The 54,262-nt window shown below is 64.0% G+C and carries 55 protein-coding genes; 34 read left to right on the forward strand and 21 right to left on the reverse strand.

Translation table 11 applies throughout. The features are described 5' to 3' along the window. Positions 1–38: 38 nt before the first annotated feature. Positions 39–971, forward strand: a complete 933-nt coding sequence (locus tag AC3WL2_RS02450) for a D-2-hydroxyacid dehydrogenase (RefSeq protein WP_102681717.1) — start codon at positions 39–41, stop codon at positions 969–971. Positions 972–1,056: 85 nt separating this feature from the next. On the opposite strand, the gene AC3WL2_RS02455 is transcribed toward AC3WL2_RS02450, so the two are convergent. Then, the gene (locus AC3WL2_RS02455; RefSeq protein ID WP_102681718.1) at positions 1,057–1,650 is read right to left on the reverse strand and encodes a nitroreductase family protein; all 594 of its coding nucleotides are present in this window, start codon (positions 1,648–1,650) and stop codon (positions 1,057–1,059) included. 146 nt (positions 1,651–1,796) lie between these two features. Between AC3WL2_RS02455 and AC3WL2_RS02460 the strand changes: the two genes are divergently transcribed. Further along, positions 1,797–2,246 (forward strand): YcgN family cysteine cluster protein, encoded by a 450-nt coding sequence (locus AC3WL2_RS02460; RefSeq protein ID WP_102681719.1) that lies wholly within the window; start codon positions 1,797–1,799, stop codon positions 2,244–2,246. Between the two features lie 26 nt (positions 2,247–2,272). Continuing rightward, positions 2,273–3,481, forward strand: a complete 1,209-nt coding sequence (locus AC3WL2_RS02465; protein ID WP_102681720.1) for a hypothetical protein — start codon at positions 2,273–2,275, stop codon at positions 3,479–3,481. A gap of 255 nt (positions 3,482–3,736) precedes the next feature. Here AC3WL2_RS02465 and AC3WL2_RS02470 read toward each other — a convergent pair whose 3' ends face one another. The 3 genes from AC3WL2_RS02470 to AC3WL2_RS02480 form a co-directional block, all read right to left on the reverse strand. Continuing rightward, positions 3,737–4,054: a YgaP-like transmembrane domain gene (locus AC3WL2_RS02470; protein ID WP_102681721.1), complete on the reverse strand. Its 318-nt coding sequence runs from the start codon at positions 4,052–4,054 to the stop codon at positions 3,737–3,739. 98 nt (positions 4,055–4,152) lie between these two features. Beyond that, positions 4,153–4,623, reverse strand: coding sequence for an RNA methyltransferase (locus AC3WL2_RS02475; RefSeq protein ID WP_046856681.1), 471 nt, complete (start codon positions 4,621–4,623; stop codon positions 4,153–4,155). A 72-nt stretch (positions 4,624–4,695) separates the two neighbouring features. Next, a complete protein-coding gene (locus tag AC3WL2_RS02480) occupies positions 4,696–5,061 on the reverse strand; it encodes a YajD family HNH nuclease (RefSeq protein ID WP_023632486.1) in 366 nt (121 codons plus the stop codon). Between the two features lie 132 nt (positions 5,062–5,193). Between AC3WL2_RS02480 and AC3WL2_RS02485 the strand changes: the two genes are divergently transcribed. Then, entirely contained in the window at positions 5,194–5,469 is a 276-nt protein-coding gene (locus tag AC3WL2_RS02485; protein ID WP_102681722.1) for a hypothetical protein, read from the forward strand. Here the strand turns inward: AC3WL2_RS02485 and AC3WL2_RS02490 are convergent. Beyond that, positions 5,466–5,939, reverse strand: a complete 474-nt coding sequence (locus AC3WL2_RS02490) for a cyclic nucleotide-binding domain-containing protein (protein WP_102681723.1) — start codon at positions 5,937–5,939, stop codon at positions 5,466–5,468. The two genes, AC3WL2_RS02485 and AC3WL2_RS02490, sit on opposite strands and share 4 nt — an antisense overlap. Positions 5,940–6,024: 85 nt before the next feature. Next, entirely contained in the window at positions 6,025–8,067 is a 2,043-nt protein-coding gene (locus tag AC3WL2_RS02495; RefSeq protein WP_102690654.1) for a S9 family peptidase, read from the reverse strand. A gap of 126 nt (positions 8,068–8,193) precedes the next feature. Between AC3WL2_RS02495 and AC3WL2_RS02500 the strand changes: the two genes are divergently transcribed. From AC3WL2_RS02500 to AC3WL2_RS02510, 3 genes are read left to right on the forward strand one after another with little or no spacing between them, the layout of a single operon-like run. Further along, positions 8,194–8,703: an MFS transporter gene (locus tag AC3WL2_RS02500; RefSeq protein WP_102684378.1), complete on the forward strand. Its 510-nt coding sequence runs from the start codon at positions 8,194–8,196 to the stop codon at positions 8,701–8,703. Between the two features lie 16 nt (positions 8,704–8,719). Further along, positions 8,720–9,493, forward strand: coding sequence for a class II glutamine amidotransferase (locus tag AC3WL2_RS02505; protein WP_038705609.1), 774 nt, complete (start codon positions 8,720–8,722; stop codon positions 9,491–9,493). Positions 9,494–9,502: 9 nt separating this feature from the next. Further along, positions 9,503–10,024 (forward strand): DUF2937 family protein, encoded by a 522-nt coding sequence (locus AC3WL2_RS02510; RefSeq protein ID WP_102684379.1) that lies wholly within the window; start codon positions 9,503–9,505, stop codon positions 10,022–10,024. A 37-nt stretch (positions 10,025–10,061) separates the two neighbouring features. Here AC3WL2_RS02510 and AC3WL2_RS02515 read toward each other — a convergent pair whose 3' ends face one another. Further along, positions 10,062–10,973, reverse strand: a complete 912-nt coding sequence (locus AC3WL2_RS02515) for a LysR family transcriptional regulator (protein WP_102684380.1) — start codon at positions 10,971–10,973, stop codon at positions 10,062–10,064. A 129-nt stretch (positions 10,974–11,102) separates the two neighbouring features. Here AC3WL2_RS02515 and AC3WL2_RS02520 point away from each other — a divergent pair, with 129 nt between their 5' ends. Genes AC3WL2_RS02520 through AC3WL2_RS02535 form a run of 4 tightly spaced genes read left to right on the forward strand, consistent with a single transcriptional unit; the run spans position 11,103 to position 14,809 of the window. Next, positions 11,103–12,389 carry an MFS transporter gene (locus AC3WL2_RS02520; protein WP_102684381.1) on the forward strand — a complete coding sequence of 429 codons (1,287 nt, stop codon included), beginning with the start codon at positions 11,103–11,105 and terminating at the stop codon, positions 12,387–12,389. Between the two features lie 10 nt (positions 12,390–12,399). Then, entirely contained in the window at positions 12,400–13,179 is a 780-nt protein-coding gene (locus AC3WL2_RS02525) for a 5-oxoprolinase subunit PxpA (RefSeq protein WP_102684382.1), read from the forward strand. Next, positions 13,176–13,865, forward strand: a complete 690-nt coding sequence (pxpB, locus tag AC3WL2_RS02530) for a 5-oxoprolinase subunit PxpB (RefSeq protein WP_102684383.1) — start codon at positions 13,176–13,178, stop codon at positions 13,863–13,865. Before AC3WL2_RS02525 ends, pxpB begins: the two co-directional genes overlap by 4 nt. Continuing rightward, positions 13,862–14,809, forward strand: coding sequence for a 5-oxoprolinase subunit C family protein (locus AC3WL2_RS02535; protein WP_102684384.1), 948 nt, complete (start codon positions 13,862–13,864; stop codon positions 14,807–14,809). Before pxpB ends, AC3WL2_RS02535 begins: the two co-directional genes overlap by 4 nt. Here AC3WL2_RS02535 and AC3WL2_RS02540 read toward each other — a convergent pair. The 4 genes from AC3WL2_RS02540 to AC3WL2_RS02555 form a co-directional block, all read right to left on the reverse strand. After that, complete coding sequence (locus AC3WL2_RS02540; RefSeq protein ID WP_256582495.1) at positions 14,806–15,600, reverse strand: RHS repeat-associated core domain-containing protein; 795 nt, start codon at positions 15,598–15,600, stop codon at positions 14,806–14,808. The genes AC3WL2_RS02535 and AC3WL2_RS02540 overlap by 4 nt on opposite strands. Positions 15,601–15,706: 106 nt before the next feature. Beyond that, on the reverse strand, positions 15,707–16,885 hold the full coding sequence (locus AC3WL2_RS02545) for a vWA domain-containing protein (RefSeq protein WP_102684385.1): 1,179 nt from the start codon (positions 16,883–16,885) through the stop codon (positions 15,707–15,709). Between the two features lie 13 nt (positions 16,886–16,898). Next, positions 16,899–17,744 carry an AAA family ATPase gene (locus tag AC3WL2_RS02550; protein ID WP_102684386.1) on the reverse strand — a complete coding sequence of 282 codons (846 nt, stop codon included), beginning with the start codon at positions 17,742–17,744 and terminating at the stop codon, positions 16,899–16,901. Positions 17,745–17,935: 191 nt separating this feature from the next. Then, complete coding sequence (locus AC3WL2_RS02555; RefSeq protein WP_102684387.1) at positions 17,936–19,009, reverse strand: AsmA family protein; 1,074 nt, start codon at positions 19,007–19,009, stop codon at positions 17,936–17,938. Between the two features lie 134 nt (positions 19,010–19,143). Between AC3WL2_RS02555 and cysK the strand changes: the two genes are divergently transcribed. From cysK to AC3WL2_RS02570, 3 genes are all read left to right on the forward strand, one after another. Beyond that, on the forward strand, positions 19,144–20,118 hold the full coding sequence (cysK, locus tag AC3WL2_RS02560) for a cysteine synthase A (protein ID WP_102684388.1): 975 nt from the start codon (positions 19,144–19,146) through the stop codon (positions 20,116–20,118). 156 nt (positions 20,119–20,274) lie between these two features. Further along, positions 20,275–21,210 carry an aspartyl/asparaginyl beta-hydroxylase domain-containing protein gene (locus tag AC3WL2_RS02565; RefSeq protein WP_046856670.1) on the forward strand — a complete coding sequence of 312 codons (936 nt, stop codon included), beginning with the start codon at positions 20,275–20,277 and terminating at the stop codon, positions 21,208–21,210. A 372-nt stretch (positions 21,211–21,582) separates the two neighbouring features. Next, on the forward strand, positions 21,583–22,464 hold the full coding sequence (locus AC3WL2_RS02570; protein WP_102684389.1) for a DMT family transporter: 882 nt from the start codon (positions 21,583–21,585) through the stop codon (positions 22,462–22,464). A gap of 40 nt (positions 22,465–22,504) precedes the next feature. Here AC3WL2_RS02570 and AC3WL2_RS02575 read toward each other — a convergent pair whose 3' ends face one another. Then, positions 22,505–23,380 (reverse strand): DMT family transporter, encoded by an 876-nt coding sequence (locus AC3WL2_RS02575; protein ID WP_102684390.1) that lies wholly within the window; start codon positions 23,378–23,380, stop codon positions 22,505–22,507. A gap of 178 nt (positions 23,381–23,558) precedes the next feature. Here AC3WL2_RS02575 and aceK point away from each other — a divergent pair, with 178 nt between their 5' ends. Then, the gene (aceK, locus tag AC3WL2_RS02580; RefSeq protein WP_102684391.1) at positions 23,559–25,274 is read left to right on the forward strand and encodes a bifunctional isocitrate dehydrogenase kinase/phosphatase; all 1,716 of its coding nucleotides are present in this window, start codon (positions 23,559–23,561) and stop codon (positions 25,272–25,274) included. A 153-nt stretch (positions 25,275–25,427) separates the two neighbouring features. On the opposite strand, the gene AC3WL2_RS02585 is transcribed toward aceK, so the two are convergent. Continuing rightward, the gene (locus AC3WL2_RS02585) at positions 25,428–26,288 is read right to left on the reverse strand and encodes a DUF6279 family lipoprotein (RefSeq protein WP_102684392.1); all 861 of its coding nucleotides are present in this window, start codon (positions 26,286–26,288) and stop codon (positions 25,428–25,430) included. Between the two features lie 129 nt (positions 26,289–26,417). Between AC3WL2_RS02585 and AC3WL2_RS02590 the strand changes: the two genes are divergently transcribed. After that, positions 26,418–27,254 carry a CvfB family protein gene (locus AC3WL2_RS02590; protein ID WP_102684393.1) on the forward strand — a complete coding sequence of 279 codons (837 nt, stop codon included), beginning with the start codon at positions 26,418–26,420 and terminating at the stop codon, positions 27,252–27,254. Here AC3WL2_RS02590 and AC3WL2_RS02595 read toward each other — a convergent pair whose 3' ends face one another. Next, on the reverse strand, positions 27,255–27,635 hold the full coding sequence (locus AC3WL2_RS02595) for a hypothetical protein (protein WP_102684394.1): 381 nt from the start codon (positions 27,633–27,635) through the stop codon (positions 27,255–27,257). It abuts the gene before it with no gap. A gap of 230 nt (positions 27,636–27,865) precedes the next feature. Here AC3WL2_RS02595 and AC3WL2_RS02600 point away from each other — a divergent pair, with 230 nt between their 5' ends. From AC3WL2_RS02600 to def, 3 genes are all read left to right on the forward strand, one after another. After that, on the forward strand, positions 27,866–28,045 hold the full coding sequence (locus AC3WL2_RS02600; RefSeq protein WP_023629533.1) for a CsbD family protein: 180 nt from the start codon (positions 27,866–27,868) through the stop codon (positions 28,043–28,045). A 166-nt stretch (positions 28,046–28,211) separates the two neighbouring features. Beyond that, positions 28,212–29,168 (forward strand): YihY/virulence factor BrkB family protein, encoded by a 957-nt coding sequence (locus AC3WL2_RS02605; RefSeq protein ID WP_102684395.1) that lies wholly within the window; start codon positions 28,212–28,214, stop codon positions 29,166–29,168. Further along, entirely contained in the window at positions 29,168–29,704 is a 537-nt protein-coding gene (gene def / locus AC3WL2_RS02610; RefSeq protein ID WP_102684396.1) for a peptide deformylase, read from the forward strand. Before AC3WL2_RS02605 ends, def begins: the two co-directional genes overlap by 1 nt. Here the strand turns inward: def and AC3WL2_RS02615 are convergent. Then, a complete protein-coding gene (locus tag AC3WL2_RS02615; RefSeq protein WP_256582496.1) occupies positions 29,659–30,108 on the reverse strand; it encodes a GNAT family N-acetyltransferase in 450 nt (149 codons plus the stop codon). The genes def and AC3WL2_RS02615 overlap by 46 nt on opposite strands. Before the next feature lie 263 nt (positions 30,109–30,371). Between AC3WL2_RS02615 and AC3WL2_RS02620 the strand changes: the two genes are divergently transcribed. Further along, positions 30,372–30,629 (forward strand): DUF2790 domain-containing protein, encoded by a 258-nt coding sequence (locus AC3WL2_RS02620; protein ID WP_023629531.1) that lies wholly within the window; start codon positions 30,372–30,374, stop codon positions 30,627–30,629. A gap of 63 nt (positions 30,630–30,692) precedes the next feature. Here AC3WL2_RS02620 and AC3WL2_RS02625 read toward each other — a convergent pair whose 3' ends face one another. Beyond that, positions 30,693–32,060 carry an aminotransferase-like domain-containing protein gene (locus tag AC3WL2_RS02625; protein ID WP_219730438.1) on the reverse strand — a complete coding sequence of 456 codons (1,368 nt, stop codon included), beginning with the start codon at positions 32,058–32,060 and terminating at the stop codon, positions 30,693–30,695. Between the two features lie 76 nt (positions 32,061–32,136). On the opposite strand from AC3WL2_RS02625, the gene AC3WL2_RS02630 reads away from it, so the two are divergent. The 7 genes from AC3WL2_RS02630 (at position 32,137) to AC3WL2_RS02660 (ending at position 36,686) form a co-directional block, all read left to right on the forward strand. Then, positions 32,137–33,105 carry a threonine dehydratase gene (locus AC3WL2_RS02630; RefSeq protein WP_102684397.1) on the forward strand — a complete coding sequence of 323 codons (969 nt, stop codon included), beginning with the start codon at positions 32,137–32,139 and terminating at the stop codon, positions 33,103–33,105. 44 nt (positions 33,106–33,149) lie between these two features. Beyond that, entirely contained in the window at positions 33,150–33,404 is a 255-nt protein-coding gene (locus AC3WL2_RS02635) for a type II toxin-antitoxin system HicA family toxin (RefSeq protein ID WP_102684398.1), read from the forward strand. Further along, positions 33,401–33,733, forward strand: a complete 333-nt coding sequence (locus AC3WL2_RS02640) for a type II toxin-antitoxin system HicB family antitoxin (RefSeq protein ID WP_023631069.1) — start codon at positions 33,401–33,403, stop codon at positions 33,731–33,733. Before AC3WL2_RS02635 ends, AC3WL2_RS02640 begins: the two co-directional genes overlap by 4 nt. A gap of 74 nt (positions 33,734–33,807) precedes the next feature. Beyond that, a complete protein-coding gene (locus AC3WL2_RS02645; protein WP_102684399.1) occupies positions 33,808–34,449 on the forward strand; it encodes a LysE family translocator in 642 nt (213 codons plus the stop codon). Between the two features lie 135 nt (positions 34,450–34,584). Continuing rightward, on the forward strand, positions 34,585–35,010 hold the full coding sequence (locus AC3WL2_RS02650) for a YybH family protein (protein ID WP_023631071.1): 426 nt from the start codon (positions 34,585–34,587) through the stop codon (positions 35,008–35,010). A gap of 46 nt (positions 35,011–35,056) precedes the next feature. Further along, positions 35,057–35,401: a YciI family protein gene (locus AC3WL2_RS02655; protein ID WP_023631072.1), complete on the forward strand. Its 345-nt coding sequence runs from the start codon at positions 35,057–35,059 to the stop codon at positions 35,399–35,401. Positions 35,402–35,447: 46 nt separating this feature from the next. Beyond that, positions 35,448–36,686 (forward strand): RNA polymerase sigma factor, encoded by a 1,239-nt coding sequence (locus AC3WL2_RS02660; protein ID WP_102684400.1) that lies wholly within the window; start codon positions 35,448–35,450, stop codon positions 36,684–36,686. A gap of 38 nt (positions 36,687–36,724) precedes the next feature. Here AC3WL2_RS02660 and AC3WL2_RS02665 read toward each other — a convergent pair whose 3' ends face one another. Together AC3WL2_RS02665 and AC3WL2_RS02670 are read right to left on the reverse strand one after the other, a co-directional pair. Next, complete coding sequence (locus AC3WL2_RS02665) at positions 36,725–37,195, reverse strand: MaoC family dehydratase (protein WP_023631542.1); 471 nt, start codon at positions 37,193–37,195, stop codon at positions 36,725–36,727. Between the two features lie 34 nt (positions 37,196–37,229). After that, the gene (locus AC3WL2_RS02670; RefSeq protein WP_102684401.1) at positions 37,230–38,174 is read right to left on the reverse strand and encodes an alpha/beta hydrolase; all 945 of its coding nucleotides are present in this window, start codon (positions 38,172–38,174) and stop codon (positions 37,230–37,232) included. A gap of 201 nt (positions 38,175–38,375) precedes the next feature. Between AC3WL2_RS02670 and fadD2 the strand changes: the two genes are divergently transcribed. Both fadD2 and fadD1 read left to right on the forward strand, forming a co-directional pair. Then, complete coding sequence (gene fadD2, locus AC3WL2_RS02675) at positions 38,376–40,064, forward strand: long-chain-fatty-acid--CoA ligase FadD2 (RefSeq protein WP_102684402.1); 1,689 nt, start codon at positions 38,376–38,378, stop codon at positions 40,062–40,064. A 342-nt stretch (positions 40,065–40,406) separates the two neighbouring features. After that, the gene (fadD1, locus tag AC3WL2_RS02680; protein WP_102684403.1) at positions 40,407–42,104 is read left to right on the forward strand and encodes a long-chain-fatty-acid--CoA ligase FadD1; all 1,698 of its coding nucleotides are present in this window, start codon (positions 40,407–40,409) and stop codon (positions 42,102–42,104) included. 69 nt (positions 42,105–42,173) lie between these two features. Here fadD1 and AC3WL2_RS02685 read toward each other — a convergent pair whose 3' ends face one another. Next, complete coding sequence (locus tag AC3WL2_RS02685; protein ID WP_102684404.1) at positions 42,174–43,481, reverse strand: NAD(P)/FAD-dependent oxidoreductase; 1,308 nt, start codon at positions 43,479–43,481, stop codon at positions 42,174–42,176. A 26-nt stretch (positions 43,482–43,507) separates the two neighbouring features. Further along, a complete protein-coding gene (locus AC3WL2_RS02690; protein WP_102684405.1) occupies positions 43,508–44,872 on the reverse strand; it encodes a glutamine synthetase family protein in 1,365 nt (454 codons plus the stop codon). A gap of 463 nt (positions 44,873–45,335) precedes the next feature. On the opposite strand from AC3WL2_RS02690, the gene AC3WL2_RS02695 reads away from it, so the two are divergent. From AC3WL2_RS02695 to AC3WL2_RS02710, 4 genes are all read left to right on the forward strand, one after another. Continuing rightward, positions 45,336–45,833 carry a hypothetical protein gene (locus tag AC3WL2_RS02695; protein WP_102684406.1) on the forward strand — a complete coding sequence of 166 codons (498 nt, stop codon included), beginning with the start codon at positions 45,336–45,338 and terminating at the stop codon, positions 45,831–45,833. Positions 45,834–45,940: 107 nt separating this feature from the next. Then, the gene (locus AC3WL2_RS02700) at positions 45,941–46,093 is read left to right on the forward strand and encodes a hypothetical protein (RefSeq protein ID WP_158247514.1); all 153 of its coding nucleotides are present in this window, start codon (positions 45,941–45,943) and stop codon (positions 46,091–46,093) included. Positions 46,094–46,198: 105 nt separating this feature from the next. Further along, on the forward strand, positions 46,199–50,104 hold the full coding sequence (gene hrpA, locus AC3WL2_RS02705) for an ATP-dependent RNA helicase HrpA (RefSeq protein ID WP_102684408.1): 3,906 nt from the start codon (positions 46,199–46,201) through the stop codon (positions 50,102–50,104). 217 nt (positions 50,105–50,321) lie between these two features. After that, positions 50,322–51,443 (forward strand): beta-ketoacyl-ACP synthase III, encoded by a 1,122-nt coding sequence (locus AC3WL2_RS02710; RefSeq protein ID WP_102684409.1) that lies wholly within the window; start codon positions 50,322–50,324, stop codon positions 51,441–51,443. Between the two features lie 182 nt (positions 51,444–51,625). On the opposite strand, the gene AC3WL2_RS02715 is transcribed toward AC3WL2_RS02710, so the two are convergent. Continuing rightward, positions 51,626–52,870, reverse strand: coding sequence for a putative porin (locus AC3WL2_RS02715; protein ID WP_102684410.1), 1,245 nt, complete (start codon positions 52,868–52,870; stop codon positions 51,626–51,628). Positions 52,871–53,110: 240 nt separating this feature from the next. Here AC3WL2_RS02715 and AC3WL2_RS02720 point away from each other — a divergent pair, with 240 nt between their 5' ends. Then, positions 53,111–54,238: a GNAT family N-acetyltransferase gene (locus AC3WL2_RS02720; RefSeq protein ID WP_102684411.1), complete on the forward strand. Its 1,128-nt coding sequence runs from the start codon at positions 53,111–53,113 to the stop codon at positions 54,236–54,238. Positions 54,239–54,262: the final 24 nt, after the last annotated feature.

The raw sequence follows: 54,262 nt of genomic DNA on the forward strand, positions 1-54,262 counted from the left end.
CCCCCCCGCTTCCGTTGTTTGCCAAGGTTGTGTGTCACATGCGCGTTCTGATCGCTGAACAGGATCATGCCAACTATGCCCGTCTTCTGGGTGAGGCGGCGCCGGACCTGGAGGTCCTGACCAGTGGCGATTCCGCCGAACTGGCCCGCCTGGCGCCCGAATGCCCGGTATGGCTGGGCCAGCCCGACCTGCTGGCCAGCCTGTTGCGCCAGGGTCACAAACCCCTGTGGATGCAATCGACCTGGGCCGGCATCACGCCGTTGCTGGCCGACGGCCTGCCGCGCGACTACCGCCTGACCCGGGCGGTGGGGATCTTTGGCCAGGTGATGGCCGAGTACATGCTCACCTACATGCTTGGCCATGAGCGTGATGTGCTGTCGCGCCTGGTCAGCCAGGTCGAGCGACGCTGGGACGATCGGCCAGGGCGGACCCTGGAAGGGCGTCGGGTGCTGATCGTCGGCACCGGAGATATCGGCCAGCAAGTCGCCGAGTTCCTCGTGCCGTTTGGTGTCACCTTGTACGGAGTGGCAAGCAGTGCCCGTGAGCAGGCGCCATTCGTCGAGGTGGCGCGGCTCGACCAGTTGCCTCGCCTGGTCGGCGAGGCCGATTACGTGCTCAACCTGTTGCCCGACACGCCCGTCACCCACGACCTGTACGATGCGGCGCTGTTCAAGTGCTTCCGTTCCAGTGCTTTGTTCATCAATGCCGGGCGCGGCGTGGCGGTGGTCGATGCCGACCTGGTCGAGGCGCTCAAGCAAGGGCACCTGGCCGGCGCGGTGATCGATGTCTGCCGGCAGGAGCCGTTGCCCCAGCGCCACCCGTTCTGGACTGCCTGGGGGCTGCTGCTGACCGGGCACAGCTCGGCGCCGACCTCGCCGGCGGCGATGGTGCGGTTGTTCGTCGGGAATGCGCAGGCGTATGCGGCGGGGCAGGGGTTGCGTGGGGAAGTGGACTTCGCGCGGGGCTACTGACAGACGTTTGCTGTCTGGCCCGCTCTCACAGGTTGTACCGTCACCTGTGGGAGCGGGCTTGTCCCGCGATGTATCTGACGCAACCTTACAAGCTGAAGTCGCCTTCGGCCGCCAGCTCGCTCAACGGTCGGCGCGGGCTTGGCACTTCACGGGCCTGCAGGCCTTCGGCCAGGGTCGCCTTGTCGCCCAGCTTGCCGATTGCCACCATTGCGTGCAGTGCGTAGCCCTCGGGGATCTTCAGCTCGCGCCGGGCCAGGTCCTGGTCGAAGCCGGCCATGCCGTGGGTGTGCCAGCCGCTGATGCTGGCCTGCAACGCCAGATGGCCCCAGGCCGAGCCGGTGTCGAAGGTGTGCCACAGGGCCGGCTTCTCTTCATCGGAGCCGGGTGCGGCGAAGGTGGTCTTGGAGATGATCAGTACCAGCGCCGAGGCATGCTGCGCCCAGCTGCGGTTGAACTCGTTGAGGATGTCCAGGTAGCGCGCCCAGCTCGGTGTGTCGCGGCGGGCATAGAGGAAACGCCACGGCTGCGAGTTGTAGGCCGACGGCGCCCAGCGCGCGGCCTCGAGGAAGCTCAGCAGGGTTTCCTGGCTGATCGGCTCGTTGGTGAAGGCGCGGGGCGACCAGCGATTGATGAACTGCTCGTTGATGGCGTAGTCGGCGATGCGTGGGGTGGCGCTCATGGGGTGCTCCTGCAAGGGCTGGGACAAAGACCGCACGCTACTGCGTCCGGTGAGCACTGACAAGCGGTCTGGCGTTGCCGCCGGACTGCCTCTAGACTGGCGCCGCCGCGCGCCGCGGATTGATGTTGACTGCAGGAACACGTGTGATGATCGCCGATACCGCGCCCTTCTGGCGGCGCAAGACCCTCGACCAGCTCGATGCGCAAGAGTGGGAGTCGCTGTGCGACGGCTGCGGCCTGTGCTGCCTGCAGAAGCTCGAGGACGAAGAGGACAACAGCGTCTACTACACGAGCATCGCCTGCAAGTTGCTCGACCTGCAGACCTGCCAGTGCAGCGACTACCCCAATCGCTTCCGCTTCGTGCCCGATTGCATCCAGCTGACCCCGGGCAAGGCCGACCAGTTCAAGTGGCTGCCGCCCACCTGCGGTTATCGCCTGGTCAGCGAAGGCCAGGACTTGCCGTCGTGGCACCACCTGGTCTGCGGCGATCGCGGGCAAGTGCATGAGCAACGCATTTCCCGGTCCGGGCGGATGCTCAGCGAGAACGATGTGGATGAAGACGACTGGGAAGACCACCTAATTTTTCGCGCGGGTTGAGCCGCGCGGCTACAAGGAGTTTCTCTATGCGTCGCCCGCTGTTGATGGTGCTTGGCCTGCTGCTCAGCACTCAGGCGCTGGCCAGGAAAGTCGACCTGGACTATCAGGTTCGCCTGTTGCCGCAGAGCGGCCAGGCCGAGGTGCGCCTGACCCTGGCCGACGGCAGCGTGGTGCGCAGCCTGGACTTCGACCTGGGCAAGGCTGGCGTCTACAGCGACTTCCTTGCTGATGGCCAGTGGCAGGTGCAGAACGGGCGCGGTGTCTGGCACCCGGCGTCAGGCAAGACCAGCCTCAGCTACCGCGTGCTGCTCGACCAGCAACCGAAGGGCGGTGTCCATGAAACCCGCATGACCGCGCACTGGGCGCTGTTCCGTGGCGATCAACTGGTGCCGCCGGCGCGCCTCGACCAGCAGGACGGCACCGAGCTGGTGTCGCGCCTGGCTTTCGACCTGCCGACCGGCTGGAAGAGTGTCGAAACCGCCTGGCCGCGCATCGGTCGGCAGAAATTCCGCATCGATGACGTATCGCGCCTGTTCGACCGCCCCACCGGCTGGATGCTCGCCGGCAATCTGGGCAGTCGCCGTGCGCGCCTGGGTGATACCGAGGTGACCGTCGCCGCGCCGCAAGGGCAGGGCATGCGCCGCATGGACACCTTGACCCTGCTGACCTTCGTCTGGCCGCAGTTGCAGGCGGTGTTTCCACGCAACCCGCCCAAGTTGCTGCTGGTCGGTGCCCGCGACGAGATGTGGCGTGGCGTGCTGCCAGGCAACAATTCCCTGTACTTGCACAGTGGCCGGCCGCTGATCAGCGAGAACGGCAACAGCCCGCTGTTGCGCGAACTGGTGCAATTGTTCGCCCAGATCAATGACCGCGATGGCAGCGACTGGCTCGGCGAGAGCCTGGCCGATCACTACGCCAGCGAGCTGCTGCGGCGTGCTGGTGGCATGAGCGACGACCGTTACGAGGCATTGCAGGCGCGCTTGCACAAGCTAGGCGACAAAGTGAATCACCTCAAGGGTGCCAAGGCCAGCCCGGCCCAGGTGGCCCGCGGCGTGTTGCTGTTGCAGGCGCTGGACCGCGAGATTCGCCTGCACAACCATGACAAGCGTTCGCTGGACGATGTCGCCCGGGCGCTGATGCGCCTGTCGAGCGTCAGCACCGAAGAGTTCGTGCAGATCAGCGAGAACGTCCTGGGGCGGCAGTCTGAAGTATTGCAAAGCAAGGTACTGCGCTAGTGTCCTGTCTCGGAAATAAACTGTTCACTTTTGGCGGCGTCTTGGGCGCCCGGCCCGCGTTGCCACTCCTCGCCATAGCCCTGCTATGACTCGTCGCGGCGCCTTGGCCGAACACCCAAGCCACTCGCCAAAAGAGAACGTATTTCCGAGACAGGACACTAGACGCAGGATTTATCGCGGGGCAAGCCCGTTGCCACGACCCCGGACATCATTTTGAACGGCGGCTCGTGGGAGCGAGTTTGCCCCGCGACGCTTTCAACCGCCGGTCACCGTCGCGGTGCGGGTTGCCGCCTCGGCGCTGGCCTTCAGCGCCTTGAGCTCGGCAGCTCCTCGTTCTATATCGCGATGCAGGCGCAGGTACTCGGCGCGATGCCGCAGCCACCACGCCTTGGTCGAACAATGGCCGCTCACGCCACGTGCCAGCGCCAGGCCGCCGACGGCAACCTGCAACATCCCCAGCAGGCCACCGTGGCGCAGCCCCTTGCTGATCATCAACGCGCCCCCAGCCAGGGAGCTGGCGCGCTCCAGGCCATGGACGTTGTGTTCGTGGTGGGGCGAATGGATATCGAGCATCGGGCAGTCTCCTCTGGTCGTTGATAACCAGCAGACTCCATGTGCAATGGCTGCGTTCAGTGAAATTACCCAGGCGTTTGCCACAAATCCGGAGCGACTTATTTGAACTTGGGCCCCGACCGCGTATTCAACCCCTTGGCCATGCGGTCATACAGCACCACATTCACCGTCGCCGCCAGGTTCATGCAGCCCTGGGTCGGAATGTAGATGGTCTCTTCGCACCAACCGCGCACGTCTTCGCTCAGCGAGCCATCCTCTGGTCCGAAGATGTAGATCGCCCGGTCCGGGTGGGTGTATTCGGGCAGGGGGCGCGCACCGTCCACCAGTTCCACCGCCACCGGCGTACAGCCCAGGGGGATGATGCGCTGCAGGTCGTCGATGCCGATCAGCGGGATGTCGTAGTGCACGCGCTTGGTATCGGTGACGAAATCCCGGGCGCGCTCATAGCGCTTGCCGGTGTAGAACACCGAATTGACCCCATAGCAGCCGGCCGCGCGCATGACCGAACCGACGTTTTCGGCGGATTTGGGGTTGAACAGGCCGATGCAGCTGTACCGTTTGTTCGCCACGTGTCGGGGCCCTTCGCAAAAAAAGAACGCGATTATACGGGCTCGCCGACACAGCGGGGCGGGAATCGACGGTCAGTCCTTCTTCATCAGCGCGGCCAGGCCGGCAAACGGGTTGTGGGTGGCCACGGCGACTTTCGGCGTGCTCAGTGAACCTTCGCTGAAGTACTGTTGATCGGTGTAGCGGGCGTGCTCGTTGTCGTGGCAGTACAGGCACAGCAGCTCCCAGTTGGAGCCGTCCTGGGGGTTGTTGTCGTGGTTATGGTCGCGGTGATGCACGGTCAGTTCCGACAGGCGTTTGCCGGAGAACTCGCGGGTGCAGCGACCACAGACGTGGGGGTACATCTTCAGTGCCTTGTCGCGATAGCCCATTTCCTTGTCGCGCTTGGCGTCGGCGAGGATACGGTCGAGGCGGGCGGTGGCGTCGGAGGTGGAACTCATGGTGTTACCTTTCTTCTAATCAGGGCAATGACGGTTATGTTCTTGAGTCTAGCGCGCCAGTCGGGCGGGCGGACAGGCAAAAATGCGCCGTTGGGCATAACCTGTAGGAAGGTTTCTGACAGGAGGCTGCAGATGTTGCATGCGATCCTCGCCGCATTGTTGCTTGGCGCAGTGCCGTTGGCCGACGCTGCAGGTCAGCAGCGGCCGCTCACGACCGCCCCGGGGGCACCGGGGACGCCGACGCCGACACCCTACCCGCAGATCACCCCGAGCACGCCGCCCAAGGCCGGCGCCAACCGGCCCGGCGCGCCGCTGCTGCCGCCCATGCCGGTGCCGGGGCCGCCGAAGGACCAACCGTTGCCGGGGTTGAACCAGGATCCGCCAAAACCGTCGCCCAAGCGCGATTAGACCTGCTGTGCCAGGCGCTGGCCATCCTGCATCCGCAAGCGCCGTGAAAGCGCCACGGCCAGGGCGCGAATGATCCGGGCGGCAATGCGCGGCGCGTCGGCGAGCATCTTCTCCAGCGAGTCCTTGCCCAGGGTCAGCAACTGGCAGTCGCTGGCGGCCACGCAGGTGGCCGAGCGGCGCTCGCCGTCGAGCACGGCCATCTCGCCGAAGGCACGGCCCTTGCGCAGGGTGGCGATTTCCACCTCGGCCCCGTTGCCGTCGGTCTTGCGCACCGAGACCACGCCACGGTGGAGGATGCACATGAAGGTGCCGGCGTCGCCTTCGCTGAACAGGGTCTGGCCTTCGCTGACGGCGGTGAGGCTGAAATAGCCGGCGGCGGTGACGAAATCGCTGGGCTGCAGGGTGTCGAACAGGCCGCAGTCCATGAGCATGTCGCGGATTTCGGCGTTCAGGTGCTGGGTGTCGGGCATGTGTTGTTCTTCTTCGAATGTCTGGAAAGCGCCGCGGTCGCACAATCAGTGGCCGTGGCGCTTGTGAGACAACGAAAATCGCGTTTTACGCCACGCCCAGCTCATTGAAGACGAACGCATACTCCAGTGCCACGTCGCGCAGCCCCTGGTAGCGGCCGCTCATGCCGCCGTGGCCGGCGCCCATCTCGGTCTTGAGCAGCAGCAGGTTGGCGTCGGTCTTGCGCGTGCGCAGGCGCGCCACCCACTTGGCCGCCTCCCAGTACTGCACACGGCTGTCGTTGTAGCCGGCGATCACCAGCATGGCCGGGTACGCCTGGGCCTTGACGTTCTCGTACGGCGCGTAGGCCTTGATCCGCGCATATACCTCCGGCTCCTCGGGGTTGCCCCATTCGTCGTACTCGGTAACGGTCAGCGGCAGCTCGGGGTCGAGCATGGTGTTGAGCACATCGACGAACGGCACTTCGGCGATGGCGCAGCGGAACAGTTCGGGGCGCAGGTTGAGCACCGCGCCCATGAGCAGGCCGCCGGCACTGCCGCCACTGAGGGCCAGGCATTCACGGCGGGTCACGCCTTCAGCGATCAGGTGTTCGGCGCAGGCGATGAAATCGTCGAAGCTGTTGTGCTTGTGTTCCTGCTTGCCGGCCCGGTACCAGGCTTCACCCAGCTCGCCGCCACCGCGCACATGGGCGATGGCGAAGGCCACGCCACGCTCCAGCAGGCTCAGGCGGGCATGGGAGAACCACGGGTCGAGGCTCTCGCCGTAGGCACCATAGCCGTAAAGATAGAGGGGCACTGTCTTGCCTTCGTCGGCGCGGCGACGCACCAGGCTGATCGGTACCTGCGTGCCATCCTTGGCTACCGCCCACAGGCGCTGGCTGACGTAGTCGTCTGCGTCGAACGCGCCGAGCACCGGGGTCTGCTTGAGCACCTGCTGGATGCCTGTGGCCAGCTCCAGCTGACGCACCTGGGCCGGGCGGTTGAGGGCTTCGTAGCGCAAGCGGATGCGCGAGCTGGCGAATTCCAGGTTGTCCTGCACGTAGAGGCTGTAGGCGGCATCCGGCAGTTCGACGCGGTAGGCCGGCAGGCCTTGCGGGCGCACTTCGATGATCGGCAGGCCGCCTTCGCGCAGGCTCAGGGACAGCGCCGAGGCATTGAGGCTGACGCCTTCGAGCATGATGTCGTCGCGGTGTGGCACCAGCACCTGCCATTGCGCACGGGCCGGCACGCTGTCTGCCGGCGCATGGAACAGGGCGAAGTTGATACCGTCCTGGTTGCTGCGGATGAACCAGCGCCATTGACCGTCGAGCTGGCCATGGTCGGGGAAGTATTCATGGCCTTCGACCCGTGGCGCCAGGCAGGTGAAGTCGGCATGCGGCGTGGCCGCATCGAGCACCCAGGCTTCGCTGGTGGTCTTGCTGTTGAGCAGCAGCACCAGTTGGCGTTCGGAGCTGGCGCGGTAGCAGTGCAGGAAGAAACGTCCGTCGGGCTCTTCGAATACGGTGGTGGCCGCGACCTCGCCCAGGGTGTGGCGACGCAGGCGCCAGGGGCGGTGGGTGTCGTCCAGCTCGGCGAAGAACAGCGTCTGGCTGTCGTTGGCCCAGGTCATGCTGCCGTCGCAGTCGTCGAAGGGCAGGGCGCTCAGCGCGCCGCTGGCCAGGTCCTTGACGTACAGGGTGTAGACCTCGTCGCCGCTGGTATCCAGGCTGTAGGCCAGCAGCCGGTGGTCGGGGCTGATGCTGAAGGCGCCGAGGGAGAGGAAACCGCCGTTCGCCAGCGCATTGGGGTCGAGCAGCAGTTCCTCGCGGCTTTCATCCACCGTATTGCTGTCGTCAGCCGGGCGCGGGCAGCGGTAGTGGCGCGGGTACTCGTCGCCGGCGGTGGTGCGGGTGTAGTAGAGGTACGGGCCCCAGGGCGAGGGCAGCGACAGGTCGGTCTCGAGGATGCGGCTCTTGATCTCTTCGAACAGTTGCTCACGCAGCGGCGCCTGGCCGGCCAGGCAGGCTTCCTGGTAGGCGTTTTCCTCGGCCAGGTAGGCCAGCACCTCGGGCGTGTCGCGGTCCTGCAGCCAGGCGTAGGGGTCGTTGCCGTCGGCTTGACGGGCGATAGGGGCGGGAAGGGTCAGGGGCATGGGTGATCTCATCGATGATGGGCCTCTCGCGAGGGGGCCACTGCAGGTCGCATGCGGTGCGGGGGCAGCCTGCGCCGGTAAAAGTGTTTATCATAGGCGTCTCTTTGCCTGGCTTGCACCAACACCATGACCGAACACGACTATACGCTGGCCTGGGGCCTGTACGCCGTTGCCGCCCTGGGCTGCCTGCTGGTGGGTTTCAAGCTGACCGGCTGGATGTGGCGCTGGCTGCGCGAGCCGCTGCGGGTGATCATCGCCGTGCTGCTGTTCGCCCCGACCATCGTCGACCCTGTCAAGGAAAGCTTCGCCCCGGCCATCGCCATCACCGCGCTGGACCTCGCCTTCAAGGTCGGCAACAACGCCTGGCGCGCAGCCTCCGACCTTGCCATGTACGGGATGATCGCCTTTGCCCTGTACTTCGTCTTCGTGCTGATCCGCTGGCCGCTGGAAAAGCGTGCCCGCGAGCGCCGCGCCCAGCGTGAGGTCGCCGCCCAGCGCCAGGCCAAGGAAGAGGAAGAGGTCGTGGCTGACGCTTCCCTGGCCGCCAATCGTCATGACCGCTACCGCGACGATCCGCCACCGGCCCCCGTGCGCCGCTCCGGCCCCGGGCAGGGCCGCGTCGAACCCCGTCTGTAAGCCAGGAGCCGCGAACATGTGCGAACTGCTGGGCATGAGCGCCAATGTCCCCACCGATATCGTCTTCAGCTTCACCGGCCTGATGCAGCGCGGCGGGCGCACCGGCCCGCACCGTGATGGCTGGGGCATCGGTTTCTACGAGGGGCGCGGCCTGCGCCTGTTCCAGGACCCGGCGGCGAGCAGCGAGTCCGAGGTGGCCAACCTGGTGCAGCGCTACCCGATCAAGAGCGAAGTGGTCATCGGCCATATCCGCCAGGCCAATGTCGGCAAGGTCTGCCTGTCCAACACCCACCCGTTCGTGCGCGAGCTGTGGGGCCGCAACTGGTGCTTCGCGCACAACGGCCAGCTGGGTGACTTCGCCGGCCAGCGCACGTTCTACCGACCGATCGGCGATACCGACAGCGAGGCCGCCTTCTGCGATCTGCTCAATCGTATCCGCGAGGCCTTCCCCGAGCCGGTGGAAGCCGAGCAGCTGCTGCCGGTGCTGGTCGAAGCCTGCGCCGAGTACCGCGGCAAGGGCGTGTTCAACTGCCTGCTCAGCGACGGCGATTGGCTGTTCTGCTTCTGCTCGACCAAACTGGTGCACATCACCCGCCGCGCACCGTTCGGCGCGGCGCGGCTGAAGGATGTCGATCTGATCGTCGACTTCCACACGCAAACCACCCCCAATGACGTGGTCACGGTGATCGCCACCGAGGCCTTGACCGAGAACGAGACCTGGAACCGCTACGAGCCGGGTCAATGGGGGCTGTGGCGCCACGGCGAGTGCGTCGCCCACGGCCAGAGCTAAGGACGCTCCATGTTCAGAAGTTACCTGCGTTTGCTGTTGTTCACCTTCGGCCTGCTGGCCGGTCTCCAGGTGCCCGGGCTGGTCAAGGACTACAGCCAGCGTGTCGAGGCGCACCTGCTCGAATCGCGCCAGGCCCTGGACGGCTTCCGTCAGACCGCGCAGCGCTTCTTCAACGGCGACCTGCAGGCGCTGGTGCGGCATTACCGCGGCAGCGACGATCCGGTGTTCAACAGCGATGCCAACAGCATCGAAAGCCTGCTGATCCGCAACCAGGCGCTGGAGCATGAATGGCAGGCCCTGCAGGGCTCGTGGGTGAGCCGCACCTGGCATGTGCTGGTGCAGCCGGAGCCGACATTGCGCGAGGAGACGCTCAAGGGCTACAGCTACCAGATCCTGCTGGTGCCCGAGGCGATCGGTTGGGGGATCGGCAGCGGGTTCGTGCTGGCGTTCGTGGTCGAGAGCCTGTTGCTGGTGATTGGCTGGGTGATCCTCGGTGGGCGGCGCAAAGTGGTGAAGGAAAGCTGGCGGTGATGCTGTTGCTGCCCTGATCGTCGGTAAAGGCGACCGTTCAGACCAGCACGATCCGTTGCCCGCCCACATCCCGCGCATAGCGCTCCAGCACTTGCCGGCACACATCGACGATCTCGTCCACCAACGCCACGCCGGTCTGCCAGGCTACCACCAGCTCCAGGCTCGGCGGTGGCTGCAAGCCGTCCAGCAACACCAGCTCGCCCCGGCTCAGTTCGCCATCGACCAGTGCCGGTGGCAGCGCGCCGATGCCGAAACCGTCGCGCAGCAGGCGGGTGATCGCCGCCACCGAGTTCACGCAGTTCAGGCGTGGCGCCTCGGCCCCGGCTGACTGCAACAGGCTGAGCACTTCCTGGTGCGGTCGTGAATTTTTCGAGAAGGTGACGATGCGTTCGCGGGCCAGCTCCGCCAGCGAGGCGTAGGTGCGGTGGTGCGGGGAGCCTGCGGCGACGATCCAGCCCATCGGGTAGCGCGCCAGGTCCTGGCTGCGGATCGACTGCTCGCGCAGCAGGTCGGTCTGCAGGATCACGTCGAGAAAGCCTTTTTGCAGCTGTTCGCGCAGGTTCAGCGCGGTATCGGCCACCAGCTCGATCTCCACCTGCGGGTAGCGCTCGCCCAGCTCTGCCACCAGCGCGCTCATCCAAGTGTGGATGACCGTGTCCATGACCCCCAGGCGAATGCGCCCGGTCTTGGCGCGGTCGCTGTCCAGCGACTGCTTCATGGCCTTGGCGGTGTCGAGCATGCGTTCGGCATATTCCAGCACCTTGGCGCCCTCAGGGGTCAGGCTGACCCCGCGCGAATCGCGCAGCAGCAGTTTCACGCCCAGGTCGGCCTCCAGCGCGGCGATGCGGCTGGACACCGAGGCCTGGGTGGTGAACAGCTTCTCGGCGGTAAGGCGGAAGCTCTTGAGCCGGGCGACCCAGACGAAGGTTTCGAGGAAACGAAGGTTCATGATCAGTTTTTCTTGTTCCAGACCGGCGGATTTTCTCGTTGGACGTGCCGGGCGCGGCCTCTGAACATGGTGCCCAGGCCGCGACGCCCGACGTCGCCCATAGAACAATACCAACAAGCCGAGGCAACCATGAACCCGACCGGCGTGCAGCAGCAGGCCCCCGCCCGAACCTCGAGTGGCCCTTTCGCCTGGTACCGCGACATCGACTCCCAGCAACGACGCACTTTCTGGAGCTGCAAGATCGGCTACGGCCTGGACGGCATGGACACCCAGATGCTGAGCTTCGTCATCCCCACACTGATCATGCTGTGGGGCATCAGCACCGCCGAAGCCGGATTGATCCATACCAGCACACTGATCGCTTCGGCCCTGGGCGGCTGGATTGCCGGCATCCTCTCCGACCGTATCGGCCGGGTACGCACTCTGCAGTTGACGGTGCTGTGGTTTGCTTTTTTCACCTTTCTCTGTGGCTTCGCGCAAAGCTATGAGCAGCTGTTGATCGCCCGTACCCTGATGGGCTTTGGTTTCGGTGGCGAATGGACCGCCGGCGCGGTGCTGATCGGCGAGGTGATCCGTGCCCAGGACCGCGGCAAGGCGGTGGGCATGGTGCAGTCGGGCTGGGCCATCGGCTGGGGCCTGACCGCCATCCTCTACGCGCTGCTGTTCTCCTGGCTGCCGGCCGAACAGGCCTGGCGCGCGCTGTTCCTGCTCGGGCTGCTGCCAGCGATCTTCGTGATCTTCGTGCGGCGCCTGGTCAAGGATCCGGAGGTCTACCGCGAGGCCAAGGCCGCCGAGACGGTTGCGGCGCCCTCACACTTCTACGAGATCTTCGCACCCGGCATGCTGTGGACCACGATCCGCGCTTCGCTGCTGACTACTGGTGCCCTGGGCGGCTACTACGCCATCACCTCGTGGCTGCCGACCTTCCTCAAGAACGAGCGCGGCCTGAGCGTGCTGGGTACCGGCGGCTACCTGGCGATGGTCATCGTCGGCTCCTACATCGGCTATGTGGTCAGCGCCTACCTCTGCGACCTGCTGGGGCGCCGGAAGAACTTCATCCTGTTCGCCGTGGGCTCGTTCGTCATCGTCCTGCTCTACACGCAGCTACCGGTCAGCGACAACGTGATGCTGTGGCTGGGCTTCCCGCTGGGCTTTTTCGCCTCGGGCATCTTCAGCGGCATGGGTTCGTTCCTCACCGAGTTGTTCCCCACCCGTATCCGTGGATCGGGGCAAGGCTTCTGCTACAACATCGGCAAGGTTATCGCGGCCATGTTCCCTTTGCTGATCGGCCTGCTTGGCGAGAAAGTACCGTTGGGTCTGGGGATTGGTGCCTTCGCCGCGGTGTCCTATGGTGTGGTGATCGTGGCCGCGCTGAGCCTGCCGGAAACCCGCGGCAAAGCGCTCCAGGCACGCTAAGGTAGGCATCATGAACATTGATACGGAGGTCCGCCAGGTGAAACGCCTGCTACTCAATTGCGACATGGGCGAGAGCTTCGGCAACTGGCGCATGGGCCAGGATGCCAAGGTCATGCCGTTCATCGACTGCGCCAATATCGCCTGCGGCTATCACGCCGGCGACCCCGGCACCATGCGCCGCACCGTGGCCCTGGCCCTGGAGCACCGGGTGGCCATCGGCGCGCACCCGGCCTACCCGGACCTGGCAGGCTTCGGCCGCCGCTCCATGGCCTGCAGCAGCGATGAGATCCGCGACCTGCTGCACTACCAGATCGGTGCCCTGGACGGCATCTGCAAGGTGCTCGGCGCGCGGGTGGCCTACGTCAAGCCCCATGGCGCGCTGTACAACGACATGATGGCCAACCCGGCCATCCTGCGTACGGTGCTCGAGGCCGTGGCGGCGTTCGACAGCGGCCTGCCGCTGATGCTCATGGCCACCGCCGACGACAGTGCCGCCCAGGCCCTGGGCGACGAGATCGGCGTGCCATTGTGTTTCGAAGCCTTTGCCGACCGTGGCTACACCGCCAGCGGGCACCTGATGTCGCGGCGCCTGCCGGACGCGGTGCACCATGACCCGGCGCTGGTGGTCGAGCAGGCGCTGCGCCTCGCCAAAGGCGAGGCCCTGGTGGCCGACGACGGCAGCGAAGTGCGGTTGAACGCCAGCACCCTTTGCGTGCATGGCGACAACGATGGCTCCGTGGCCGCGGTACGCCAGATCCGCCAGGCTCTCGACGCGCTGGAGCAGGCATGACCCCACGTATCGAAGTGGTGGCCGTCGACAGCCTGATGGTGCGGCTGTTCGATGCCATTGATGAAGGCAACATGCCGTGGATACTCGCCGCCAGCCAGCGCTTGCGGGACGTCTTTGGCCAACAGTTGATCGACCTGGTGCCGTCCTACACCACGCTGATGGTGCAGTTCGACCTGGCGCCGGGCGAAGCACGCCGGCGCATCCTGCACGCACTGGAGGGCCTGCGGCCGGATGACGGAAAGGCCGGGCGCAGGCACGAGATCCCGGTTTGGTACCACGCCAGCGTCGGCCCCGAGTTGCCGGTGCTGGCTGCGCGAAGCGGGCTGAGCGAAGCGGAAGTGATCGACGTGCACTGTGGCCGTGATTACCCGGTGTTCGCGCTGGGGTTCGCCCCTGGTTTCGGCTTTATGGGGCTGGTCGACGAGCGCCTGACCACCCCGCGCCTGAGCACCCCGCGCAAGCGTGTGGCAGCGGGCAGTGTCGGCATTGCCGAACGCCAGACCGCCGCGTATCCGGCGGTGTCGCCGGGCGGCTGGAACCTGATCGGCCGGACGCCGGTGCGCCTGTTCGACCGCGAGCGCTACAGCCTGCTGCAACCAGGCGACCGGGTACGTTTCGTGGCCGTCGGGCACGCCGACTTCATCAACCTGGGCGGTGATGACAGCCCGCTGGAGGCCCAGGCATGAGCCAGTTGAGGATCGAGGCCAGCACCGCGCTGTGCCAATTGCAGGATGGTGGGCGCTTCGGCGTGCGGCATCTGGGGGTGACCCAGGGCGGCGCGCTGGATTGGGTGGCGATGCGCTGGGCCAACTGGTTGCTGGGCAATGCCTTGGACAGCGCCGTGGTGGAAATCGCCCTCGGCGGGTTCAGTGTGGTTGCCGAGGAAGATTGCATGCTGGCGTTGGCCGGGGCCGACCTGGATGCGCAGGTCGACGGGCAGGCCGTGGCGCCCTGGACCAGCTTCAACCTCGGCAAGGGCCAGCAGCTGACGCTGTGTCAGCCTCGCCAAGGGGTACGTGCTTATCTGGCGGTGCCTGGCGGGTTCGTGGGCGAGTCGGTGCTGGGGAGTTGTGCCACGGTGGTTCGGGAAGCGCTGGGCGGGGTTGACGGCCAGGGCCGGGCGTTGGTGAAAGGGGAGGTACTGCATGCTGCCGGAGCCATCGCGGGGCAAGTCGGGGCGCCGAACCGCCGCTCCCACGTTCCCGAAACGTTGCGGCCGGTATATGCGGACAAGCCTGTGCTGGACCTGGTGATGGGGGCGCAGATAGGCGATTTCAGCGGCACCAGCCTGTTCGAGGCGTTCAACCGTGACTGGACGCTGGACAGCCGTGCCGACCGCATGGGCATTCGCCTGCTCGGGCCGCAACTGGTCTACCAGGGCGCGCCGATGATCTCCGAGGGAATTCCGCTCGGTGCCGTGCAGGTGCCGCCGGACGGGCAGCCGATCGTGTTGCTCAATGATCGGCAGACGATCGGTGGATATCCGCGGCTGGGGGCATTGACGCCGCTGGCGCTGGCGCAATTGGCGCAGTGCATGCCGGGGACTGCGGTACGGTTTCGGGCGGTGGTGCAAGAGACGGCTTGGCAGAGTTTCAAGCACTTTTCGAACCAGTGGCAATGTCAGAGTTAATCCAGCGCACCTTGTTTATTTCGCCGAGCTCGGATGTCTGTTAGGCGATTGTTTATGTCGTCTTCGTAGTGTTGGCGCTTTTTTTGGTGTGACTTGAAAATGTTTTTCCAGTTGGTATTGTCTTTGTGTATGTATTTATTGGTGAAGTAAATTTGATTTAGTTTTGACAGGTATTTGTATTCTTTTTTGAGTAGGCCGGTGCTGTCTAGTGTTTTTTTATTTCCTAGATCATTGTTTTTCAAAATATTGGCCGCTTTTTGTAGTGAGTGCTCCGTGATCATCGTCCGGTACTCAGGGTGCGCTTTTTTGAAATTCTCAAGGTCCTTGCTTGGCAGATTACTGAAGATTTGTTCAACCACGTCTGGGTACGGGGTAAGCGCAGAAATTCTATTGGGCTCTTTGGAGGCTAGACCCACACACTCAAAAAGGGGGCGAATCCAATTGGGTGCACGAATATAGCCTGAGGGGTCTTGATAATTAACCGGATCCCCATTGCAGTAAACGTAGGCGTTTGTTGCTTCCTCCGCGAAGGGGCTGATGGGGTCAGCGCTATAGAAACGGTAGAGGGAGGGGCTGTACAGTCTACGACCGTGCCCTAAATGATAACAATTGCATGCAGTATCGAACCAAGAGCCATTGAAGCTAAGGGTAGGTATGTTCTGCAGGTAGGTAACGTTCCCGTAGGGGGTATAGGTTATAGAGTGAGGCTGGAGGTTGAATAAAGTAATAACTGATTTAGAAATATCCGTAGCCAGTAGAGTGGCTTTTTGGGGGCGCGGGAGCCGTTTCACGTGACCTCCAATGTTTTGGGATTGCCCTAGAGGACACTGGAAGAGAGGAAAAAACAACTGGCATTTCTGACAGTTGTTTTTCAAGAATTTTAATGGTCTGCCTGCTTTACTTTGAAAGGTACCTCATCCCATCCTCCAACCCCTGCAACGTCAGCGGGTACATCCTGTCCTCGATCAGGTCCCGCACCAGGTGGGTCGAGGCGGTGTAGTCCCAGGCCTGCTTCGGATACGGGTTGATCCAGATGATCTTCCTGAACTTCTCCATGAAGCGCTGCATCCACACGTACCCGGCTTCTTCGTTCCAGTGCTCGACGCTGCCGCCGGGCTGGGTGATCTCATAGGGTGCCATGGCCGCGTCGCCGACGAAGATCACTTTGTAGTCGTCGCCGTACTTGTGCAGCAGGTCGAAGGTGGAGAAGCGCTCCGAGGTGCGGCGCAGGTTGTTCTTCCACACCGACTCGTAGACGAAGTTGTGGAAGTAGTAGTACTCCAGGTGCTTGAACTCGGTCTTGCAGGCCGAGAACAGCTCCTCGCAGACCTTGACGTGAGCATCCATCGAGCCGCCGATGTCGAACAGCAACAGCAGCTTCACCGTGTTGCGCCGTTCGGGACGCATCTGGATGTTCAGCAGGCCGGCGTCACGGGCGGTGTGATCGATGGTACCGTCGATGTCCAGCTCCTCGGCGGCGCCTTCGCGGGCGAACTTGCGCAGCCGGCGCAGGGCCAGCTTGATGTTGCGAGTGCCCAGCTCGACCTGGTCGTCAAGGTTCTTGTACTCGCGCTGGTCCCAGACCTTCACCGCCTTGCCCTGGCGCTTGCCGGCCTCGCCGACGCGGATGCCCTCGGGGTTGAAACCGCCGGAACCGAACGGGCTGGTACCGCCCGTGCCGATCCACTTGTTGCCGCCGGCGTGGCGTTCCTTTTGCTCCTCGAGGCGCTTCTTGAATTCCTCGATCAGCTTGTCCAGCCCGCCCAGGGACTGGATCTGCGCGCGCTCTTCGTCGGTGAGCGAGCGTTCGAACTCCTTGCGCAGCCACTCGTCGGGGATCAAGGCCTCGATATGCCGGTCGAGGTTTTCCAGGCCCTTGAAGTAGGCGGCAAAGGCGCGGTCGAACTTGTCGAAGTGCCGCTCGTCCTTCACCAGGATGGCGCGGGCCAGGTAGTAGAAGGCGTCCATGTCGGCGAACACCACGCCCTTCTGCAGGGCATGGTGCAGGTCGAGCAGTTCGCGTACCGATACGGGTACCTTGGCCGCGCGCATTTCATTGAACAGGTTGAGCAACATGGCCCGGCTCCCGTCAGCGGTTGCCGCGCCGGCTCATGAAGGCCAGGCGCTCGAGCAGCGTCACGTCCTGTTCGTTCTTCACCAGGGCCCCGGCCAGCGGCGGGATGGCCTTGGTCGGGTCGCGCTCGCGCAGTACCGCCTCGCCGATGTTGTCGGCCATCAGCAGCTTGAGCCAGTCGACCAGCTCGGAGGTGGAGGGCTTTTTCTTCAGGCCCGGCACCTTGCGCACGTCGAAGAACACGTCCAGCGCCTCGCTGACCAGCGACTGGCTGATGTTGGGGTAGTGCACATCGACGATCTTTTGCAGGGTGGCGCGGTCGGGGAAGGCGATGTAATGGAAGAAGCAGCGGCGCAGGAAGGCGTCAGGCAGCTCCTTTTCGTTGTTGGAGGTGATGATGATGATCGGGCGCTGCTTGGCCTTGATGGTCTCGTCGATTTCGTAGACGTAGAACTCCATCTTGTCGAGTTCCTGCAACAGGTCGTTGGGGAACTCGATGTCGGCCTTGTCGATTTCGTCGATCAGCAGGATTACCCGCTCGTCGGCCTCGAAGGCCTCCCACAGCTTGCCTTTTTTCAGGTAGTTGCGCACATCGTGGACCTTGTCCACGCCCAGCTGCGAATCGCGCAGGCGGCTGACCGCGTCGTATTCATACAGGCCCTGGTGGGCCTTGGTGGTCGACTTGATGTGCCAGGTGATCAGGCGTGCGCCGAAGGAGGCGGCCAGCTGTTCGGCAAGCATGGTCTTGCCGGTGCCCGGCTCGCCCTTGACCAGCAACGGGCGCTCCAGGGTGATGGCCGCGTTGACCGCCAGCTTGAGGTCATCTGTGGCGACGTAGTCGCGGGTGCCTTCGAACTTCATTAACCGATCCTCTGGGGTGGCTGGCTGGCGTCATTGCGGGCAGACCCGCTCCCTGTGGGAGCCGGCTTGCCGGCGATAGGGCCGGCCCAGGCAATACATGTTTATTGATGTGTCAGCGACTATAACGCCACGCCCGACGCGTGAAAACGCAGACCGGGTATTCAGTCCCTGAATGGTCCGTCACCCAGGGATCAGTCGGATTTGGGCGCGGGCTGCTCGTAGCGTGCGTTGAACGCCTGGATGAAGCCGTTGCGCAGGATCTGCAGAAATGCCTCGAAGGCGCTGATGTCCTGCTGGTGCACGCTGCCGCTGAGTTCCACGCGAGTGGCGAACTGGTTCTTCGGCTGGTTCTTGAGCACGGTCTCGGTAGCCCCCACCAGTGCCTCCCACACCGAGCGCAGGAAGCCCTTGTCCTTGTCTTCCACGTCCTGCTGCCAATTGAACACATCGACATCGCGCAACAGCGGCTTGATGTAGCCCTTGAGCCGGCCGTTCTCGGCCTCGGCCTCGATCACCACATCGCCATGCCCGGCATTGAAGTCGAACTTGCCGTAGGCACTGGCGAAGTCGTTCAGCCGGCGCAGCTCGATACCGGTGGCACGCAGGCGGAACTGGAAGTCGTCGAAGTCGCTGAAGGGGTCGAAGGTAGCGCGGCTTTCCACCTTGGCATCGCCCAGCAGCAGCGCCGTCCCGTCGAAGCGGGCATCGCGCCGGCCCTTTTCGTCGCGCACGTTGGTCAGGTTGCGGATGCTTGCATCCAGCCGGGTGGCCTTGAGGTCCACCGGCGGTCTGGAATTGAAGTTGCGGAAGGTGAGGGTGCCTTGTTCGATGCGCACGTCGTTCAGGGTGATCGGCAGCAGCTTTTCCAGTTGCTGGCGCCAGTCGGTGCCTTGGCCGGTCTGAGAGTTCTGTTTGTTGCCGCCGTCGACGAAATTGAGTTCGGGGCGTACGAAGGCCACTTCGGCGACCACGGCGCGGTCGTACCAAAGCGAGTGCCAGCTCACCGACAGGTCGATCAGCGGCGCTTCGAGCAGCGGCACCGGCACCTTGCCGCTGACCTTGACGATCTTCAGGCCGTTGATCTGGTAGGCGCCACGCCACCACGCCAGGTCGACGTCGCGGACCTGGCCGCGGTAGTCGCCCATGTCTGCCAGTTTGTCGTTGAGGTAGTCACGCACCAGGTAAGGCAAGGCCAGGTGCAGGGCCACCAGCAGTGCGACCAGGCTGGCGAAGCCGAGCAGTGGCCAGCGGTAGCGCGCTTTCATCGGGTTTCTCCACGGGAGCATGTGCGGTTGACCGCAGGCCGTTTCGTCGAGTTCGAACGGGCTTTACGCTCACCGATTGCAGGCTTACCCTCAGGGTTTTCCCTGCACTTTTTTCCTGTTAAAGGACCGCCGCCATGAGCCGTATCTACGCCGACAACGCCCATTCCATCGGCAACACGCCGCTGGTGCAGATCAACCGCATCGCCCCGCGCGGGGTGACCATCCTGGCCAAGATCGAAGGACGCAACCCGGGCTACTCGGTGAAGTGCCGGATCGGCGCGAGCATGATCTGGGACGCCGAGGACAGCGGCAAGCTCAAGCCAGGCATGACCATCGTCGAACCCACCTCGGGTAACACCGGCATCGGCCTGGCCTTCGTCGCCGCCGCCCGTGGCTACCGCCTGGTGCTGACCATGCCCGACTCGATGAGCCTGGAGCGGCGCAAGGTGTTGAAGGCGCTGGGCGCCGAGCTGGTGCTGACGGACAAGGCCAAGGGCATGAAGGGCGCCATCGAGAAGGCCAACGAAATCGTCGCTTCCGACCCGGCGCAGCACTTCCTGCCGGGCCAGTTCGACAACCCGGCCAACCCGGCCATTCACGAGAAGACCACCGGCCCGGAAATCTGGAACGACACCGATGGCGCGGTCGACGTGCTGGTGGCCGGGGTCGGCACTGGTGGCACCATCACCGGGGTGTCGCGCTACATCAAGCACACCCAGGGCAAGCCGATCCTGTCGGTGGCGGTGGAGCCGGTGAACTCGCCGCTGATCAGCCAGACCCTGGCCGGCGAGGAGCTCAAGCCCACCCCGCACAAGATCCAGGGCATCGGTGCCGGCTTCGTGCCGAAGAACCTTGACCTGTCGATCGTCGACCAGGTCGAGACGGTGACCGAGGACGAGTCCAAGGCCATGGCCATCCGCCTGATGCAGGAGGAGGGCATCCTCTGCGGCATCTCTTGCGGCGCGGCCATGGCGGCGGCGGTGCGCCTGGCCGAGAAGCCGGAGATGCAGGGCAAGACCATCGTGGTGATCTTGCCGGATTCGGGCGAGCGTTACCTGTCGAGCATGCTGTTCAGCGATCTGTTCACCGAGCAGGAAAACCAGCAGTAAGCGACACGCTGCACGCCGCAAGTCGAGGGCATGTCCGTATTGACGCGGATCAGCTTGAGCTTGCCGCGTGCAGCTTCTGGCTTGCAGCTGCTCCTGATGGGTTTATGATGTCCGGCTATCTGGGGATGGCCTGATTTCCCCTCCAAGGAGTGTTGCATGACCTTTTCCTTCGTCGCCAAGGCCGGTGTCCTGCTGGTGTTCTTCGGCAGTGTGCTGTTCGTGCACCTGCGCGGCAAGGCACGCCTGCCGGTGCTGCGCCAGTTTGTCAACCATTCGGCGCTGTTCGCCCCTTACAACAGCCTGATGTACCTGTTTTCCGGCGTACCCTCCAAGCCGTACCTGGACCGCCAGCGCTTCCCCGAGCTGGATGTGCTCAAGGACAACTGGGAGGTGATCCGCGAAGAGGCCATGCGCCTGTTCGACGAGGGTTACATCCGCGCGGCGGAAAAAGACAACGACGCCGGCTTCGGTTCGTTCTTCAAGAAGGGCTGGAAGCGCTTCTACCTGAAGTGGTACGACAAACCGCTGCCTTCGGCCGAAGCACTGTGCCCGAAGACCGTAGAGCTGGTCAGCAGCATCCCCAACGTCAAGGGCGCGATGTTCGCCCTGTTGCCCGGCGGCAGCCACCTGAACCCGCACCGCGACCCGTTTGCCGGCTCCCTGCGCTATCACCTCGGGCTGTCCACGCCGAACTCCGACAACTGCCGCATCTACGTTGATGGCCAGCCCTACGCCTGGCGCGACGGCGAGGACGTGATGTTCGACGAGACCTTCGTGCACTGGGTCAAGAACGAGACAGAGGTCACCCGCGTGATCCTGTTCTGCGACGTCGAGCGCCCGCTCAACAGCCCGCTGATGACCCGCATCAACCGCAAGGTCAGTGCCTTCCTCGGCCGCGCCACCGCGCCGCAGAACACCGATGACGAGCGTGTCGGCGGGATCAACCAGGCCTATGCCTGGAGCAAGCGCTTCAGTAATGTCATCAGCACCCGGGTCAAGCAGTTCAAGCGTGCCAACCCCAAGGCCTACCGCGTGCTGCGTCCGGTACTGGCGGTTGTCGTCGCCTACGCCCTGTACCACTGGTTGTTCTGATCCGGTTGAGCAGGCCTGCTTTCGCACCTTGTGCAAGCAGGCTTGCCCCGCTATATTCCGAAACACTCTCTTCCCCGAAGACCTGTTCATGCCAGCCATCCCTTCCACCACCGCTTACGTTCTCGCGCCTGTCGCGGGCGTGGTCGTGCGTGGCAGCCAGCAGCCGGCCATGATCAGTCACTATCCACCACCTGTCAGTGGCGTGGTAGGCGGCGTAGCTCCGCCTCCTTGCGCAGTCGTGGTGCTGGGCTGACCTACCGGCCGCTGGCCGCTCCCCACCGCACTCGCAACCTACTGAACACGGTCGGCTATCCCCGCAAGTCGCGATAGGCCCTCCGTACGGCTCATTTGCCCGTATACAGGTGGCAATACATGTCTGTCCTCAACAAAGCATCCGTGGCCTCGGCGGCCACGACCAGCCTGTTCGTCCTGCTGTGGAGCAGCGGGGCGATCGTCTCCAAGCTTGGCCTGGCCCAGGCCAGCCCCTTCGCCTTCCTGCTGCTGCGTTCGGCCCTGGCGCTGTTCGGCCTGCTGTTGATCGGTCCGTTGCTCGGATTACGTTGGCCACGTACCCGGGGCGGCATTGTTCGCGCCCTGGGGACCGGCTGCGTATTGCTCGGTGCCTACCAGATCTTCTACCTGCTGGCGCTGAACACCCACGTTACTCCCGGCATCATGGCCACGGTCATGGGCGTGCAACCGATCCTGACCGTGGTGCTGATGGAGCGTCAGCGGTCCTGGAGCCGATTGTTCGGCCTGGGGCTTGGCCTGGGCGGCCTGGTGATGGTGGTCTACCAGGGTATCAACCTGGGTGGGGTATCTCTCGCCGGGATGCTGTTCGCCCTGCTGGCGCTGGCCAGCATGACCTTGGGCTCGATCCTGCAGAAACGCATTACCGACAACCCCATGGGCACCTTGCCCTTGCAATACATGGCGGGCTTTGCAATGTGCGCGGTGTTCGCGCCGTTGCAGCCGCTGCACGTCCAGTGGAACGCCAGTTTCCTCGCGGCGCTGCTGTGGATGGGGCTGGTGGTTTCGCTGCTGGCCACGCTGCTGCTGTACCGGCTGATCGCAAGGGGCAACCTGGTCAATGTCACCAGCCTGTTCTACCTGGTGCCGGCGGTCACGGCGGTGATGGATTTCATCATCTTCGGCAACCGCCTGGCGCCCCTCAGTCTGCTGGGGATGGGACTGATCGTGATCGGCTTGCTGTTCGTGTTCCGTAAACCTGCCTTGCGCACGGCCGAGGCCTGAGTCAACTAGCGTTGGGAGCGGGGCAAGCCCGCTCCTTTTTTCAGCGCCGTGCCGGGCGCAGCACCAACCATAGCGCCGCACCAATCAGCAGACCGCCATACAGGTGCGCCATCGACAGCGGCTCATCCAGCAGCCACGCCCCCCACAGCACGCCGAACACCGGGATCAGGAAGGTCACGGTACTGGCCTTGACCGGCCCGATTTCGTTCAGCAGGCGGAAGTACAGGATGTAGGCGAACGCCGTGCACAGCAGCCCCAGGCCCAGGAGCGACAGCCATACCTGCCAGCCGCCCCAGCTGGCCGGCGGCTGGGTCAGCGCGCTCCAGGCGAACAGCGGGCTGAGCAGCAAGGTGGCGCCGAGCATGCTGCCCAGCGCCGACAGACGGCTGTCCAGCGTGCCGACCCAGCGCCTTGCCAGGAAGCCCGCGAAGCCGTAGCAGGTGGTGGCCGCCAGGCAGGCCAGTGCGCCTTGCACCAGGGCCATGTCCAGCGCCACCGGGCCGGCACCGCTGAGGATGCCGACACCGAACAGCCCGAGGAAGATCCCGCAGAGCTTGGGCAGGGTCATGGCTTCGCGGAAGAACAAGGCGCCGATCAGCACGCCCATCAGCGGCGTGGTGGCGTTGAAGATCGCCGAATAGCCGGCCGGCAGCACCTGCGCCGCCACGGAATAGAACGTGGCCGGAATGCCGGAGTTGATCATGCCCAGCACCAGGCAGGCGCCCAGCTTGCCCTCGAAGTCCCAGCGCACGCGGGCGGCGGCGAGGATGGCGATCAGTCCCAGGCAGGCGATCGACACGCGGAAGAAGGCGGTCGGCACGGTACCCAGCTCGGGGGCAATGATGCGCATGAACAGGAAGCTGGCGCCCCAGACAGCGGCAAGGGTCAGCAGGCGGGCGAGGGCGATGGGGCTCACGGTGGTCTCCGGCGGTAGGGCAGGGCGCGAGTGTACGTCAGGGCGAGCGAGGGATTCTTGTGCTTTCTTGCTGTGTGAATCCGCGGCCGCCTCACGGGCTTCATCGCCGGCAAGCCGGCTCCCACAGGGCTCGTATCCGACTAAGCTCTCTCGGTGACCATTGCATAGAGGCACGCGCATGACCCCAGCCTGGCCCGCCGTCGACATCGCCCGGATGATCCTCGATGGCTTCGACGACTACCGCGAGCACTTTCGCCGTATCACCCTCGGCGCCCGCGAGCGCTTCGAACAGGCGCGCTGGCAGGATATCCAGCACGCCGCGGCGGCGCGCATCAATCTGTATGAAGAGAAAGTCGCCGAGGTCAACGGTTGGCTGCGCCAGCGCTTCGACACCGCGGTGCTGCTCGACGTCGAGCAGTGGCCGCTGGTCAAGAACGCCTACATTCGCCTGATCGACCCGCGGCTGGACGACGAGCTGTCCGAGACCTGGTACAACTCGTTGTTCTGCAGCCTGTTCAGCCATGACCTGATCAGCGACGGCTGCATGTTCATCCACACCACCCGGCCGTCGATGCGCGGCCATGAGCGGGCAGCGCAGACGCGCACCTATACGCTGCAGGACGGTCTCAAAGGCTTGTTGCGAGCGATCTTCGCCGACTATGCGTTCGACGTGCCGTATGGCGACCGGGAAGGCGATATCGCGCGCCTGGAGGATCAATTGCGCGAATGCCTGCCCGACTGGGTGTGCAAGGATCCGGCCCTGACCGTGGAACTGTTCACCCCGGTGCTCTACCGCAACAAGGGCGCTTACCTGGTCGGTCGCCTGTACACCCCCGACGAGCAGTGGCCACTGGTGATCCCGCTGCTGCACCGCGAGGGGCATGGCATCGAGGCCGACGCCTTGATTACCGACGAGGCGGAGGTGTCGATCATCTTCTCCTTCACCCGTTCGTACTTCATGGTCGATGTGCCGGTGCCGGCGGAGTTCGTCAACTTTCTCAAGCGCATCCTGCCGGGCAAGCACATCGCCGAGCTGTACACCTCGATCGGGTTCTACAAACATGGCAAGTCGGAGTTCTACCGGGCGCTGATCAACCACCTGGCCAACAGCGACGACCGCTTTGTCATGGCCCCGGGCGTGCGCGGCATGGTCATGAGCGTGTTCACCCTGCCGGGCTTCAACACTGTGTTCAAGATCATCAAGGACCGCTTCTCGCCGTCCAAGACTGTCGACCGGGCCACGGTGATCGAGAAATACCGCCTGGTGAAAAGCGTCGACCGCGTCGGGCGCATGGCCGATACCCAGGAGTTCGCCGACTTTCGCTTTCCCCAGGGCAAGTTCGATCCCGACTGCCTGGCGGAACTGCTAGAGGTGGCCCCCTCCACCGTGGCGCTTGAGGGCGACACAGTGCTGATCCGCCACTGCTGGACCGAACGGCGCATGACCCCGCTCAACCTGTACCTCGAGCAGGCCAGCGAAGCCCAGGTGCTGGAGGCGCTGGAAGACTATGGGCTGGCGATCAAGCAATTGGCGGCGGCGAACATCTTCCCCGGCGACATGCTGCTGAAGAACTTCGGCGTCACCCGTCATGGCCGGGTGGTGTTCTACGACTACGACGAGATCAGCTACCTCACCGAGGTCAACTTCCGTCATATCCCGCCGCCGCGCTATCCGGAGGACGAGATGTCCGGCGAGCCGTGGTACTCGATCGGGCCGCACGACGTGTTCCCCGAAGAGTTTCCGCCATTTCTGTTCGCCGACATCGGCCAGCGCCGCTTGTTCAGCCGCTTGCATGGCGAACTGTACGACGCCGATTACTGGAAAGGCCTGCAGGAGGCGATCCGGGCGGGAAAGGTGATCGATGTGTTCCCTTATCGGCGCAAGGCGCGTTAGGCCTTAGGCTCTGTACGAAAAGCCTTGATACTTGTTCATGCTGCGTTGAAAACAGCCTCGGAATGCTCATGTACTCCAGTACACTGCGCTTCCTCGGCTGTTTTCGCCTTGCCTGACCTGCGTCTCAAGACTTTTCGTACAGAGCCTAGCTTTTCACCCCTTGAGGCACTTGAGCTCGCTGAAGTCCGCGCGCATCTTGCTCAGCCGCTGCTGCAGGAATTGCCGCTGGGCCGGGCTGCTCTGTTTCAGCAGATCCACCAGCAGGCTGCGTGCCTGGCGCTCGGTGTTCTGGAATGCCTGGCGGTACTCCGGTGTCCACAGGCTTTCCTTGCGCTGCAGCAACTGCGCCAACCTGGGCTCGAAGCTTGGGCTGGCGCGCTGGTCCATCGCCAGCACCAGTTGCTGCTGCCAGTGGGCGCGGTTGGCTATCCACTGCCGGTTCTGGTCACCCAGGGCCTGCGACCAGCTCATCACCCGCAGCCGTTGCTCGGCATCGAGCTCGCCCAGCCAGGGCTCGAGGCGCTTGCGCATGCGCGCGGCACGGTTCTCGACCTGCTTGGCCAATGGTGTGTCGACGTACTCCTTCTGGCGTTTGTCGATGTCCTTGCGAAAAGCCTCGCGCATTTCCGCTACCTGGTTGTCATTCATGCCCTTGAGCAGTTCCGCGGCAGAGGGGGTTATCGCTTCGGTGACCCGGCCAATGGCCTGGCGCGCCTCCACCGTGCGTTGGCGCAGGTTTTCATCGGTGACCGCGTCGTTGGCGACCATCAGTTGCACCCGGTCGAGCCAGTCGAGGTAGCCGGGCAGTTGGGTCTTGCAGTGCCAGGCCAGGTGCGTTTTGAGCCGTTTGTCGAGCAACTGCTTCTGCTCGCGGTTCATGTCCAGGTAGTCGCCCAGCGACCACGGCACCAGGCGATCGAGGTTGCGGTAGGCCAGGTCGATGCGGCTGCAGGCCGTCAGTGCCAGGGCGAAGCCGATGAGCATGAGCAGGGCTTTGGGCAGGCGAAGGGGCATGAGCGAATCCTTGCTGGGCTGGCCAGGCGGTAGACGCACGGTGGGCCCGACGGTTCCGGCGAATGTGCGCTCGGGCGGCCGGGCGGGTCAGGTGTTAGAATAGCCGCCTTGTCTTGAGGATCTTCGGAAATGGCTCTGCTTGGGCGTTACAACAGTTTGCAAATCGTGAAACACGTGGAGTTCGGCCTGTACCTGGACGGCGGCGCCGATGGCGAAATCCTCCTGCCGCGGCGCTACTTCCCCAAGGATGCCGAGCTGGAGCTGGACGATTGGCTCAACGTGTTCATCTACCTGGACAGCGAAGACCAGCTGATCGCCACCACCGAAAAGCCGAAAATGCAGGTGGGCGAATTCGCCAGCCTCAAGGTCAAGGACATCAACGGCGCGGGCATCTTCCTTGACTGGGGCCTGTCCAAGGACCTGTTGATGCCCTACTCGGAAGAGTCGCGGCAACTGAAGATCGGCGATTACTGCGTGGTCCATGCCTACCTGGACAAGCGCACCCGGCGTATTACCGCCACCGCCAAGCTGGACCGTTACCTGGACCGCACCCCGGTGGACTACAGCGTCGGCCAGCCGGTCGAACTGCTGGTGGCCGGCGAGACGCCGATGGGCTTCAAGGCGATCATCAACAACCGCCACTGGGGCCTGATCCACAAGAACGAGGTATTCAAGTTCCTGCGTTCGGGGATGCACGAGAAGGGCTTCATCAAGGAAGTACGGGGTGATGGCAAGATCGCCCTGAGCCTGCAGCCGGTGGGCCAGGCCTTGGCCGACAGTCTGCACGAGCAGATCATGCAGCGCCTTGAGGCCAATGGCGGTGTGCTGCCGGTGTGTGACAAGAGCGACCCGGCGGTGATCAGCCAGATGTTCAACGTGAGCAAGGGCAACTTCAAGAAAGCCATCGGCGCGTTGTTCAAGCAGGGCCGCATCGTCATCCATGACGATCGGATCGAGCGGGCCTGATCAGGCCTGCACGAAGGCGCTGAAGTCCAGCTGCTCGCCACCTGGGCGGGTGTCGCGCAGCAGTGAGTCGCGGTCGGCGCTCAGGGCCAGGCTGATGGTCGAACGGCGCTTGCCGGGGTTGCGTACTTCCATCTGTTCCTGATGAGCCTTGAGGAAGTTGGTGGGCACCTTCAGATGCTGCAGCCCGTCGTTCTCGGGGGTGTGCAGCAGCAGGTTGACCCAGTCGGGCTGGCCCTTGCGCAGCAGTGCAACCGGCACTTCGAACCACCACAGGTTGCGCTTGGTGTCGAGAATGGCGAACAGGGTGTTGGCACTGGTGAGTACCGGCTTGGCCAGCGCCTCGTTACGGCGAGCGATGGCGGTGGGTTTGTCGAGTTTCATGCAGGTTCCTGCGGGTTGACGCGAGTAAGGCCTGCCATTGTGGGGTGGGGCTTATCGCGGGGCAAGCCCGCTTCCCCGAAATCACCGAACCTGAACCGTGCAAGCGTATCGAGCCGAGCCAATTGCCGTTTGGCTGACAGGGTGCAAATGAATTGAAACTCTGGCCAATGGCCTTGGGTCGATCAGATGTCGACACGATTTCCCGTGTCTTTCCCCCGAGGAGACATCCCATGAGTGGCACCAAGGACAAAGCGAAGGGCCTGGCCAACGAGGCCGTGGGCAATATCAAGCAGGGCGTCGGCAAGGTAACCGACAATGACAAGCTGCGCGCCGAGGGCAAGGCCCAGGAACTGAAAGGCGAGGCGCAACAGGCCGTGGGCAAGGTCAAGGATGCCGTGAAGAAACCTTGATCGCCGCAGCCTGGCCGCGGGGCATGCCCGCTTCCGCAAGATGGGGGCGGGCTTGCCCCGCGCTTGCTTTGGACTGTGCGCAAGGTACAAGCGAACAGCACGCCCGCCGCCTGGTCTATTAGACTTGCAGCATTGCCATTCCGATCAAGCGGCGAAAGGAGACGCTATGATTTTCCCCGACCTGCGCGGCCTGCCCCTGCATCGCGTGTTGGTGCGCACCGTCAAGGAGTTTCTCGATGACGAGATGTCCACCTATGCCTCCGCGCTGGCCTACCAGATGCTGTTCTCGCTGTTCCCCTTCTTGCTGTTCCTGATCGCCCTGATTGGTTTCCTGCATCTGCCGGACTTCTTCTCCTGGCTGCGCCTGCAGTCGGAACTGGTGCTGCCGCCCCAGGCCCTGGAGCAGGTCAACCCGGTGATCGACCAGTTGCAGCAGTCCAAGGGCGGGCTGCTGTCGGTGGGTATCGTGATTGCCTTGTGGACTGCCTCGGCGGGCGTGCGCCTGATGATGAGCGCGATGAACGCGGCCTACGACGTGCCGGAGGGGCGGCCGGTGTGGAAACGCATTCCGCTTTCGGTCATCTATACCGTCGGCATCGCCGGCATGCTCCTGGCAGCGGCGGCGCTGATGGTGCTGGGGCCGCAGGTGATGGAGTGGATCGCTTCACAGGTCGGGCTGGAGGAGGCGGTCGTCATCGTCTGGACCATCCTGCGCTGGCCGGCGATCATCATTCTGATGATGGTGGCGGTGGCGCTGATCTACTACGTGATGCCCGATGTGAAGCAGAAATTCCGGTTCATCACCCCAGGTTCGGTGCTGGCGGTGGTGGTGTGGATCGTCGCCTCGCTGGGCTTTGCCTACTACGTGAAGACCTTTGCCGACTACAACGCCATGTATGGCAGTATCGGGGCGATCATCGTGCTGTTGCTGTACTTCTACATCTCTGCCGCGGTGCTGCTGCTGGGTGCCGAGATGAACGCGGTGATCGAGCACATGTCGGCCGAGGGCAAGAACCCAGGCGAAAAGGAATTCGAGCAGGACAACCCGCAACAGACCATCACCGTGCTCGGCCATGAGCACCCGGTGACACCCGAACCCCAGACCCGCGAGCCGAATACCTGATGATCCGCGACATTCTCAAGATGGGCGATGAACGCCTGCTGCGCATCGCCCCGCCGGTTCCCGAGCACATGATCGGCAGCCCGGAGCTTGCGCAACTGATCGACGACATGTTCGAGACCATGGCTCATGTCGGCGGTGTCGGCTTGGCCGCGCCGCAGATTGGCATTGACCTGCAACTGGTGATCTTCGGCTTCGAGCGCAGCGAGCGTTACCCGGACGCCGAGCCGGTGCCACGCACCATCCTGCTCAACCCGGTGATCACGCCGCTGGCCACGGAGGTCGAGGACGGCTGGGAGGGTTGCCTGTCGGTGCCCGGCCTGCGTGGCGTGGTGCCGCGCTACAAGCACATCAGTTATTCGGGCATCGATCCGCAGGGCAACCCGATCAACCGCTTTGCCGATGGCTTCCACGCCCGGGTGGTGCAGCATGAGTGCGACCACCTGATCGGCCGTTTGTATCCTTCGCGCATCCAGGACTTCAGCAAGTTCGGCTATACCGACGTGCTGTTCCCCGGGCTCGACGTGGCCGACGACTGACCCCGCCTCATCGCCAGCAGGGCCTTGCTGCGCTGGTAGCGGGCCAGGCGTGAGGCCAGGGCCTCGGGCAGGGTGGTTGCCGGGGTGAAGGCCAGGCGCTGGTAGAAAGGCGCCAGGTCCGGGTGGCAGAAAAGCCAGGTCGCCGTGTTGCTTTCGGTCAGCGCCGCGTCTATCAACCGGGATGCGATCTGCTGGCCGCGCCACTTCGGGGCGACGAACAGGCCGGTCAGCCAGTGATCGCCACCGATGGGCGTCAGGTTCATCCCACCGATGATTTCTGCGGCACGCGCCACCCATTGCTCGCCTTCACCGGCAGCGCGCATGCGCGAGCCGTGTTGGCGATAGAAGTGGTCCAGCAGGCGCCGCTGGGTTGGGGGAAGGCGAGTGCAGGTCAGGGGGAGCATGCTTGGTTCACGCAGTGTGGCTATCTCAGGCAGGAATTCATCGGTGCTTTGTCGCAGATTGTTGCAAATGCGGCAAGGGTGAATGTCCGACTCCGGGGTTCAACTATTTCAGGCGGGGAGTAGACTTTCATTCATCCCCCCGGCAGTACGATAAAGCGGGATCGGTACTTCGTGTCATCTTCGCAGTTGATGACAACTTCTCCGGGCCATTGACGGCGTCAGAAGTCACGCGATCAGCTTGATAGCCATCAAGGTCGACACCCATGAAAGCCTTACTGATTCTTGCATTGGTCGGTATGTCCCCGTTCGCCTTCGCGGACCAGGCCAAGACCGCAGACACCCAGCCCGTGGTCGAGCAGTACGATTATTCCACCAACCTCGACATCAAGCGCGTGATCAGCCTGTCGACGATCCCCAACGTCTGTGAAGTGGTGCCCGCCACCATGACCTACGAGGATCATCAAGGGCAGGTCCACACCCTCCAGTACCGTGCATTGGGTGAGGGTTGCCGGCTTAATTGAGCAGCGTGGCCGAGACAAGGCTCGTGGGAGCGGGCTTGCCCCGCGATGGCGTTCAGCCGAGTATCAAGTGCAATCGCGGGTCAGGCCCGCTCCCACCAGTTCCAGTCCTTGCTTCAATTGCGCCCGGCTGTGGGCCGCCGACAGGCTGATTCGCACGGCCCTTACGCTGTCGGTGCCCACCGCGAATACGCTGGCCGGCACGATCTCAACCCCCTGTGCCCGACACCGCGCAACCAGCGCTTGGGCTTCTCCAGGCGTGGTCAACCAGATGTGGGGCGACGGTACGCCATCGGCTGGCAGCGCCTCGTCCAGCACCGTCCGCGCCAGCCGCCAACGTTCGCCCAGTTCCTCCCGTTGCCAGGCCAGCCGCCGGGCGGCAGTGCCATCCGCGATCCATTGGCAGGCGATGCGCAGGTTCAGCGGTGACACCGACCAGTGGGTGGCCTGGGCAAAGGGATCGATCTGCTCCAGCAATGCTGGCCGGGCCACGATCCAGCCCAGGCGCAAGCCGGCGGCGACGGTCTTGGACAGGCTGCTGATCAGCACGCCACGGCCTTCGAGCAAGGGGTAGAGTGGTGGCCGGTCGGTCAAGGCGCCATACACGTCATCCTCGATGACCAGCAGTTGGTGGCGCCTGGCGACTTGCGCCAGCGCCAGGCGTCGGGCTTCGCCCATGCACGCCCCGGTCGGGTTGTGCAGGGTAGGGGTGGTGACCAATACCCGCGCGCCGCTCGCGCGGACCACACGGTCCAGTTCGTCCGGGAGCAGGCCTTGCTCATCCAGGGCCACGCCGTGCACGGGCAGGCGCAACTGGCGACAGGCCGCCTTGATGCCCGGAGCGGTCAACGCCTCGACCATCACTGGCTCGCCCGCCTGGCACAACGACTGCAACACGAGGGTCAGCGCCTGCTGGGCGCCACCGCAAAGCAGCACGTCCTCTGGCGCCAGGTCCAGACCGCGGTTGCCCAGCCAGCGCGCCCCCTCGATCCGCCCCAGCAGCAACTGCTCGGGCCCCAGGTAATGGTCGAGCAGGGTGGTATCGCCCTGTTCGAGCAGACTGCGTAGGCTGTGCTCGAGGTCGAGATTGCAGGGATCGGCCACCGGCACATTGGTCGACAGGTCGATCACTGGGTGCTGGCGGCTGGGTTGCTTGAGGCGAAACAGCGTCGCTTCCTTGCTGCTGGCCAGCACATAGGTGCCGCGTCCCACCTCCCCGGACACCAGGTGCCGCGCCGCTGCTTCTCGGTAGGCCTGCTGCGTGGTGCTCGGGTTCAGGCCCAGCGCCCAGGCGAGGCGGCGTTGCGGGGGCAGGCGTTCACCGACCTTCAGTTCACCCTGTTCGATGGCGTTGGCGATGGCCTCGACCAGTGCCTGGTAGCGCGGCTGGTCGTTGGCCGGGAGGCTCGGAATCCACACGAAATTGCTACCCATGCAATATTTATTTGGACCCATACAATGCCCGGCGCTTAGGATCGGTTCAAGCCCATACCGATGAAGGACGTTCGCCATGTTCGACTTGCCCGCCCTGCGCGAAGCCGCCGCTTTCGTTCACCAGCACGTGCCGCCGACCCCACAGCACGCCTGGCCGCTGCTGGCCGAGCGGCTGGGATGCCAGCTGTGGGTCAAGCACGAGAACCATGCGCCTACGGGGGCCTTCAAGGTGCGCGGCGGGCTGGTCTATGTCCGCTCGCTGTTGGCCAGTGGTGCAGTCCCCCGTGGCCTGGTTACCGCCACCCGTGGCAATCACGGCCAGAGCATGGCCCTGGCGGCGCGCCAGGCCGGTTTGCCACTGGTGATCGTGGTGCCGGAAGGCAATTCGCGGGAGAAGAATGCCGCCATGCGCGCCTTGGGTGCGGAGCTGGTGGAGCATGGCGTGGACTTCGACGTGGCCCGGGAAGAGGCGGCGCGCCTGGCCGAGGCGCGGGGCTTTGCCATGGTTCCCTCGTTCGATCCGGAGCTGGTGCGTGGCGTGGCCACCTATGCTCTGGAGCTGTTCGAGGCGGTGGCCGACCTGGATTGCGTGTACGTGCCGATCGGCATGGGGTCGGGCATCTGTGGGTTGATTCAGGCGCGCAACCTGCTGGGCCTGTCCACCGAGATCATCGGCGTGGTATCCACTGCGGCAGACGCTTATGCCCAGAGCTTCGAGCAGGGCCGCATTGTCACCACCGCCAGCGCCGATACCTTCGCCGATGGCATGGCCTGCCGCGTGCCACATCCCGACGCCTTTGCGATGGTACGCGAGAATGCCGCGCGCATCGTGCGGGTGAGCGACGAGGAGATCGCCGAAGCCATGCGCCTCTACCACGAAACCACCCACAACACCGCCGAAGGTGCCGGTGCCGCCGCCCTGGCTGCACTGATGCAGGAGCGTGGGCGTCAGGCCGGCAAGCGGGTGGCGGTGGTGCTCAGTGGCGCGAACGTGGATCGCGGGCGCTATGCGCAGGTGTTGATGGGTACGCAAGATCCTGTATGAAAGTGTTGAAAGGAGATGCTATCTTTATTTGATAGCATTTTCCGATGAACACTCGATATCGCAAGATTCTGGACAGCATCTTCAGAGCTCCGACCACACCCACATTGCCGTTCGCCGAAATCGAGGCTCTGGTGCTGCATCTTGGCGGCCAGGTGCTGGAGCGGCAGGGTTCCAGGGTCAAGATGCTGTTGGGCGAGCCGTGTTGGCGCTGCCATCGCCCCCATCCTGGCAAGGAAGCCAGGCGATATCAGATAGAAGAGGCCCGCGAGTTCCTGCTGCGGGCGGGAGTCCGACCATGAGCTGCATGCGATACAAAGGGTATGCCGCCCGCATCGAGTACGACGCGCGTGACGATATTTTCGTCGGCCGCGTGCTCGGCCTGCGGGACATCATCAGCTTCCACGCCAGCGCCGTGCCTGCGTTGCACGAGGCGTTCCGTGAGGCACTCGACGACTACCTGGCCGATTGCGCCGAACAGGGCGTCACCCCCGAAAAACCGGCCTCGGGCAAGGTCATGTTGCGCATCCGCCCAGAAGTGCACGCTGCTGCCAGCCTTGCCGCCAGGGTTGCCGGCAAGAGCCTGAACCAATGGGCCGACGAGGTCTTCGAGCAGGCAGCGATGGCCTGACCTGCAAATTCCTCCTGTACCGCCAGGGGGCATTCAGGTTCAATCGCTGACTTTCATCCGCAGTCGAGCCTGCCATGCCCTTTTCCAATGGTTTCCTCCTCAGCCTGTCCCTGTGCCTGGACATCGGCGTGGCCAACATCGCCATGATTACCCTGGCCATGCAGCGGGGGTTTCTTCAGGGCTTCTGGCTTGGGCTGGGGACCTGCGTCGGCGATCTCATCTACGCCATTGCGGCCCTGGCCGGCATGACCGTTTTGCTGCAGTTCGAAAGCGTGCGCTGGACGTTGTGGCTGGGGGGCTCCGCGTTATTGGCATGGTTCGCGGTGAAGATGCTGCTGGCGGCGTGGCGCGGCGGGCACCTGGAGTCGCGTGGCCAGGTAGTGATCGAATCGGGCTGGCGCGAATTCCTGCGCGGTATCTTCCTGGCCATGTCATCGCCCAGCGCGATTCTCTGGTTCGCCGCAGTCGGCGGCGTGCTGATCTCCCGCTCCGGCGCCGGCAGCGCGCTGGATGCGGGCCTGTTCCTCGGTGGCTTCTTTGCCGCAGGGCTACTCTGGTGTGTCTCGTTGTGCGGTATCGCCAGTCATGGCGGGCGGCTGCTTGGTGATCGCCTGCTGACCTGGTCGTACCTGTTGTCGGCGGCGATCTTCTGCTATTTCGCAGGTTACGTGGTGCTTTCCGGTTACCGCGAATTCATCCTGGCAGTACCGGCCTGATCATTCGGGCTGTTCTGTGCCGCTGACTGTTTTTTCTCATCGGGTTGTCGATTCTCCATTTTCCCGTTCGACCATGGGTGAAGGCGCCGGAATGCACCGGCGCCAATCATTGTTGAACGCTGGGAGGAAGCACCGATGAACAGCGCAGCCGAGACTGAACTTCGTCAACTGATCGAGCAGTGGATGCAGGCCGTGCGCGAGCGCGACGTGGACCGTATCGTGGCACCCTATGCCGACGACATTCTCGCCTTCGATGCCATCCAGGCCCTGCAGTTCAAGGGCAAGGCCGCCTACCGCGCACACTGGGAAATGTGCATGGGCATGTGCACGGGGCCGATGGTCTTCGAACTGGCAGAGCTGAAGGTATACGCCGACGGCGACCTGGCCCTGGCTCATTGGCTCAACCGCTGTGGCCCGGGCGACGACGAAAGCCAGTGCGGCTTCATGCGCGCCACGGTCGGCTATCGGCGCAGCGGCGGCCAATGGCAAGTGATCCACGAGCATTGGTCGGCGCCGTTCGACATGGAAACGCAAAAAGCCTTGTTCGACCTCAAGCCCTGATACCGCTCATCGCCCACCGCACCGAGCCGACCCGCTGGAGACGATCATGAAATACCTGTGCCTGGTCTATTGTGATGAAGCGCTGTTGCACAGCCTGCCCGACAGCCCCGAAGACGCCGAATGCATGGCCTACGCCGAATCCATCCAGGGCAGCGGGCGCATGCTCGCCGCCGAGGCGCTCAAGCCTGTGCAGACGGCCACCACGGTACGTGTACGCGCCGGGCGCATGAGCCTGACCGATGGCCCGTTCGCCGAAACCAAGGAGCAACTGGCCGGTTTCTACCTGGTCGACGCCCGTGACCTTAACGAGGCGCTGAACATCGCCAAGGGCATCCCGGCAGCCCGGGTGGGCAGCGTCGAGGTTCGGCCGGTGCGTGAACTGCAACCCTGACGCAACGGGAGAAAAGCCGCATGAGTCAGCAGGGAAAGCCCGATTGATGGTGGGGGAAGCGCAAGTCCGCCAGGAGGTGGAGGCTGTCTACCGCCGCGATTCGCGGCGGATCCTGGCGACCCTCATCCGCCTGCTGGGGGACTTCGACCTGGCCGAGGAGGCCATGCACGATGCCTTCTTCATTGCCGTGCAGCGCTGGCAGCGTGATGGTATCCCGGACAACCCGCGGGCTTGGCTGGTGTCTGTCGGCCGCTTCAAGGCCATCGATGCCCTGCGCCGGCGTGCCCGCTTCGACCGCTCCCAGGCCGACCTGATCATGTTGCTCGAACGCGAAGCGGACGATCCGGGCGAGCAGACGTTGCTGGCCGATGACCGACTGCGGCTGATCTTCACCTGCTGTCACCCGGCGCTGGCTTCCGACGCCCAGGTGCCGTTGACCCTGCGCGAGGTGTGTGACCTGACCACCGAGCAGATCGCCCGTGCCTTCCTGCAAAGCCCGGCCACCATCGCCCAACGCATCGTGCGTGCCAAGGCCAAGATCCGCGATGCGAAGATTCCCTATCAGGTGCCGGAGCTGAGCGAGCTGCCCGAGCGCCTGGAAAGCGTGCTGCGGGTCATCTACCTGGTATTCAACGAAGGCTATTCGGCCTCGGCGGGCGAAGATGTCACCACCCGCGAGCTGACCGATGAGGCGATCCGCCTGGGGCGCCTGGTGGCCCAGTTGCTGCCCGATGCCGAAGTGCACGGGCTCTTGGCGTTGATGCTGCTGCAGGCATCGCGGCAGCGGGCTCGCAGCGATGCCCAGGGTGAGCTGGTGCTGCTGGATGAGCAGGATCGCAGCCTGTGGGATCGCGGGCAGATCGACGAGGGCAGCCAGCTGGTCCAGCAGGCACTGCGCAGTCGCGACTTCGGGCCGTATACCGTGCAGGCGGCCATAGCCGCGGTGCATGCCGAAGCGCCCAGCGCCGAGGCCACGGATTGGGACGAGATCATCGGCCTGTACGATGTGCTGCAGCGTCACTGGCCATCAGCGGTGGTGGAGCTGAACCGGGCGGCGGCGCTGGCCAGGCGGGACGGCGCCCAGGTGGGGTTGCAGGCGGTGGAGGCAATCCTGCAGCGGGGCGAGCTGGGTGATTATCACCTGGCCCATGCCGCGCGCGCCGAACTGCACCGGCAGCTGGGCAACCTCGATCAGGCCCGGGATGCCTGGCGGCAAGCGCTGACGCTTACCCGCCAGGGGCCGGAACGGCGGCATATAGAACGGCGCTTACGCGAACTGGGCTGAGCTATCGCCAGCGTGCCCGCGATGGCCGGCGTGGTGAATCAGCTGGCGACAAAGTTCGGCGGGCTGACCAGCTCGACCGTCTGCTGCTTGCGCGGCGCGAGGATCTCGGCCTCGCCACTGACGACCAGCTCATCGTTCTGGTTGTACACATTGGTGGCGATGCGCACCTTGAACTTGGGCAGCTTCTCGAGAATTTCCAGGCGCACGGTCAATTCGTCCCCGATCTTCACCGGCTTCTGGAAGCTCATCTGCTGGCCCAGGTAGATGGTGCCCGGGCCAGGCAAGGTGCAGGCCACCGCGGCGCTGATCAGCGCGCCACTGAACATGCCATGGGCGATGCGCTCGCGGAACATGCTCTTGGCGGCGAACTCGGCGTCCAGGTGCACCGGGTTGTGGTCGCCGGACATGGCGGCGAACAGCTGGATGTCGCGCTCTTCGACAGACTTCTTGTACTCAGCTTTCTGGCCGACTTCGAGGGCTTCGTAAGGGGTGTTGGTGACCTGGGTCATCGAGGCTTCCTTCTGGTGCGGGCGAGGTGGCCGATCATTCACTGCGGGCAGGGCGGCCAAGGGCCAGCGCCTGGTCCAGCCAGCCGATGATCTCGGCGGTGACCTCGTCGCGATGGGTTTCGTTGAGCACTTCGTGGCGTGCGCCGGGGTAGATGCGCAACTGTACATGACGGTTGCCGGTCGCGCGCAGGGCGTCGGCCAGATGGGTGAGACGCTTGCCGGCACTCACCGGATCACATTCGCCGCCGATTACCAAAATAGGCAGGTTTGGGTCGATCTGCCCGAGATGCCTGGGCTGGCTGATCTGCGCCAGCCCCTGCAGCAGGTCGAGCCACAGCTGGTTGCTGCAACGGAAGCCGCACAACGGGTCGGCGATGTACTTGTCCACTTCCCCGGCATCTCGGCTGAGCCAGTCAAATGCCGTGCGGTTGGGTTTGAAGGCCTTGTTGAACGAGCCGAACGACAGCCAGTCGATCAGCGCGCTCTTGCCCAGGGGGCCTTGGCGCCAGGCTTCGAACCGGGCGATCAGGCGCGCGGACCGGTACAGTGCCACCGGCTGGAAGTTCGAACCGCTGAGGATCGCGCCTTGCAGGCTGGCGCTGTGGTGCAGCAGGTAGGCCTGGGCGATGTAGCTGCCCATGCTGTGGCCGAACAGGAACAGCGGGGTGCCCGGGAACTGCTGGCCGACGTGCTGGGCCAACAGGCCCAGGTCGTTGACCACGGCATTCCAGCCATTAAGGCGGGCGAACAGGCCCAGGCTGCCCAGCTCGGCGGTACGGCCATGCCCGCGCAGGTCGGGGGCGAGCAGCCCGTAGCCGGCAGCGTTGAGGGCATGCCCCAGGCGCTGGTAGCGCCCGGCATGCTCGGCCATGCCGTGGGCCAGCAACACCACGGCCTTGACCGGCGTGGCGGGCAGCCATTGATGAACATAAAGACTGCAATGCTCGCTGGCGGGGAGCCAGAAGGCGTCATGGGGCATGGCGGGTCCTTGCGCGCAAAGGTTCGCCAACAGTGTATGCGCAAAGCGCTCGATTGCAGGAAGGGTAGAAAAGAGATTCACAATGTTAATGGCGGCACTTGGCGTATTTGCCACCCTCGACAGAGCTGCTAACGTCGGCTGAACACCTTTTTGCCATCAGGCGATCAGGTCAGGGACGTCCCGGTAGAGGAACAACAATAAATGCAAGCCGATTTCTGGAACGACAAGCGCCCGGCGGGCGTGCCTTCCACCATTGACATGAATGCCTATACGTCAGTCGTCGACGTGTTCGAACGCTCCTGCAAGCGCTTCGCCGACCGGCCGGCATACAGCAACCTTGGCGTCACCCTGAGCTACGCGGACCTCGAACGCTACTCGGCGGCTTTCGCCGCCTGGTTGCAGCAGCACACCGACCTGGCGCCGGGCGACCGCATCGCGGTGCAGATGCCCAACGTCCTGCAATACCCGATCGCCGTGTTCGGCGCCTTGCGCGCCGGGCTGGTGGTGGTCAACACCAACCCGTTGTACACCGAGCGCGAGATGCGCCATCAGTTCAAGGACTCCGGCGCCCGCGCGTTGGTGTACCTGAACATGTTCGGCAAGCGTGTGCAGGAGGTGCTGCCCGACACCGGCATCGAGTACCTGATCGAAGCGAAGATGGGCGACTTGCTGCCGGCGGCCAAGGGTTGGCTGATCAACACCGTGGTCGACAAGCTGAAGAAGATGGTCCCCGCCTATCGGCTGCCCCAGGCGGTCTCGTTCAAGCACGTCCTGCGCCAGGGGCAACGGCTCAACCACCAACCAGTGGCGCAGACGCTCGACGATGTCGCGGTGCTGCAGTACACCGGCGGGACCACGGGCCTGGCCAAGGGGGCCATGCTCACCCACGGCAACCTGGTGGCCAACATGCTTCAGGTCCTGGCCTGTTTCGGCCAGCACGGGCCCGATGGCCAGCCGCTGATCAAGCAAGGGCAGGAGGTGATGATCGCGCCGCTGCCGCTGTACCACATCTATGCCTTTACCGCGAACTGCATGTGCATGATGGTAACCGGCAATCACAACGTGCTGATCACCAACCCCCGCGACATTCCGGGGTTCATCAAGGAACTGGGCAAGTGGCGGTTCTCGGCGCTGGTAGGCCTGAATACCCTGTTCGTCGCGCTGATGGACAACCCGGGGTTCAAGTCGCTGGATTTCTCCGCGCTGAAGATCACCAATTCCGGCGGCACCGCGCTGGTCAAGGCCACCGCCGAGCGCTGGGAGGCGCTCACGGGTTGCCGCATCGTCGAAGGCTACGGCCTGACCGAGACCTCGCCAGCGGCCAGCACCAACCCCTATGGCCAGCTGGCGCGCCTGGGAACGGTGGGGATCCCGGTGCCTGGCACGGGGTTCAAGGTGATCGACGATGACGGTCACGAACAACCGTTGGGCGAGCGTGGCGAGTTGTGCATCAAGGGGCCGCAGGTGATGAAGGGCTATTGGCAGCAGCCTGAGGCTACCGCCCAGGTGCTGGACAGCGAAGGCTGGCTGAAGACCGGCGACATCGCGATCATCGACCCGGACGGCTACACGCGGATCGTCGACCGCAAGAAAGACATGATCATCGTCTCGGGCTTCAACGTGTATCCCAACGAGATCGAGGACGTGGTGATGGGCCATCCGCAGGTGGCCAGCTGCGCGGTGATCGGCGTGCCGGACGAGCGCACCGGCGAAGCGGTGAAGCTGTTCGTGGTGCCGCGTGCGGGCGGGGTGAGCGTCGATGAGCTCAAGGCGTTCTGCAAGAGCAATTTCACCGGTTACAAGGTGCCCAAGCACATCGTGCTGCGCGATTCGCTGCCGATGACCCCGGTGGGCAAGATCCTGCGTCGGGAACTGCGTGATATTGCCTGATAGCAGGAGCGGGTTTGTCCCATGATCGCGTGAGCCTGGGTGAAGGCCATTGCCAGGCAAGACGCCATCAAGGGGCAAGCCAGCGCCTGTAAAACCTATCTAGATCGAGATTTTCAGGCGCTTTCGCGACATTTTGTATAATTACTCTAAAAATGACCTGTATTGTTCATTGAGTCATTTTTGTGACCTGTCGGCCCATTCCGGCCTCTAGGCGACCCCTTGCAAAGCTGTTACTCTCGGCGCGCTTTCAGAGGATCCGGTTTGCAATGAGCCGTCCTCTCATATCAATAATAAGCGCATCGACGCGTACCGAATTCGCTGTTGCTGAAGGAGCGGGCTTCCATGATCGAACATTTTTGGAAGGATAAGTACCCAGCCGGGGTCACGGCGGACATCAATCCTGACGAATTCCCCAATATCCAGGCGGTACTCAAGCAATCCTGCCAACGCTTTGCCGACAAACCTGCCTTTAGCAACCTGGGCAAGACCATCACCTACGGCGAGCTGTACACGTTGTCCGGTGCCTTCGCCGCCTGGCTGCAGCAGCATACCGACCTGAAGCCGGGTGACCGCATCGCGGTCCAGTTGCCCAATGTCCTGCAGTACCCTGTCGCCGTCTTCGGCGCCATGCGTGCCGGGCTGATCGTGGTCAACACCAACCCGCTGTACACTGCGCGGGAGCTGGAGCACCAGTTCAACGACTCCGGCGCCAAGGCGTTGGTGTGCCTGGCCAACATGGCGCACCTGGCGGAAAAGGTGGTGCCCAAGACCCAGGTCAAGCACGTCATTGTCACCGAAGTGGCCGACCTGTTGCCACCACTCAAGCGCCTGCTGATCAACAGCGTCATCAAGTACGTGAAGAAAATGGTGCCGGCCTACCACCTGCCGGGCGCGGTGCGCTTCAACGACGCGCTGGCGCTGGGCAAGGGCGGCGCGGTCACCGAGGCCAACCCGCAGCCCGGCGACGTCGCCGTGCTGCAGTACACCGGCGGTACCACCGGCGTGGCCAAGGGCGCGATGCTCACCCATCGCAACCTGGTGGCCAACATGCTGCAGTGCCGTGCGCTGATGGGCTCGAACCTGCACGAAGGTTGCGAGATCCTCATCACTCCGCTGCCGCTGTACCACATCTACGCCTTTACCTTCCATTGCATGGCCATGATGCTGATCGGCAACCACAACGTGCTGATCAGCAACCCGCGCGACCTGCCGGCGATGGTCAAGGAACTGGGCAAGTGGAAGTTCAGCGGCTTCATCGGCCTCAACACGCTGTTTGTCGCCCTGTGCAACAACGAGACTTTCCGCAACCTCGATTTCTCGGCGCTGAAGATCACCCTGTCCGGTGGCATGGCGCTGCAGATGAGCGTGGCCGAGCGCTGGAAGGCGGTGACTGGTTGTGCCATCTGCGAAGGTTACGGCATGACCGAGACCAGCCCGGTGGCGGCAGTCAACCCGACCTCGGCCAACCAGGTGGGCACCATCGGTATCCCGGTGCCGTCCACCCTGTGCAAGATCATCGACGACAACGGCCAGGAACTACCCCTGGGCGAGGTGGGCGAGCTGTGTATCAAGGGGCCGCAGGTGATGAAGGGCTACTGGCAGCGGGACGATGCCACCGCCGAGATCATCGACAGCAATGGCTGGTTGAAAACCGGTGACATTGCCTTGATCCAGCCTGATGGCTACATGCGCATCGTCGATCGCAAGAAGGACATGATCCTGGTGTCCGGCTTCAACGTGTACCCCAACGAGCTCGAAGATGTGCTTGCCACGCTGCCAGGTGTGTTGCAGTGCGCGGCCATCGGTGTCCCGGACGAGAAGTCTGGCGAGGTGATCAAGGTGTTCATCGTGGTCAAGCCTGGCATGACGCTTACCAAGGAACAGGTCATGGAGCACATGCGTGCCAACGTCACCGGCTACAAGGTGCCCAAGGCCATCGAGTTCCGCGATGCGCTGCCGACTACCAACGTTGGCAAGATCCTGCGCCGCGAGTTGCGTGACGAAGAGCTGAAAAAGCAGGGCCTGAAGAAGATCGCCTGATCCGCAGTCTGCTCTGGGATTGAAGCGTGGGAGCGGGGCAAGCCCGCTCCCACGTTGGCGATATGAAACTCAGCGCAACTTTTCCAGCATCTGGTAGTACCACATCCCTGCCGCCAGCAGCGGATTCCCCAGCAAGTCTCCCATCGGCACCTTGATGTGCTTGCACGCCGCAAAGGTATCGAAATTCCCCAGCGTCCCCGTCAGTGCCTCGGCCATGATCTCGCCCATGATGTGGCTGGTGGCGATGCCGTGCCCGGAGTACCCCTGGCAGTACCAGACGTTGTCCGACAGCTTGCCCAGTTGCGGGATGCGGTTGACCACGATGCCCATCGCGCAGCTCCACTGGAATTCGATCGGCACGCCCTTGAGCGCCGGGAAGGTACGCTCGATGCACGGACGCAGTTCGCCTTCGATATCTCGTGAGTCGCGCCCGGAGTAGTTGGCGCCGCCGCCGAACAGCAGGCGTTTGTCGGCGGTCAGGCGGTAGTAGTCGAGAACGAAGCGGCAGTCGTACACCGCCAGGTCCTGCGGGTTGATCTGCTCGGCCAGGTCGCCCAGTGGCGCGGTGGTGACGATGCCGCCCATGGCCGGGAAGATCTTGCCCTTGAGCTGGCGTTTTTCCAGCTTGTGGTAGACGTCGCCGGCCAGCATCACCTGGCGTGCCTCGATCCGTCCCTGGGCCGTGACCACGGCCGGACGAGGGCCGTGGATGATCTCCAGCACTTCGGAATTCTCGAACACCAGCGCGCCGAGGCCATGGGCGGCGCGGGCCTCGCCCAGGCACAGGTTGAGCGGATGCAGGTGCAGGTTGCGGCGGTTCTTCAAGGCGCCAAGGTACAGCGGGCTCTGCAGGTGCTGTTGCATGGCGTCGCGGTCGAGCAATTGCACCAGGTCGCCCATGCCGCGGCGCTGGGCTTCGGCCTCGAAGGCGCGCAGTTCGGTCATGTGCGACGGTTTCATCGCCGCGTGCAGGTGGCCATGCTTGAGGTCGCACTGGATGCCGTAGCGCTCGACCCGCTGTTCGATGATCTGGTGGCCGCTCCAGCGCAGGTGCCAGATGAAGTCGTCCACCTCGGCGCCCAGACGGTCGCGCATCTGCGTGCGCATGGCCTCGTCGCCCGACAGGCTGCCGGTGACCTGGCCACCGTTGCGCCCGCTGGCGCCCCAGCCGATGCGGTTGGTCTCGACGATGGCTACCTTCAGGCCACGTTCGGCCAGCTCCACCGCAGTGGCCACGCCGGTGAAGCCGCCGCCGATGATCGCCACGTCCACCTGCACCGTGCCCTTGAGTGGGGGGTATTCGGTCGCGTCATTGAGGGTGGCGCTGTAGTAGGACGGCGCGCGTTGGGCCGGCCCGTTGTTCAGTGCTGCGTTCATGGGTGTTCCTTGTTGTAGTTCGTCTGTCAGGCCTGATGCAGGTACCAGCGCCAGTCCTGTTCGCCGACCTCGGCCATGAACTGGCGGTACTCGGCACGCTTGACCTTCAGGTACACGCCGAGGAAGGCCTCGCCCAGCGCCTCCCTGGCCCAGGCCGACTGCTCCAGGGCTTCCAGGGCAGTCAGCCAGTCGGTGGGCAGGTACTCGCTGGCCTGGGCATAGCCGTTGCCTTCGACTGGCGCGCCGGGATCGAGCTGTTCGCGGATGCCCTGGTGCGTGGCAGCAAGTATCGCGGCGGCGGCCAGGTAGGGGTTGGCGTCGGCGCCGCAGATGCGGTGCTCCACATGCCGGCTGTTGGCCGGGCCGCCGGGCACGCGCAGGCTGACGGTGCGGTTGTCCACGCCCCAGGTCGGCGCCAGCGGGGCATAGCTGTTGGCCTGGAAGCGGCGGAACGAGTTGGCGTTGGGGCAGAACAACAGCTGCGACTCACGCAGGTGGCGCAGCATGCCGGCCACCGCCTGGCGCAACAGTGGGGTGCCGGCCTTGTCTTCGCTGGCGAACAGGTTGTTGCCTGCGGCGTCCGCCAGGCTCAGGTGCATGTGCATGCCGGTACCGGCCAGTTGCGCGAACGGCTTGGCCATGAAGCAGGCCTGCATGCCATGGGCATTGGCAATGCCCTTGACCAGGCGCTTGTAGCGCACGGCCTGGTCCATGGCCTGGAGCGCATCGCCGTGCTCCAGGGTAATTTCCACCTGCCCCGGGGCGTACTCGGAGATCGCCGTGCGCACCGGGATGTCCTGAGCCTTGCAAGCAGCATACAGATCGGCAAGGAACGGTTCGATCTGCTCCAGCTCGCGCAAGCCATAGACCTGGGTACCGCGCGGGCGGCCGCCGTCGCTGTCCAGCGCCGGCTGCGGCCGGCCTTGGGCGTCGCGCTGCTGGTCGAGCAGGTAGAACTCCAGCTCGCAAGCCATCACCGGGTGGAAGCCATCGGCCTTGAGGGCATCGATCACCCGCAGCAGCACATGGCGCGGATCGGCGACGCTGGCCGGCAGGCCTTCGCTGGGGTGCATGCTGACCTGCACGGCGGCGGTCGGCACCCGGCGCCAGGGCAGGCGCACCAGGCTGCCATCCAGCGGATAGGCACGGCAGTCGATGTCGCCGACGTCCCAGACCAGACCGGAGTCTTCCACATCATCGCCGTTGAGGGTCAGGCCGAGGATGGTGCTGGGCAGCGGGCGGCCGCTGTCGAACACCGCCAGCAGTTCCTCGCGATGCAGCAGCTTGCCGCGGGGGACGCCGTTGGCGTCGAGGATGAACAGTTCGATCAGGTCGATATCGGGGTTGTCGGCCAGGAAACGCCTGGCTTGCTCGGCAGGGGCAAAGTGCATGGTGGATTCGCTCTGGGGCACACGGGACCGCCGCGCAGGCGAGCGGTCAGGCTGAGTCAATCGGCCAGAGGATGGCCGGGTCGGGTCAGGAGTGCGTGAGCGAAGTGTCCGGTGGGCGCGCGTGACGGCAGTGCCACAGCGCCCAGAACGCCAGGATGATATGGACCAACGGATTTTCACCGGCACGGGCCCGGGCCTTCGGCAATGAAGGGTGGGGCAGCGAGCGGGTGATCATCGGGTCGGGAAGCATCCCTGGATACTCACATGGCCTTTAAGGTTGATTAAAGCAGTGAATGGCGACGTTCATTCCGGTGGGGGCTAAACATTGGCAAGGTTTGCCCACCGCTTCGCAGGAGCTTAGGAAGCTTCCCACAGCTTTGTCGGACCCAGGCTAATTTGCAGGGCCAGGGCCAGAGGTGAAAGTCGCTAAGTTCTGCAGGATAGGCAAGCGACAGGGATAGCCATGCAAGCACAAAGGACTTATCAGGTAGTTGCACATCACGCGATCGTCTTCGATGTCAGCGAGTTCATCATCCAACCAGGGGAATGTTGCCAGATCCGGCAGACGGGGCTGCCATTCGTGCATGCCGGGCACTATAAGGTCGTTGAAAAGATGGTGGAGCTTTATGACCGCATGCTGGCGGGGGAACGGCCTTGCCATATGACGGTTGCGGTATCGCGGCCGTTAACTCGCCAGCAGGGGGACAGCCTCAATCAGCAGAGGTACAGGGTTTCGGGCATTTTCAGTACCGCAGCGGGTAAAGCGACGGCGGATGTCGCGCTAGCAATGGCAGGTGGGCCTGCGGCGGCGGTCGCAGGGATCGCCGTCACCGGAGCTGTGGCGTGGTTGATTCAGAATAAGATTCCTACTTTTCATGCTGGGGATGTACTGGCATCGCTATCAGCAACCGTGAAAGGCGGTATTGGTCCCCAATCCAGCAGCCTGATGTTGATTATCTGAAGGGGGCGGATATGTGGGTGCTTTATGGTATTTGCTATGCTCTCGTGGTCGGCACGTTGGTCGACTGGGCATGCCGGTCAAGGTGCATCAGGTTTTTTCTTTACATCGTGTTCAACGTCACCGGGATCACCGCCTGTACTCAACTGGGTGAAGAACAGTTCCTGCAACTTGATGGTATTGGCTGGTCAGCTTTTTTCGTGGCAATTGCTACCCCGTTGTTGTTCAAGCGCTCCCGCTATTTCGAGCGTGATCGCGACTGAACGGCGGGCACAGGCAGCATCGATTTCGCAAATCTGCGACAATCGCGCCTCTTACGCCTGCCGATCATGAAAAAGCAGCACTCGCCTGCATCATTAAAAAGCCCCATGACAGACCACGCCATCGATCAACTGCTGAAGAACCTCGACCACGCCATGATCGCCGACCGCCATCGGTTGCGCCGGCAATTGCACGAGCTGCGCAAGCGCCCCGACGAGGGCAAGCTCGCGCAGTGGGTGGAAAAGGTCCAGGCCTCCTGCGCCCAGGTCACCGCGCGCCAGCAGAGCGTGCCGAGCATTCGCTACGACGACAACCTGCCCATCGCCGCCAAGCGCGACGAGATCAAGAAGGCCCTGGCCGAGCACCAGGTGTTGGTCATCGCCGGCGAGACAGGTTCGGGCAAGACCACCCAGTTGCCGAAGATCTGCCTGGAGTTGGGCCGTGGCAGCCACGGCCTGATCGCCCACACCCAGCCTCGGCGAATCGCCGCGCGCAGCGTCGCGGCGCGGGTCGCCGAGGAGCTGGGCACGCCGTTGGGGGCGCTGGTGGGCTACCAGGTGCGCTTCGAGGACCAGAGCGATTCGAACACCCTGGTCAAGCTGATGACCGACGGTATCCTGCTGGCGGAGACCCAGCACGACCGCTTCCTCGAACGCTACGACACGATCATCGTCGACGAGGCTCACGAGCGCAGCCTGAACATCGATTTCCTGCTCGGCTACCTCAAGACCTTGCTGCACCGCCGCCCTGACCTGAAGCTGATCATCACCTCGGCGACTATCGACCTGGAGCGCTTCTCCAAGCACTTCGACGGCGCGCCGATCATCGAGGTGTCCGGCCGTACCTACCCTGTGGAAACCTGGTACCGCCCGCTGACCAGCGAACAGGATGAGGAGGGCAACCAGGTCGAGGACGACCTTTCCGTTGACCAGGCGATCCTCGCCAGCCTCGACGAGATCGCCCAGTACGAGCGCAGCCAGGGCAAGGGCCCGGGCGATGTACTGGTGTTCCTGCCCGGCGAGCGCGAGATCCGCGACGCCGCCGAGATCCTGCGCAAGGCGCAGTTGCGCCACACCGAGATTTTGCCGCTGTATGCGCGGCTGTCGCCGGCCGAGCAGCAGCGTATCTTCCAGTCCCACAGCGGCCGGCGCGTGGTGCTGGCGACCAACGTCGCCGAAACCTCGCTGACCGTGCCGGGCATCCGCTACGTGATAGACAGCGGCACCGCGCGCATCAGCCGCTACAGCTACCGCGCAAAGGTCCAGCGCCTGCCCATTGAGGCAGTGTCCCAGGCCAGCGCCAACCAGCGTAAAGGCCGTTGCGGCCGGGTCGAGCCGGGCATCTGCATCCGCCTGTACAGCGAGGACGACTTCAACGGCCGGCCGGCGTTCACCGATCCGGAGATCCTGCGCACCAACCTGGCGGCGGTGATCCTGCAGATGCTGCACCTACGTCTCGGCGCCATCGACGCCTTCCCGTTCATCGAGCCGCCGGATGGCAAGGCCATCAGTGACGGCTTCAACCTGTTGCAGGAGCTGTCGGCGGTCAATCGCGAGAACCAGCTGACGCCGCTGGGCCGCCAGCTGGCGCGTCTGCCGATCGATCCACGGTTGGGCCGCATGCTGCTCGAGGGCGCCCGTCAGGGCAGCCTGCAGGAAGTGCTGATTGTCGCCAGCGCACTGTCGGTGCAGGACCCGCGCGAGCGTCCCCCGGAGCGTCAGCAGGCCGCCGACCAGGCCCACGCCCAGTGGAAGGATGTCGATTCCGACTTCGCCGCGCTGGTCAACCTGTGGCGCGGCTTCGAGGAGCAGCGCCAGGCGCTGACCGCCAACCCGCTGCGCAACTGGTGCCGCAAGAACTTCCTCAATTACTTGCGCCTGCGCGAGTGGCGCGACGCCCACCGCCAGCTGGCGCTGATCTGTCGCGACCTGCAATTGACGGTGAACAAGGATGCCTGCGACTACCAGCGCATGCACAAGGCGATTCTCAGCGGCCTGCTCAGCCAGATCGGCCAGAAGACCGAGGAGGGCGACTACCAGGGCGCACGCCAGCGGCGGTTCTGGATTCACCCGTCGTCGGGCATTGGCCGCAAGCGGCCGCAGTGGGTGATGGCCGCCGAACTGGTGGAAACCACCAAGCTGTATGCGCGCATGGTGGCCAAGATCGAGCCGGACTGGATCGAGCCGCTGGCCACCCACCTGATCAAGAAGAACCACTTCGAACCGCACTGGGAGAAGAAGCGCGGCCAGGTGGTGGCTTACGAGCAGATCACCTTGTACGGGTTGATCCTGGTCGGACGCCGCCCGGTGCATTTCGGTCCGATCGACCCCGTCACTTCCCGCGAGCTGTTCATCCGCGATGGCCTGGTCGGCGGCGAGATCCAGTCCCGGGCCAAGTGCCTGGCGGCCAACAAGCGCCTGCTGGAGCAGCTCGACGAACTGGAGGCCAAGGCCCGCCGGCGCGACATTCTGGCTGACGAAGAAACCCTTTACGCCTTCTACGAAGCGCGCCTGCCCGCGGAGATCCACCAGACCGCGACCTTCGATGCCTGGTACCGGATGACCAGCCAGAAGGACGCCAACTTGCTGATCATGCGCGAGGAGGACGTACTGGCCCGCGAGGCCAGCGAGGTCACCGCAGCGCAGTACCCGGATCACTTGCAGGTGGGCGAATTGCGCCTGTCGCTGAGCTACCACTTCGAACCGAACCACCCCCGTGACGGCGTTACCGTACGGGTGCCGGCGCCGTTGCTGCCCAACCTGCCGGGCGAACGCCTGGAATGGCTGGTGCCGGGCCTGCTCGAGGCCAAGTGCATCGCCCTGGTGCGCAACCTGCCCAAGGCCCTGCGCAAGAACTTCGTGCCGGTGCCGGACTTCGTCAAGGCCGCACTGGCGCGCATGGTCTTCGGCCAGGGCGCGTTGCCCCAGGCACTGGGCCATGAGCTGCTGCGCATGACCGGGGCGCGGGTGTCTGACGAGGCCTGGGCGGAAGCGACCGGGCTGGTCGAAGGCCATCTGCGCATGAACATCGAAGTGGTCGACGCCCAGGGCAAGTTCCTCGGCGAGGGCCGCGACCTGGCCGAACTGACTGCCCGTTTTGCCGCCGCCAGCCAGGCCGCCCTGGCCTTGCCGCGCAACGACAAAGCCGAACAGCCGGTACAGGCCAAGGTCTTCGAGCAAGTGGCGCAGACCGCCCAGCAGAAGATCGCCGGGCTGTCGATGACCGTGTACCCGGCACTGGTCGAGGACAACGGCACGGTGCGCGAGGGGCGGTTCTCGACCCAGGCCGAGGCCGAGTTCCAGCACCGACGTGCCCTGCAGCGCCTGTTGCTGCAACAGCTGGCCGAGCCGGCCAAGTTCCTGCGCGGCAAGCTGCCAGGGCTGACCGAATTGGGCCTGCTGTATCGCGAATTGGGCCGGGTCGAGGCGCTGGTGGAGGATATCCTGTTGGCCAGTCTCGACAGTTGCGTGCTCGAAGGCGAAGACCCGCTGCCCCGTGATGGCGCCGCTCTGGCCTCGCTGGCCGAACGCAAGCGTGGCAATTGGAGCGAGCATGCCGAGCGCCTGGCGCGCCTGACCTTGGAGGTGCTCAAGCTATGGCATGGCTTGCAGAAGCGCTTCAAGGGCAAGATCGACCTGAGCCAGGCGGTGGCGCTCAACGATATCAAGCAGCAACTGGCCAACCTGGTGTATCCGGGCTTCGTGCGCGAGACGCCGGGGGCCTGGCTCAAGGAATTGCCGCGTTATCTCAAGGCAGTGGAACTGCGCCTGGAGAAGCTGGGGTCGCAGGTACAGAAGGACCGGGTGTGGAGTGGCGAGCTGGCCAATTGCTGGGCGCAATACCAGGCCCGTGCCGACAAGCATGCCCAGGAAGGCAAGCGCGATGAGCAACTGACCTTGTACCGCTGGCTGCTGGAGGAGTACCGGGTGTCGTTGTTTGCCCAGCAATTGGGGACCAAGGTGCCGGTTTCCGACAAGCGACTGAGCAAGCAGTGGAGTCAGGTGGAAGCCTAACCGTTGCAACTTGTGGCAAACTTGACGGAATTTTGGGTCGTTTTGCGGCCCATCGCTGGCAAGCCAGCTCCCACAGGGGACGTATTGAACTGTGGGAGCTGGTTTGCCAGCGATCGAGGGCGCAGCCCTCGTCCATGAATTGGTACCAAGGTGCCATTATGTTGCCCTTTTCCCGGCCTGCGCCGCATGGCGATGGCCTTTGACCAGAGGAACGACCGTGCACAACGTCGTCATCAGCGGCACCGGCCTGTATACCCCGGCCCAGAGCATTTCCAACGAAGAACTGGTGGAGTCCTTCAACACCTGGGCACAGCGCTTCAACCGTGACAATGCCGCCGCCATCGAGCGTGGCGAAGTCGAGGCGGCGCCGCTGTCCGATGCCGCCTTCATTGAAAAGGCCTCGGGCATCAAGAGCCGCTTCGTCATGGACAAGGCCGGCATCCTCGACCCGCAGCGCATGAAACCGCGCCTGCCGGAGCGTTCCAACGACGAACAGTCGATCCTCTGCGAAATGGGCGTTGCCGCTGCGCGTCAGGCGCTGGAACGTGCCGGGCGCACCGCCGCCGATGTCGACGGGGTGATTGTCGCCTGCTCCAACCTGCAGCGCCCGTACCCGGCCATCGCCATCGAAGTGCAGCAGGCGCTCGGTATCGAGGGCTTCGCCTTCGACATGAACGTCGCCTGTTCGTCGGCCACCTTCGGTATTCAGACGGCAGCCAACAGCGTGCAGTTGGGCCAAGCCCGGGCGGTGCTGGTGGTCAGCCCGGAAATCTGCACCGGCCACTTGAACTTCCGTGACCGCGACAGCCACTTCATTTTCGGTGACGCCGCCACTGCGGTACTGATCGAACGTGCCGACCTGGCCACCTCCGCACACCAGTTCGATATCGTCAGCACCAAGCTGTGGACCGCGTTCTCCAATAACATCCGCAACAACTTCGGCTTCCTCAACCGCGCCGCGGAAGAGGGTATCGGCTCGCGCGACAAGCTGTTCGTGCAGGAAGGCCGCAAGGTATTCAAGGAAGTCTGCCCGAAGGTCGCCGAACTGATCGGCCAGCACCTGGACGAAAACGGCCAGCAGCCGAGCGACGTCCAGCGTTTCTGGCTGCACCAGGCCAACCTGAGCATGAACCACCTGATCGTCAAGAAGCTGCTGGGCCGCGAAGTGGACGAGCAAGAGGCACCGGTGATTCTCGACCGTTATGCCAACACCAGCTCGGCAGGGTCGGTGATTGCCTTCCACCTGTACCAGGATGACCTGGCCAAGGGGGCGCTGGGTGTGCTGAGCTCGTTCGGTGCGGGTTATTCGATTGGCAGCGTGATCCTGCGCAAGCGCTGATACCCGTTTCGCCTGCTCCGGCCCTATCGCCGGCAAGCCGGCTCCCACAGTGGTGCATATTTCTCTTGGGAGTCAGCTTGCCGGCGATAGGGCCGGAGCATTTCTGACAGAGCAAAAAAAGCGGGAAATGCTGGATGGGGTCAGCATTTCCCGCTTCAGGGTGGAGCAAAGGAGCCTGGCGCTTAGAACTTCGCTTCCAGGTCCACCTGCAGCGTATCTACGTCAGCATCGCTGTTCGGCAGGTTGGAGAAGTCGGTCTTGGCCATCAGGTAGGCCGCGCCCAGTGAGAAGTTCTTGTCGATCTCGTAGCCGACCTTGAACTTGTGGCCACGCGACCCGGTGAAGCCGTTGCCGAAGTCGGAGTCGGTGAAGGCGCTGACCACCGCGTTACGCTGCACGTCGCGGTAGTTGTAGTCCAGGCTCCAGGCGCCGACCTTGGTTTTCAGGCCGGCCAGCCAGGCCTTGTCCTTGCCGTCGGTACTTTCGGTGTTCTTGACGAACTGGCCATAGGCCGAGAGCGGGATGGCAAAGCCGGTGAAGTCCACCTGGCCGAAGCCTTCCACCAGGTTGAACTCGTTGGTGGTGTTACCCAGGGCACGCAGGACGGTCGACTCCTTGTCGTTGTCGTAGCCGTAGATGCTGCCGCCCACGGTGAACTTGAGGGTGTCGGCCGCGTTGAACTTGGCACCCAGCTGGCCGTGGTACAGCTGTGCGTCGTGCTTGAACTGCACGCCGTCGCCGTCGACGTTGTCCTTGAGGGTGTAGTGGCCGGCACTACCGAACAGTTCGGTGGCGCCCAGGTTGGTCTTGTAAGTGATCGCCACGCCTTCGGGGTTGATATCGCTGTCCCAGATGATGTCGCCCATGCTCACCCATGGCTGAGCCATCTTGCCGCCGATCAGGTGCAGGTTGGGGATGGCGGTCGGGTGCCAGTCGAGGTAGGCCAGGTCGACCCACAGCGATTTCTTCTCGAAGTAGTTGTCCAGGCTTTGGTTGGTCGAGCGGGCATCGGCGCTGCTGCCGGTGGCCACACGCACGCCGGCGTCCACTTGCGGGTTGATCTCGCTGTAGAAGCCGACACGGGCGCGGACGCGCTCACGGTCCTGGTTGCCACTGCGCGAGATCGGGTTGTCGACGTTGACGTCTTCGTAACGCAGGCGCACATCACCCTTGATCTGGGTCTTGGCGGCCCACGCCACTTTCTGTTCGAACGAGCTCATGCGTTCGGACTGGGCTTTCTGGTCGGCCTTTTCCTTGGTTTCCTTTGCCAGGTCGCCCTGCAGTTCGTTGTACTGCGCCTGGTTGATCGAGCCATTGGCGCGGAGCATTTCGAGCAGCTTGGCGTCGACAGCAGCACTGGCCGGAGTACTCAGAGCCAGCATCATGCCGGTAAGGCTCACTCCGGTAAGTGTAGAAACAAGACGCATAAGGTTCTCCCTGTTGGAAAAAGTGGGGAGGCTCAAGCGCCCGCCCCCAAGTTGGCATGTCTTCGGAAAGGGCCTGACTAGACAGGTTCTGGGGTTCCGGAAAACAGGCGCAAGTATTGCGGGGGCGAATGACAGAATAATGTCTAAACAGTGGCACTGTTGTTAAGTAAAGCGGCCGTCATTTGAGTGTCACGGTCGACTTGGCAATACTGGCACTCTCTTTTCAGCGAGTCGGAAAACGTGATCAGCCTCCACAGCCTTGCCCACCTGCGCGACCTGCCGGCGACCACCTGGGACGCGCTGGCGCCCGACGGCCAGCCGTTCCTGCGCCATGCCTTCCTCACGGCCATGGAGGACAGTGGCAGCGTGGTGCCCGACACTGGCTGGGCCGCCGAGCACCTGGTGCTGGAGCGCGACGGTGAGGTCCGGGCGCTGCTGCCGGCGTACCGCAAGTGGCATTCGTTCGGCGAGTACGTGTTCGACCATGGCTGGGCCGATGCCTGCGAGCGCGCAGGTATCGCCTACTACCCCAAGCTGCTGGGTGCCGTGCCGTTCAGTCCGGTAAGCGGCCCACGCCTGTTGGCCGCCGACCCGAGTGATGGCCTGTTGCTGTTGCAGGCCATCCCCGAGTACCTGGGCAAGGGCGGGCTGTCGGGCGCGCATATCAACTTCACCGATACTGCGCTGGATGAGGCGCTCACCGGTCTGCCAGGCTGGATGGAACGCCTGGGTTGCCAGTTCCATTGGCGCAATCGGGGTTATCGGGACTTCCAGGACTTTCTCGACAGCCTCAGCTCACGCAAGCGCAAGCAGATGCGCAAGGAGCGCGAACAGGTGGCGGGGCAGGGGATCGACTTCGCCTGGTACCGGGGCGACGAGCTGAGCGAGGCGCAGTGGGATTTTGTCTACCTGTGTTACGCCAACACCTACGCCGTGCGCCGGCGCGCGCCCTACCTTACCCGTGAATTCTTCAGCCTGATCGCCGAGCGCATGCCCGAGGCCATCCGGGTGGTCATTGCCCGCCAGCAGGGGCGCGAGGTGGCCATGGCGCTCAGCCTGATCGGGGGTGACTGCCTGTATGGACGGTATTGGGGGTGCCTGGACGAGTTCGACCGTCTGCACTTCGAGACCTGTTTCTACCAGGGCATGGATTTCGCCATAGGCGAAGGACTGCAGCGTTTCGATGCCGGGGCCCAGGGTGAGCACAAGCTGATTCGCGGCTTCGAGCCGGTGATCACGCGGTCGTGGCATTACCTGCTGCATCCGGGATTGCGCCGGGCGGTGGAGGATTTTCTGCTGCAGGAGCGGGCGGGGGTGAGGGCGTATGCCGAAGAGGCGCGCGGGATGCTGCCGTATCGCCAGGCATGAAGATCAAGGGGGTCATGGGAGCGG

Source organism: Pseudomonas sp. FW305-96, assembly GCF_058783825.1.

Excerpts from the sequence above, each read along its gene's own strand:
- AC3WL2_RS02450 (WP_102681717.1), top strand. The coding sequence starts at position 39 with ATGCGCGTTCTGATCGCTGAACAGGATCATGCCAACTATGCCCGTCTT.
- AC3WL2_RS02455 (WP_102681718.1), bottom strand. The coding sequence starts at position 1,650 with ATGAGCGCCACCCCACGCATCGCCGACTACGCCATCAACGAGCAGTTC.
- AC3WL2_RS02460 (WP_102681719.1), top strand. The coding sequence starts at position 1,797 with ATGATCGCCGATACCGCGCCCTTCTGGCGGCGCAAGACCCTCGACCAG.
- AC3WL2_RS02465 (WP_102681720.1), top strand. The coding sequence starts at position 2,273 with ATGCGTCGCCCGCTGTTGATGGTGCTTGGCCTGCTGCTCAGCACTCAG.
- AC3WL2_RS02470 (WP_102681721.1), bottom strand. The coding sequence starts at position 4,054 with ATGCTCGATATCCATTCGCCCCACCACGAACACAACGTCCATGGCCTG.
- AC3WL2_RS02480 (WP_023632486.1), bottom strand. The coding sequence starts at position 5,061 with ATGAGTTCCACCTCCGACGCCACCGCCCGCCTCGACCGTATCCTCGCC.
- AC3WL2_RS02485 (WP_102681722.1), top strand. The coding sequence starts at position 5,194 with ATGTTGCATGCGATCCTCGCCGCATTGTTGCTTGGCGCAGTGCCGTTG.
- AC3WL2_RS02490 (WP_102681723.1), bottom strand. The coding sequence starts at position 5,939 with ATGCCCGACACCCAGCACCTGAACGCCGAAATCCGCGACATGCTCATG.
- AC3WL2_RS02495 (WP_102690654.1), bottom strand. The coding sequence starts at position 8,067 with ATGCCCCTGACCCTTCCCGCCCCTATCGCCCGTCAAGCCGACGGCAAC.
- AC3WL2_RS02500 (WP_102684378.1), top strand. The coding sequence starts at position 8,194 with ATGACCGAACACGACTATACGCTGGCCTGGGGCCTGTACGCCGTTGCC.
- AC3WL2_RS02505 (WP_038705609.1), top strand. The coding sequence starts at position 8,720 with ATGTGCGAACTGCTGGGCATGAGCGCCAATGTCCCCACCGATATCGTC.
- AC3WL2_RS02510 (WP_102684379.1), top strand. The coding sequence starts at position 9,503 with ATGTTCAGAAGTTACCTGCGTTTGCTGTTGTTCACCTTCGGCCTGCTG.
- AC3WL2_RS02515 (WP_102684380.1), bottom strand. The coding sequence starts at position 10,973 with ATGAACCTTCGTTTCCTCGAAACCTTCGTCTGGGTCGCCCGGCTCAAG.
- AC3WL2_RS02520 (WP_102684381.1), top strand. The coding sequence starts at position 11,103 with ATGAACCCGACCGGCGTGCAGCAGCAGGCCCCCGCCCGAACCTCGAGT.
- AC3WL2_RS02525 (WP_102684382.1), top strand. The coding sequence starts at position 12,400 with ATGAACATTGATACGGAGGTCCGCCAGGTGAAACGCCTGCTACTCAAT.
- pxpB (WP_102684383.1), top strand. The coding sequence starts at position 13,176 with ATGACCCCACGTATCGAAGTGGTGGCCGTCGACAGCCTGATGGTGCGG.
- AC3WL2_RS02535 (WP_102684384.1), top strand. The coding sequence starts at position 13,862 with ATGAGCCAGTTGAGGATCGAGGCCAGCACCGCGCTGTGCCAATTGCAG.
- AC3WL2_RS02545 (WP_102684385.1), bottom strand. The coding sequence starts at position 16,885 with ATGTTGCTCAACCTGTTCAATGAAATGCGCGCGGCCAAGGTACCCGTA.
- AC3WL2_RS02550 (WP_102684386.1), bottom strand. The coding sequence starts at position 17,744 with ATGAAGTTCGAAGGCACCCGCGACTACGTCGCCACAGATGACCTCAAG.
- AC3WL2_RS02555 (WP_102684387.1), bottom strand. The coding sequence starts at position 19,009 with ATGAAAGCGCGCTACCGCTGGCCACTGCTCGGCTTCGCCAGCCTGGTC.
- cysK (WP_102684388.1), top strand. The coding sequence starts at position 19,144 with ATGAGCCGTATCTACGCCGACAACGCCCATTCCATCGGCAACACGCCG.
- AC3WL2_RS02565 (WP_046856670.1), top strand. The coding sequence starts at position 20,275 with ATGACCTTTTCCTTCGTCGCCAAGGCCGGTGTCCTGCTGGTGTTCTTC.
- AC3WL2_RS02570 (WP_102684389.1), top strand. The coding sequence starts at position 21,583 with ATGTCTGTCCTCAACAAAGCATCCGTGGCCTCGGCGGCCACGACCAGC.
- aceK (WP_102684391.1), top strand. The coding sequence starts at position 23,559 with ATGACCCCAGCCTGGCCCGCCGTCGACATCGCCCGGATGATCCTCGAT.
- AC3WL2_RS02585 (WP_102684392.1), bottom strand. The coding sequence starts at position 26,288 with ATGCCCCTTCGCCTGCCCAAAGCCCTGCTCATGCTCATCGGCTTCGCC.
- AC3WL2_RS02590 (WP_102684393.1), top strand. The coding sequence starts at position 26,418 with ATGGCTCTGCTTGGGCGTTACAACAGTTTGCAAATCGTGAAACACGTG.
- AC3WL2_RS02595 (WP_102684394.1), bottom strand. The coding sequence starts at position 27,635 with ATGAAACTCGACAAACCCACCGCCATCGCTCGCCGTAACGAGGCGCTG.
- AC3WL2_RS02600 (WP_023629533.1), top strand. The coding sequence starts at position 27,866 with ATGAGTGGCACCAAGGACAAAGCGAAGGGCCTGGCCAACGAGGCCGTG.
- AC3WL2_RS02605 (WP_102684395.1), top strand. The coding sequence starts at position 28,212 with ATGATTTTCCCCGACCTGCGCGGCCTGCCCCTGCATCGCGTGTTGGTG.
- def (WP_102684396.1), top strand. The coding sequence starts at position 29,168 with ATGATCCGCGACATTCTCAAGATGGGCGATGAACGCCTGCTGCGCATC.
- AC3WL2_RS02615 (WP_256582496.1), bottom strand. The coding sequence starts at position 30,108 with ATGCTCCCCCTGACCTGCACTCGCCTTCCCCCAACCCAGCGGCGCCTG.
- AC3WL2_RS02620 (WP_023629531.1), top strand. The coding sequence starts at position 30,372 with ATGAAAGCCTTACTGATTCTTGCATTGGTCGGTATGTCCCCGTTCGCC.
- AC3WL2_RS02625 (WP_219730438.1), bottom strand. The coding sequence starts at position 32,060 with ATGGGTAGCAATTTCGTGTGGATTCCGAGCCTCCCGGCCAACGACCAG.
- AC3WL2_RS02630 (WP_102684397.1), top strand. The coding sequence starts at position 32,137 with ATGTTCGACTTGCCCGCCCTGCGCGAAGCCGCCGCTTTCGTTCACCAG.
- AC3WL2_RS02635 (WP_102684398.1), top strand. The coding sequence starts at position 33,150 with ATGAACACTCGATATCGCAAGATTCTGGACAGCATCTTCAGAGCTCCG.
- AC3WL2_RS02640 (WP_023631069.1), top strand. The coding sequence starts at position 33,401 with ATGAGCTGCATGCGATACAAAGGGTATGCCGCCCGCATCGAGTACGAC.
- AC3WL2_RS02645 (WP_102684399.1), top strand. The coding sequence starts at position 33,808 with ATGCCCTTTTCCAATGGTTTCCTCCTCAGCCTGTCCCTGTGCCTGGAC.
- AC3WL2_RS02650 (WP_023631071.1), top strand. The coding sequence starts at position 34,585 with ATGAACAGCGCAGCCGAGACTGAACTTCGTCAACTGATCGAGCAGTGG.
- AC3WL2_RS02655 (WP_023631072.1), top strand. The coding sequence starts at position 35,057 with ATGAAATACCTGTGCCTGGTCTATTGTGATGAAGCGCTGTTGCACAGC.
- AC3WL2_RS02660 (WP_102684400.1), top strand. The coding sequence starts at position 35,448 with ATGGTGGGGGAAGCGCAAGTCCGCCAGGAGGTGGAGGCTGTCTACCGC.
- AC3WL2_RS02665 (WP_023631542.1), bottom strand. The coding sequence starts at position 37,195 with ATGACCCAGGTCACCAACACCCCTTACGAAGCCCTCGAAGTCGGCCAG.
- AC3WL2_RS02670 (WP_102684401.1), bottom strand. The coding sequence starts at position 38,174 with ATGCCCCATGACGCCTTCTGGCTCCCCGCCAGCGAGCATTGCAGTCTT.
- fadD2 (WP_102684402.1), top strand. The coding sequence starts at position 38,376 with ATGCAAGCCGATTTCTGGAACGACAAGCGCCCGGCGGGCGTGCCTTCC.
- fadD1 (WP_102684403.1), top strand. The coding sequence starts at position 40,407 with ATGATCGAACATTTTTGGAAGGATAAGTACCCAGCCGGGGTCACGGCG.
- AC3WL2_RS02685 (WP_102684404.1), bottom strand. The coding sequence starts at position 43,481 with ATGAACGCAGCACTGAACAACGGGCCGGCCCAACGCGCGCCGTCCTAC.
- AC3WL2_RS02690 (WP_102684405.1), bottom strand. The coding sequence starts at position 44,872 with ATGCACTTTGCCCCTGCCGAGCAAGCCAGGCGTTTCCTGGCCGACAAC.
- AC3WL2_RS02695 (WP_102684406.1), top strand. The coding sequence starts at position 45,336 with ATGCAAGCACAAAGGACTTATCAGGTAGTTGCACATCACGCGATCGTC.
- hrpA (WP_102684408.1), top strand. The coding sequence starts at position 46,199 with ATGACAGACCACGCCATCGATCAACTGCTGAAGAACCTCGACCACGCC.
- AC3WL2_RS02715 (WP_102684410.1), bottom strand. The coding sequence starts at position 52,870 with ATGCGTCTTGTTTCTACACTTACCGGAGTGAGCCTTACCGGCATGATG.